The organism is Halorubrum sp. B52 (assembly GCF_059752555.1).
In genome coordinates, this window is record NZ_MWTG01000018.1 from 275540 (window position 1) to 328163 (window position 52624).

At 67.8% G+C, this 52624-nt stretch carries 67 protein-coding genes, 1 tRNA gene and 1 pseudogene (2 of these 69 cut by a window edge); 38 read left to right on the forward strand and 31 right to left on the reverse strand.

Annotation, left to right across the window (positions count from 1 at the left end):
• From B4V04_RS18320 to B4V04_RS18365, 10 genes are all read right to left on the reverse strand, one after another.
• Positions 1–1478: the 5' portion of an LPS-assembly lipoprotein LptE gene (locus B4V04_RS18320; RefSeq protein ID WP_498233078.1), read on the reverse strand. The gene continues 484 nt to the left of window position 1, outside the view; 1478 of the gene's 1962 nt are visible here — the first part of the coding sequence; it begins with the start codon at positions 1476–1478; the stop codon falls past the left edge of the window.
• Between the two features lie 39 nt (positions 1479–1517).
• Positions 1518–2561, reverse strand: a complete 1044-nt coding sequence (locus B4V04_RS18325; RefSeq protein ID WP_498233079.1) for a hypothetical protein — start codon at positions 2559–2561, stop codon at positions 1518–1520.
• Positions 2561–2875 carry a hypothetical protein gene (locus B4V04_RS18330; protein WP_498233080.1) on the reverse strand — a complete coding sequence of 105 codons (315 nt, stop codon included), beginning with the start codon at positions 2873–2875 and terminating at the stop codon, positions 2561–2563. The genes B4V04_RS18325 and B4V04_RS18330 overlap by 1 nt, the downstream gene beginning before the upstream one ends.
• A 96-nt stretch (positions 2876–2971) precedes the next feature.
• Positions 2972–3241 (reverse strand): hypothetical protein, encoded by a 270-nt coding sequence (locus B4V04_RS18335; protein ID WP_498233081.1) that lies wholly within the window; start codon positions 3239–3241, stop codon positions 2972–2974.
• Positions 3241–3507 (reverse strand): hypothetical protein, encoded by a 267-nt coding sequence (locus tag B4V04_RS18340; RefSeq protein ID WP_498233082.1) that lies wholly within the window; start codon positions 3505–3507, stop codon positions 3241–3243. The genes B4V04_RS18335 and B4V04_RS18340 overlap by 1 nt, the downstream gene beginning before the upstream one ends.
• 1 nt (position 3508) lies before the next feature.
• Complete coding sequence (locus B4V04_RS18345; protein ID WP_498233083.1) at positions 3509–6493, reverse strand: hypothetical protein; 2985 nt, start codon at positions 6491–6493, stop codon at positions 3509–3511.
• Between the two features lie 87 nt (positions 6494–6580).
• Positions 6581–6883 carry a hypothetical protein gene (locus tag B4V04_RS18350; RefSeq protein WP_498233084.1) on the reverse strand — a complete coding sequence of 101 codons (303 nt, stop codon included), beginning with the start codon at positions 6881–6883 and terminating at the stop codon, positions 6581–6583.
• 2 nt (positions 6884–6885) lie between these two features.
• Positions 6886–7128 carry a hypothetical protein gene (locus B4V04_RS18355; RefSeq protein ID WP_498233085.1) on the reverse strand — a complete coding sequence of 81 codons (243 nt, stop codon included), beginning with the start codon at positions 7126–7128 and terminating at the stop codon, positions 6886–6888.
• Between the two features lie 42 nt (positions 7129–7170).
• Positions 7171–7458, reverse strand: a complete 288-nt coding sequence (locus B4V04_RS18360) for a hypothetical protein (protein ID WP_498233086.1) — start codon at positions 7456–7458, stop codon at positions 7171–7173.
• A 2-nt stretch (positions 7459–7460) separates the two neighbouring features.
• Positions 7461–7733 (reverse strand): hypothetical protein, encoded by a 273-nt coding sequence (locus B4V04_RS18365; RefSeq protein ID WP_498233087.1) that lies wholly within the window; start codon positions 7731–7733, stop codon positions 7461–7463.
• A gap of 168 nt (positions 7734–7901) precedes the next feature.
• On the opposite strand from B4V04_RS18365, the gene B4V04_RS18370 reads away from it, so the two are divergent.
• From B4V04_RS18370 to B4V04_RS18410, 9 genes are all read left to right on the forward strand, one after another.
• Positions 7902–8273 carry a hypothetical protein gene (locus tag B4V04_RS18370; RefSeq protein ID WP_498233088.1) on the forward strand — a complete coding sequence of 124 codons (372 nt, stop codon included), beginning with the start codon at positions 7902–7904 and terminating at the stop codon, positions 8271–8273.
• Positions 8270–8797 carry a hypothetical protein gene (locus B4V04_RS18375; RefSeq protein ID WP_498233089.1) on the forward strand — a complete coding sequence of 176 codons (528 nt, stop codon included), beginning with the start codon at positions 8270–8272 and terminating at the stop codon, positions 8795–8797. Before B4V04_RS18370 ends, B4V04_RS18375 begins: the two co-directional genes overlap by 4 nt.
• Positions 8797–9471, forward strand: a complete 675-nt coding sequence (locus B4V04_RS18380) for a hypothetical protein (RefSeq protein ID WP_498233090.1) — start codon at positions 8797–8799, stop codon at positions 9469–9471. Before B4V04_RS18375 ends, B4V04_RS18380 begins: the two co-directional genes overlap by 1 nt.
• Positions 9450–10349, forward strand: a complete 900-nt coding sequence (locus B4V04_RS18385) for a hypothetical protein (RefSeq protein WP_498233091.1) — start codon at positions 9450–9452, stop codon at positions 10347–10349. Before B4V04_RS18380 ends, B4V04_RS18385 begins: the two co-directional genes overlap by 22 nt.
• Positions 10350–10478: 129 nt before the next feature.
• The gene (locus B4V04_RS18390) at positions 10479–12005 is read left to right on the forward strand and encodes a hypothetical protein (RefSeq protein WP_498233092.1); all 1527 of its coding nucleotides are present in this window, start codon (positions 10479–10481) and stop codon (positions 12003–12005) included.
• Positions 12005–12295 carry a hypothetical protein gene (locus B4V04_RS18395; protein ID WP_498233093.1) on the forward strand — a complete coding sequence of 97 codons (291 nt, stop codon included), beginning with the start codon at positions 12005–12007 and terminating at the stop codon, positions 12293–12295. The genes B4V04_RS18390 and B4V04_RS18395 overlap by 1 nt, the downstream gene beginning before the upstream one ends.
• Entirely contained in the window at positions 12292–12543 is a 252-nt protein-coding gene (locus B4V04_RS18400; RefSeq protein ID WP_498233094.1) for a hypothetical protein, read from the forward strand. The genes B4V04_RS18395 and B4V04_RS18400 overlap by 4 nt, the downstream gene beginning before the upstream one ends.
• Complete coding sequence (locus B4V04_RS18405; RefSeq protein ID WP_498233095.1) at positions 12530–13264, forward strand: hypothetical protein; 735 nt, start codon at positions 12530–12532, stop codon at positions 13262–13264. The genes B4V04_RS18400 and B4V04_RS18405 overlap by 14 nt, the downstream gene beginning before the upstream one ends.
• Positions 13261–13527, forward strand: coding sequence for a hypothetical protein (locus B4V04_RS18410; RefSeq protein WP_498233096.1), 267 nt, complete (start codon positions 13261–13263; stop codon positions 13525–13527). Before B4V04_RS18405 ends, B4V04_RS18410 begins: the two co-directional genes overlap by 4 nt.
• A gap of 6 nt (positions 13528–13533) precedes the next feature.
• Here B4V04_RS18410 and B4V04_RS18415 read toward each other — a convergent pair whose 3' ends face one another.
• On the reverse strand, positions 13534–13827 hold the full coding sequence (locus B4V04_RS18415; RefSeq protein WP_498233097.1) for a hypothetical protein: 294 nt from the start codon (positions 13825–13827) through the stop codon (positions 13534–13536).
• A 207-nt stretch (positions 13828–14034) separates the two neighbouring features.
• Here B4V04_RS18415 and B4V04_RS18420 point away from each other — a divergent pair, with 207 nt between their 5' ends.
• Complete coding sequence (locus tag B4V04_RS18420) at positions 14035–14337, forward strand: hypothetical protein (protein ID WP_498233098.1); 303 nt, start codon at positions 14035–14037, stop codon at positions 14335–14337.
• 12 nt (positions 14338–14349) lie between these two features.
• On the opposite strand, the gene B4V04_RS18425 is transcribed toward B4V04_RS18420, so the two are convergent.
• From B4V04_RS18425 to B4V04_RS18435, 3 genes are all read right to left on the reverse strand, one after another.
• On the reverse strand, positions 14350–14937 hold the full coding sequence (locus B4V04_RS18425; protein WP_498233099.1) for a tyrosine-type recombinase/integrase: 588 nt from the start codon (positions 14935–14937) through the stop codon (positions 14350–14352).
• A gap of 141 nt (positions 14938–15078) precedes the next feature.
• A complete protein-coding gene (locus tag B4V04_RS18430; protein ID WP_498233100.1) occupies positions 15079–15348 on the reverse strand; it encodes a DUF8108 domain-containing protein in 270 nt (89 codons plus the stop codon).
• Between the two features lie 117 nt (positions 15349–15465).
• A complete protein-coding gene (locus tag B4V04_RS18435) occupies positions 15466–15651 on the reverse strand; it encodes a hypothetical protein (protein ID WP_498233101.1) in 186 nt (61 codons plus the stop codon).
• A gap of 128 nt (positions 15652–15779) precedes the next feature.
• Between B4V04_RS18435 and B4V04_RS18440 the strand changes: the two genes are divergently transcribed.
• Positions 15780–16811, forward strand: coding sequence for a Cdc6/Cdc18 family protein (locus tag B4V04_RS18440; RefSeq protein ID WP_498233102.1), 1032 nt, complete (start codon positions 15780–15782; stop codon positions 16809–16811).
• 90 nt (positions 16812–16901) lie between these two features.
• On the forward strand, positions 16902–17225 hold the full coding sequence (locus B4V04_RS18445; protein ID WP_498233103.1) for a hypothetical protein: 324 nt from the start codon (positions 16902–16904) through the stop codon (positions 17223–17225).
• Between the two features lie 11 nt (positions 17226–17236).
• On the opposite strand, the gene B4V04_RS18450 is transcribed toward B4V04_RS18445, so the two are convergent.
• On the reverse strand, positions 17237–17512 hold the full coding sequence (locus tag B4V04_RS18450; RefSeq protein ID WP_498233104.1) for a winged helix-turn-helix domain-containing protein: 276 nt from the start codon (positions 17510–17512) through the stop codon (positions 17237–17239).
• Positions 17513–17748: 236 nt separating this feature from the next.
• On the opposite strand from B4V04_RS18450, the gene B4V04_RS18455 reads away from it, so the two are divergent.
• The 10 genes from B4V04_RS18455 to B4V04_RS18500 are packed head-to-tail and all read left to right on the forward strand — an operon-like array spanning position 17749 to position 21836.
• Positions 17749–17997 (forward strand): hypothetical protein, encoded by a 249-nt coding sequence (locus B4V04_RS18455; protein WP_498233105.1) that lies wholly within the window; start codon positions 17749–17751, stop codon positions 17995–17997.
• Entirely contained in the window at positions 17994–18347 is a 354-nt protein-coding gene (locus tag B4V04_RS18460) for a PadR family transcriptional regulator (RefSeq protein ID WP_498233106.1), read from the forward strand. Before B4V04_RS18455 ends, B4V04_RS18460 begins: the two co-directional genes overlap by 4 nt.
• The gene (locus B4V04_RS18465; protein WP_498233107.1) at positions 18347–18757 is read left to right on the forward strand and encodes a hypothetical protein; all 411 of its coding nucleotides are present in this window, start codon (positions 18347–18349) and stop codon (positions 18755–18757) included. Before B4V04_RS18460 ends, B4V04_RS18465 begins: the two co-directional genes overlap by 1 nt.
• A complete protein-coding gene (locus B4V04_RS18470) occupies positions 18754–19038 on the forward strand; it encodes a hypothetical protein (protein ID WP_498233108.1) in 285 nt (94 codons plus the stop codon). Before B4V04_RS18465 ends, B4V04_RS18470 begins: the two co-directional genes overlap by 4 nt.
• Complete coding sequence (locus B4V04_RS18475) at positions 19035–19625, forward strand: J domain-containing protein (protein WP_498233109.1); 591 nt, start codon at positions 19035–19037, stop codon at positions 19623–19625. The genes B4V04_RS18470 and B4V04_RS18475 overlap by 4 nt, the downstream gene beginning before the upstream one ends.
• On the forward strand, positions 19618–19911 hold the full coding sequence (locus B4V04_RS18480; RefSeq protein WP_498233110.1) for a hypothetical protein: 294 nt from the start codon (positions 19618–19620) through the stop codon (positions 19909–19911). The genes B4V04_RS18475 and B4V04_RS18480 overlap by 8 nt, the downstream gene beginning before the upstream one ends.
• Entirely contained in the window at positions 19908–20261 is a 354-nt protein-coding gene (locus B4V04_RS18485; protein WP_498233111.1) for a hypothetical protein, read from the forward strand. Before B4V04_RS18480 ends, B4V04_RS18485 begins: the two co-directional genes overlap by 4 nt.
• Positions 20258–20389, forward strand: coding sequence for a hypothetical protein (locus tag B4V04_RS18490; RefSeq protein ID WP_498233112.1), 132 nt, complete (start codon positions 20258–20260; stop codon positions 20387–20389). Before B4V04_RS18485 ends, B4V04_RS18490 begins: the two co-directional genes overlap by 4 nt.
• On the forward strand, positions 20389–20697 hold the full coding sequence (locus B4V04_RS18495) for a hypothetical protein (RefSeq protein WP_498233113.1): 309 nt from the start codon (positions 20389–20391) through the stop codon (positions 20695–20697). The genes B4V04_RS18490 and B4V04_RS18495 overlap by 1 nt, the downstream gene beginning before the upstream one ends.
• The gene (locus B4V04_RS18500) at positions 20694–21836 is read left to right on the forward strand and encodes a tyrosine-type recombinase/integrase (RefSeq protein ID WP_498233114.1); all 1143 of its coding nucleotides are present in this window, start codon (positions 20694–20696) and stop codon (positions 21834–21836) included. The genes B4V04_RS18495 and B4V04_RS18500 overlap by 4 nt, the downstream gene beginning before the upstream one ends.
• 119 nt (positions 21837–21955) lie before the next feature.
• Here B4V04_RS18500 and B4V04_RS18505 read toward each other — a convergent pair whose 3' ends face one another.
• Entirely contained in the window at positions 21956–22591 is a 636-nt protein-coding gene (locus B4V04_RS18505) for a DsbA family oxidoreductase (RefSeq protein WP_498233115.1), read from the reverse strand.
• A gap of 84 nt (positions 22592–22675) precedes the next feature.
• On the opposite strand from B4V04_RS18505, the gene B4V04_RS18510 reads away from it, so the two are divergent.
• Positions 22676–24193: a replication factor C large subunit gene (locus B4V04_RS18510; protein ID WP_498233116.1), complete on the forward strand. Its 1518-nt coding sequence runs from the start codon at positions 22676–22678 to the stop codon at positions 24191–24193.
• 23 nt (positions 24194–24216) lie between these two features.
• On the opposite strand, the gene B4V04_RS18515 is transcribed toward B4V04_RS18510, so the two are convergent.
• Positions 24217–25320, reverse strand: coding sequence for a sensor histidine kinase (locus B4V04_RS18515; protein WP_498233375.1), 1104 nt, complete (start codon positions 25318–25320; stop codon positions 24217–24219).
• A 299-nt stretch (positions 25321–25619) separates the two neighbouring features.
• Here B4V04_RS18515 and B4V04_RS18520 point away from each other — a divergent pair, with 299 nt between their 5' ends.
• Entirely contained in the window at positions 25620–26696 is a 1077-nt protein-coding gene (locus B4V04_RS18520) for an alcohol dehydrogenase catalytic domain-containing protein (RefSeq protein ID WP_498233117.1), read from the forward strand.
• A gap of 24 nt (positions 26697–26720) precedes the next feature.
• Here the strand turns inward: B4V04_RS18520 and B4V04_RS18525 are convergent, their stop codons facing one another.
• The 6 genes from B4V04_RS18525 to B4V04_RS18550 all read right to left on the reverse strand — a co-directional run bounded on the left by B4V04_RS18525 (position 26721) and on the right by B4V04_RS18550 (position 31964).
• A complete protein-coding gene (locus B4V04_RS18525; RefSeq protein WP_498233118.1) occupies positions 26721–27647 on the reverse strand; it encodes an amino acid ABC transporter permease in 927 nt (308 codons plus the stop codon).
• Positions 27647–28393 carry an amino acid ABC transporter ATP-binding protein gene (locus tag B4V04_RS18530; protein WP_498233119.1) on the reverse strand — a complete coding sequence of 249 codons (747 nt, stop codon included), beginning with the start codon at positions 28391–28393 and terminating at the stop codon, positions 27647–27649. Before B4V04_RS18530 ends, B4V04_RS18525 begins: the two co-directional genes overlap by 1 nt.
• Entirely contained in the window at positions 28390–29175 is a 786-nt protein-coding gene (locus B4V04_RS18535) for an amino acid ABC transporter permease (RefSeq protein ID WP_498233120.1), read from the reverse strand. The genes B4V04_RS18530 and B4V04_RS18535 overlap by 4 nt, the downstream gene beginning before the upstream one ends.
• A 1-nt stretch (position 29176) precedes the next feature.
• Positions 29177–29980, reverse strand: a complete 804-nt coding sequence (locus B4V04_RS18540) for a basic amino acid ABC transporter substrate-binding protein (RefSeq protein WP_498233121.1) — start codon at positions 29978–29980, stop codon at positions 29177–29179.
• A gap of 120 nt (positions 29981–30100) precedes the next feature.
• The gene (locus tag B4V04_RS18545) at positions 30101–30994 is read right to left on the reverse strand and encodes a COX15/CtaA family protein (protein WP_498233122.1); all 894 of its coding nucleotides are present in this window, start codon (positions 30992–30994) and stop codon (positions 30101–30103) included.
• Positions 30995–31508: 514 nt separating this feature from the next.
• Positions 31509–31964, reverse strand: coding sequence for a DUF5814 domain-containing protein (locus B4V04_RS18550; protein WP_123112544.1), 456 nt, complete (start codon positions 31962–31964; stop codon positions 31509–31511).
• Between the two features lie 106 nt (positions 31965–32070).
• Here B4V04_RS18550 and B4V04_RS18555 point away from each other — a divergent pair, with 106 nt between their 5' ends.
• From B4V04_RS18555 to B4V04_RS18565, 3 genes are all read left to right on the forward strand, one after another.
• Positions 32071–32433, forward strand: coding sequence for a hypothetical protein (locus B4V04_RS18555; RefSeq protein WP_498233123.1), 363 nt, complete (start codon positions 32071–32073; stop codon positions 32431–32433).
• A complete protein-coding gene (locus B4V04_RS18560) occupies positions 32433–32762 on the forward strand; it encodes a hypothetical protein (RefSeq protein WP_498233124.1) in 330 nt (109 codons plus the stop codon). The genes B4V04_RS18555 and B4V04_RS18560 overlap by 1 nt, the downstream gene beginning before the upstream one ends.
• A 90-nt stretch (positions 32763–32852) precedes the next feature.
• Positions 32853–32925 (forward strand) — tRNA-His (locus B4V04_RS18565).
• Positions 32926–33067: 142 nt separating this feature from the next.
• On the opposite strand, the gene B4V04_RS18570 is transcribed toward B4V04_RS18565, so the two are convergent.
• The 3 genes from B4V04_RS18570 to B4V04_RS18580 form a co-directional block, all read right to left on the reverse strand.
• Positions 33068–33802 (reverse strand): MBL fold metallo-hydrolase, encoded by a 735-nt coding sequence (locus B4V04_RS18570; RefSeq protein ID WP_498233125.1) that lies wholly within the window; start codon positions 33800–33802, stop codon positions 33068–33070.
• An 81-nt stretch (positions 33803–33883) separates the two neighbouring features.
• On the reverse strand, positions 33884–35599 hold the full coding sequence (locus B4V04_RS18575; RefSeq protein ID WP_498233126.1) for a sensor histidine kinase: 1716 nt from the start codon (positions 35597–35599) through the stop codon (positions 33884–33886).
• A 60-nt stretch (positions 35600–35659) separates the two neighbouring features.
• Positions 35660–36640 (reverse strand): calcium/sodium antiporter, encoded by a 981-nt coding sequence (locus B4V04_RS18580; RefSeq protein ID WP_498233127.1) that lies wholly within the window; start codon positions 36638–36640, stop codon positions 35660–35662.
• 137 nt (positions 36641–36777) lie between these two features.
• Between B4V04_RS18580 and B4V04_RS18585 the strand changes: the two genes are divergently transcribed.
• The 3 genes from B4V04_RS18585 (at position 36778) to B4V04_RS18595 (ending at position 39463) form a co-directional block, all read left to right on the forward strand.
• Positions 36778–37410, forward strand: a complete 633-nt coding sequence (locus B4V04_RS18585; protein ID WP_498233128.1) for a hypothetical protein — start codon at positions 36778–36780, stop codon at positions 37408–37410.
• Positions 37407–38477, forward strand: coding sequence for a DUF7972 family membrane protein (locus B4V04_RS18590; RefSeq protein ID WP_498233129.1), 1071 nt, complete (start codon positions 37407–37409; stop codon positions 38475–38477). The genes B4V04_RS18585 and B4V04_RS18590 overlap by 4 nt, the downstream gene beginning before the upstream one ends.
• 440 nt (positions 38478–38917) lie before the next feature.
• Positions 38918–39463 (forward strand): DUF7282 domain-containing protein, encoded by a 546-nt coding sequence (locus B4V04_RS18595; protein ID WP_498233130.1) that lies wholly within the window; start codon positions 38918–38920, stop codon positions 39461–39463.
• A 494-nt stretch (positions 39464–39957) separates the two neighbouring features.
• Here B4V04_RS18595 and B4V04_RS18600 read toward each other — a convergent pair.
• A pseudogene (locus B4V04_RS18600) lies at positions 39958–41633 on the reverse strand (Na+/H+ antiporter NhaC family protein).
• Between the two features lie 256 nt (positions 41634–41889).
• Here B4V04_RS18600 and asd point away from each other — a divergent pair.
• On the forward strand, positions 41890–42936 hold the full coding sequence (gene asd, locus B4V04_RS18605) for an aspartate-semialdehyde dehydrogenase (RefSeq protein WP_498233131.1): 1047 nt from the start codon (positions 41890–41892) through the stop codon (positions 42934–42936).
• Positions 42937–42991: 55 nt separating this feature from the next.
• Positions 42992–43204, forward strand: coding sequence for a hypothetical protein (locus B4V04_RS18610; RefSeq protein ID WP_498233132.1), 213 nt, complete (start codon positions 42992–42994; stop codon positions 43202–43204).
• Between the two features lie 35 nt (positions 43205–43239).
• Here the strand turns inward: B4V04_RS18610 and B4V04_RS18615 are convergent, their stop codons facing one another.
• Positions 43240–45216, reverse strand: a complete 1977-nt coding sequence (locus tag B4V04_RS18615) for a 3-hydroxyacyl-CoA dehydrogenase/enoyl-CoA hydratase family protein (RefSeq protein WP_498233133.1) — start codon at positions 45214–45216, stop codon at positions 43240–43242.
• A 161-nt stretch (positions 45217–45377) separates the two neighbouring features.
• On the opposite strand from B4V04_RS18615, the gene B4V04_RS18620 reads away from it, so the two are divergent.
• Entirely contained in the window at positions 45378–45974 is a 597-nt protein-coding gene (locus B4V04_RS18620; protein ID WP_498233134.1) for a DNA-3-methyladenine glycosylase family protein, read from the forward strand.
• A gap of 18 nt (positions 45975–45992) precedes the next feature.
• Here B4V04_RS18620 and B4V04_RS18625 read toward each other — a convergent pair whose 3' ends face one another.
• On the reverse strand, positions 45993–47342 hold the full coding sequence (locus tag B4V04_RS18625; protein WP_498233135.1) for a putative ATP-dependent zinc protease: 1350 nt from the start codon (positions 47340–47342) through the stop codon (positions 45993–45995).
• Between the two features lie 133 nt (positions 47343–47475).
• On the opposite strand from B4V04_RS18625, the gene B4V04_RS18630 reads away from it, so the two are divergent.
• The 5 genes from B4V04_RS18630 to B4V04_RS18650 all read left to right on the forward strand — a co-directional run bounded on the left by B4V04_RS18630 (position 47476) and on the right by B4V04_RS18650 (position 51320).
• Complete coding sequence (locus B4V04_RS18630; protein WP_144796621.1) at positions 47476–48513, forward strand: succinylglutamate desuccinylase/aspartoacylase family protein; 1038 nt, start codon at positions 47476–47478, stop codon at positions 48511–48513.
• Between the two features lie 88 nt (positions 48514–48601).
• Positions 48602–49057 (forward strand): YbhB/YbcL family Raf kinase inhibitor-like protein, encoded by a 456-nt coding sequence (locus B4V04_RS18635; protein WP_498233136.1) that lies wholly within the window; start codon positions 48602–48604, stop codon positions 49055–49057.
• Between the two features lie 76 nt (positions 49058–49133).
• Positions 49134–49982 (forward strand): TatD family hydrolase, encoded by an 849-nt coding sequence (locus tag B4V04_RS18640; protein WP_498233137.1) that lies wholly within the window; start codon positions 49134–49136, stop codon positions 49980–49982.
• Positions 49983–50189: 207 nt separating this feature from the next.
• Positions 50190–50771 carry a DUF2150 family protein gene (locus B4V04_RS18645; RefSeq protein WP_144796627.1) on the forward strand — a complete coding sequence of 194 codons (582 nt, stop codon included), beginning with the start codon at positions 50190–50192 and terminating at the stop codon, positions 50769–50771.
• A 66-nt stretch (positions 50772–50837) separates the two neighbouring features.
• A complete protein-coding gene (locus tag B4V04_RS18650) occupies positions 50838–51320 on the forward strand; it encodes a DUF456 domain-containing protein (RefSeq protein ID WP_498233138.1) in 483 nt (160 codons plus the stop codon).
• Between the two features lie 65 nt (positions 51321–51385).
• Here B4V04_RS18650 and B4V04_RS18655 read toward each other — a convergent pair whose 3' ends face one another.
• Both B4V04_RS18655 and B4V04_RS18660 read right to left on the reverse strand, forming a co-directional pair.
• Entirely contained in the window at positions 51386–52201 is an 816-nt protein-coding gene (locus B4V04_RS18655) for a DUF63 family protein (RefSeq protein WP_498233139.1), read from the reverse strand.
• Positions 52201–52624, reverse strand: the 3' portion of a protein-coding gene (locus B4V04_RS18660; protein ID WP_498233140.1) for a universal stress protein. The gene runs 26 nt beyond the window's last position; only the last 424 of its 450 coding nucleotides appear in the window; its start codon lies off the right edge, out of view — the gene reads right to left on this strand; it ends in the stop codon at positions 52201–52203. The genes B4V04_RS18655 and B4V04_RS18660 overlap by 1 nt, the downstream gene beginning before the upstream one ends.

Sequence of the window (52624 nt, forward strand, 5' to 3'; positions counted from 1 at the left end):
CCAGTCTCGTTCTCCGTCACCGACCAGCCGTACTCCTGCTCGCTCTCGACGACTTCAATCGTGGCCGAGCCCGGAGACAGCTGCACGGTCTCCGAGCGAATCGCAGTGTACGACCCGATCGTCGCCGTCGACCCAGTCTCCAAATTCCGAATCCTGAGTCGGTAGCGCTCGTCCTGTTTCAGCTGCACGGGCACGCCTTGGATGCCGAAGCTGTCGCCGGCGATCGTCCGCCATTCGACAGACCCGTTTCGTTCGAGGTCGCGCTCCACGAACAGGACGGTGTTGTCCAGGCCGTACGCACCCGTCGGGTCCTGCAAATTAAACCTCACCTCGTACGTGTCGACGCTCTCGTTCAGTAGGTAGACGTCGGACTGGTCGTAGATCGACTCGATGACGGCCGTCCGCGTGGTGTAGTTCTCACCACCTGCCCGGACGATGATCGGCTCGTCAACGGGGAAGTTCGTGAGGTCTATCTGTCCATTCGAAGTGTTCCGGCGAACCGTCTCGTCGCCGTAGTACGCGGTCACATTCACCTGGAGGTTGTCGAGTACCTCGTCCGGGTTCTGTTCCGAGCGGAACGTCAGCGTCGCCGGCGAAAGGAACGTGAACGTATCCGAGGTCGTGGTGTAGCTGTAGTCGTCGCTCACCTCAACATACCAATCAACCTCGCCGCCGAGCGAGATCTCCGTCGTCGTCGACGCCGTGCCATTCTCCGAAAGCGTGACCGTGTCGACCTCCTCGCCATCGACCACGAACGTTGCATCGACCTCGTCAGCCGGATCGTCGAAGTCGGCGTCCGACACGTTGATCGAGAGATCGACCTCCTCCGTCGTGGTCTCGGTGCCATCAGCCGGTGACGCGGAGGAGTTGTCCACCATCGGCGCGTCCGGCGAGAGCAGAATGATCTCCTCGTTTGTAGCCGCCCCCACCGGGATCTCCGCCGTCCCTGATGAGGATGTCGTCGTACTCGTCAGCACCGTTCCCGAGGTCGTGCGCGCCGCAAACGGTTCGCCTCCCGGAAGCCCGGTGACTGTCAACGTCCCCGAGCCGTCCGCGCTGTAGGTGATCTGTGACGTGGCATCCAGTTGGGCATCCTCGAAGTCGAGCGCAGTCACGCCGCCGCTGACTGAGATTGCAGACTTATCACCCGGATCGATGGTGATCTCCGAGGAGCTCGCATCTATCGTAGAGAGGTTCGTCGTCTCACCAGCGAACTGATCAACGGAGAGGCTCGCCGTTCCGTTCGCCGAGAAGCTCGTGTTATCGATGACGATCGTCGAGTCATCGACGAACGGGTTCTGTTCGGACAGCTCATGATCCACGCCCGTCGAGACCTCGAGGCCTGTCGATGTCTCGTAACTCGTTCCGGCGCCCGCAGTGAACAGCGCTGTGTACGCGGCGACGCCGCTGGCGAGGACGGCGAGAACGAGTAGCGCCGCGATAACTTGGCGGCGTGAGATGCCTGGTTTGGGAATCATTTTATTTTGTTTTCATGATAATCTGCGGCACCGAGTCAATCAGCTCCCATCGTCCACACCAAACCAGTTGAGGTCGACACGAGATTCGCTAACCCCATCGTTTGCAGAGATCCCTCCATAGGTTGATGTGGAGTGGGTTGTGTCTGTTTCCGCCCCCTCACTCGCGCCATCGACGAAGAGTTCCCATCCGCCGCTGGCATCGCGTTCAACTCGGATGACGAAGGGGGTACTTGGTAGCGACGCGCTGATGAGGCTCGATGAACTCCCGCTGTCATCGACGTAGAGTCCAATATCATTAGCCATCAAAACGTAATATCCGTCCTCGTAATTCGCACGAGAAGAGCTACGGAACGTGGTCGAATTGGCGGTAAGACTAACGTAACACGCTCCCGCTGCGGATGACACTTTGAACTCCCATGTGTAGTTATCTAACGAGGACAGGGAGAGATCTGCCCGCAGCTTGTCACCCGTGCCACCGCTCGTCTCAACAGTCAGTGTCTCGCTCGACACGGAGGGTGTGCCGCGGTCGACTGTCCACGCAGGTCGCTGGAGGCTTCCTGATCCGTTCTCCGGAACGAGCGTCGAATCTGTCCCGCCAAACAGCGTCGTGTTGTAATCGTCCCGATCGGACGTGAGATTTCCGTCCGCCCAGTCGTCGAGAAAGACTACGCTGTCGGGTATTGCACTCGCAGTCAACGCGTTGTGCATCGCGACCTGGCCGTCAGTCGGATGTTCGAGACGACGGTTGGGATACGCTGCGCCGGACGTAGCCTGCGGGATGAACCCAGTTCCTGTCGGTGAGCCTCCGGCGTCGACGTACAGACGGTCCTTGTCGATCACATTCTCACCGACTGCGTCGCCGACGGCCGCGACCGGCGCCGTGTCGACTGTGCCGTCCCCGTTCGCGACTCGGTACTCGGCAAGGCCCGTCTGGGTGGTCCCGTTCGCGTCCTCGTACTGCGGCTTGATGTCGACACGGAGCCACTCCTCGTCCGGCTCGGGGGTGGCCGGGTCCGCTGTCCGCTGCTCGATCTCCAACTGCTCCGTCCGGAACAGCCCGCTCTCGATGATACCGCGCCCCATTACTCGACCACCCACCGTGTTCCGCCGGCCGGGCTACTCGGGTCGCTCGAGCGCGGGATGAACCGGATGCGATCAGCGCGTAGCCGAAGCAGCGGGTCGTCAGTTGGCTCCGGGAACGTCCCGGTCGGCGCCGCACTCACGACGTCGCTGCTGTACACGCCGAGAACGCCGAGCCCAGCGGCCGCCGCGGCCGACGCGACGACCTGCCGACGACTGACGCCGCTTCGCTCCGCCTGCAGCTCGCCGCGGAGCCGCCGCACCTCCTCTCGGAGCTCGGCGCCGCTCATCTCCTCGAGCGGTTGCTGTTCAGTCATCGGCCTCGATGCTCACCGTCGCCACGTCGACGACGCGCGTTTCGTCGGTCGGTTCTCTCGCCGCTTCGTGCATCACCGTCAGTATTCTATCGAGTTTCATGGATACCTCCGTCCGAACAGTGCGCTATCGTACTCCGCCGCGAAGCCCCACAGCAGCGACCCGCCGATGAAGATCATCGGCAGGTACATTGCGAACACGCGGTACATGTCCGTTCGCCAGCCGCTATCGACGAACGTCCCGATGCCGTCCGCCGCGAGGAAGTACAGCTCACCACCCGGCGCGAAGTACACCACGCCGAACCAGTGGCAGATCACCGCGATGATCCAGATGATCCCGATCGTCGCGTACCGGTACATCCGGGACATCAGTACCCCCTCGACAGCACGCCGGCCGCGACCAGTCCGAAGAACACGAGGAGCAGGAACGCCACCGGCAGGACCTGGTCGAGACCAGTGTTGATCCACACGTTCGTCTGTGCGCCGCCGTACCCGCCCGGCGCCCGACTCGCCGCATCGTCCAGGAACACGCCCGTGATGGTGTACACGACGTACAACACGACCGCCCCGCCGGCGAGGCTCGCGATGCCCTTGATGCCTTCAAGCGCCTGCTGGAGCCCCTCGTGTCTCCGCATCTCACTCACCCGTGAACGGATTGATGAGGTCGCGTTCGAGGACGCTACTCTCCTCCGAGAACCCGCCGAACGGGCTCTCGCCACCGCGCCGATCACCGCGCAGGTCCGACCGCTCGAACTCCCGGCGCGACCGGGTGTTGGTCTCGAGCCCGAGCTCGCTCCGGAGCTCCGAGCGCGACCGCGTATCGAGGCGGGTGTCCGTCCGCGTCCCGCTCTCGATCTCCGTCCCGAGCCGCGTGTCGGTCCGGCCGCCCGTGTCGAGTCGCGTGTCCAGCCGCGACCCCAGGTCAGCCTCGAGGCGCGTTCGGCTCTGTAGTCGGCCGCCCAGCACGTCGTTCGCCACGTCGACGCTCGACTGCTGGGCCGCCTGGTTTCGCGCGAGCGGCGACTCCGTCTGGTCGCCGAGCGTCGGCTCCACGCGAGCCCGCGACCGCGTCACGCCGAACGACTCCGTCTCCGTCTCGAGCTCCGGGCCACGCGCCCGGCTCTGGTCGATGCTCGGCCCGCGCGTATCCTGCAGGTCCGACCCCTGCTCGCGGAGCCGCGACCGCGTCTGCAGCTCGCTTCCCATCTCCGTCTCCACCTCGGACTGCGTCTCCGACCGCGCCCGCGACCGCGGCACCTGCGCCTGGCCCCGGTCGTCGGACGTGAAGTCGCGCACTCGGTCCCGAGCGTCGCTCGCGCGTTCCCGGACGCGGCTCGACGCCTCCGCCGCCCGGAAGCGCGCCGACACCGCCTCCTGCCGCGCCCGCTGCCCGGCCTGCGAGACGAGGTTGTCGTTCGTGCCACGCGAGGGCGCGTCCGACCGGAACGCCTCCTCGGCGCGGAAACGCAGCGCCGTCGCCTCCCGGGCGACCCGCGACGCCGACGACGAGCCCGCGCGCCGCGCCGTCTGCGCCGTCGCCTGCCCGGCCCGGAGTGCCGCCTCCTCCGAGAAGATCAGCGGCTCGCGGTTCGGGAACGCGCGCTGCGCCGTCCGCTCGCTCGTCGCCGCTCGCGTCGCGCGGAAGCCGATGGAACCAGCGAGCTCCTCGCCCGGCTGAATCGCGTACCGGGCCGCCGTTCCCGTGCGGGTGCCTACGCGGGACGCCGCCGAGATCGCGCCGGCCGAGCCGATGAGCGATCCGGCGAGAGCGCCGCCTGTTCGGAAAGGAGCTTCCCGTGCCTGGTCGAGTGCTGAATTGGCGAGAGCACTTCCTCGCTCGTCAGCTTCGGATAGGAACTCGCCACCCGTACCGCCCGCTGTTCTCCCGATCGCTGCTGCACCAGTCTCTGCTCCCTCAAGCACCCCGCCGGCGATGCCCGGCACGTTCCCGATCGCCGCCGCCCCGCTCAGGCCGCCGGCGCCGAAGTTCCGGATTCGCTGGTCGTACGTGCTCGCGAGGTTGTCGCGACCCAGGGCCCGCAGCGCGATGGCGCCGGCCGAGTTCTCCGTGTCGGTGTCCGTCGCGAACGCTCGGTCAGCGAACTCATTCGTCCGCCGACCGTAGCCTTCCGCGGCGTCGTCGATCGTCTGCTCGACCTCGTCTTCGGGACCGGCGAGGCCGAACGACCAGTCCACGTCGAAGCTCTCGCGCCGGTCGACGCTGAACTCGACTTGGCCGTCCTCGGTCGTCTCGACCTCGACATCGCTCGCGTCGTAGTCCTGGCCGGTCTGCTCGGAGACGCGCTCGGCGACCTCCTGGCGAGCGGCGTTCAGCGACGTCTGCTGTTCGGGGCCCGCGGTCGTCGCCGGGGCGGACTGGCCGCCGCGGCCGCTCCCGCTGGTCCCCTGGAGCATGCTGTCGTCGGCGAGGCCGCCCGCCTCGTTCCGCCGGGACCGGACGATCTCCTCGGCCGTGCCCTGGTCGACGGTGAAGCCGCCACCGGAGACGCGCTCGGTGTCTCGGGTGTCGATCTGCGTGTCCGGGAACCGACGGTTGATGCGCTCGGCCGCGTTTCGCTCGCGCTGCCGTTCGCGGACGCTCTCCTCGAACTGAACGGTCACGTCGCCGTCGTCGGTGACGACCACGCTCGCGTCGCTGCTGTTCGCGATGTCGACCTGCGAGCCGGCGTCGCTCCGGAGCTGGTTCCGGAACTCGTCCGGCACGTTCCGCGCCGGCGTCGCGTCGGCGTCGGTCGAGTACACCGGGATGACCCGACCGGAGTCGGTCTCCTCAAACCCCGTGACCGTGACCTCGGACTGGTCGACGCCCTGCTGTTCCGCGACGTCTTCTCGGAGCGCGCCGATCACCTCCTCGTCCCGGGCCGGTTCGGGGCGCGTGTCCGCTCGCGGCGCGTCGTCCGGCGTGCTCGAGCCGAGCGGGCCGGCGCCGCCGCGATCGTCGGGCGACCGCGACCCGCCGCCGCGGTTGTTCGTCCCCGTGTTCGGCCCGGCGGCGCGCTCCCGACGCGGGGGAGTCGGGTCGCGCCCGGTCGGCCTCCCACCGCCGTCGTCCAGTGAACGGGAGCCGCCGCCCCTGTTCACGGTGCCGGTGCGGGTTCGCGAGTCCATCCTCGTGCCGGCGTCGCGATCGCGCATCCCCCCGCCACCGTCGTCGGGCGACTGAGGCGGGTTCCGTCGGTTCGACGTCGACCCCGTGTCGTCGCTCCCGCTGGAAGACGAGGACGAAGAGGAGTCACGGCTCGACCCGCTCCCGGCGTCGATCGGGTCGCCGCTGTAGCTCTCCCCGGCGCCGCCGTCGAGGCCGCCGCCGGCGCTGGGCTCGTTGCCTCCGCCGCCGACCGGGTCGCTCCCGACGTTTCGATCTCGCGTCGAGCCCGAGCTCGAGGAGCCCCCGTCGCTGCTGCTGCCGCCACCGCCGTCGTCGAAGTCGTCGGCGCCGCCGGTGTACGTGTCTCCACCACCCGAGTCGAGACCACCGCCGGAACTCGTCGTAGGCTCGGTGTCGTCGCTTCCCGAGCTCGTATCGCTGTCGCCGCCGTCGTCGAAGTCGTCGGCGCCGCCGGTGTACGAGTCACCACCGCCGCCGTCGAGGCCGGACATCGCTACCGACCTCCCCTTCGGCTGCGCTCGTTCAGTCGCCTATACCGCTGTCGCCGTCGAGACTGCCGATACTGTGCGGATGTCATGTTACTGAACCTCCTCCGTGAGTTGACTACGGTCCCGCGCGATCTGCAGCGGCCCGGTGAGGGCCACGAAGAGATTCGGGATCGCCATCGCGATGCCGAACGCCGCCAGCGACGGGTACGAGTACGCGAACTCGGATCCGCCGCTGACTGCGACCACGTTGAGCGTGCTGTACGCCCAGAGCGACCACGAGAGCGTTCCGGCGAGGCCGCTGATGATAGCCAGCTGGTCGTCGCCGGTCCGGAGCGAGATCGTGGTCGCGACGAGCGCGACGACGCCGACGAAGATGAGAGTGTGTTGGAGCATTGTTATCGAGTGAGTGCGAGCATCGCGACCAGCAGCGCGAGGAGCACGACGACGAACAGTCGCGGGAGCGCGTTCCCGAGAATCGCGGCGCCGTCACCGAGGACTGCGTCGGTCATGTTGAGCCCCTCTGCGCTCGAGCCGCTGAGCCCGAGCTCGTTGATGCGTTGCGACCGGAACGACAGCGCCTGGATGCCGACGTACAGCATCGACAACGCGGCGACTGCCGTCACGATGATTTTTGCCATGAATGGAAGATCGAGGGTGTGGGATCGCGCCCAGTCGCTCGGTTACCGCCCCCTAAGCAGCATCAGGTAGCCGATGACCACGACGAGGACGATCACGATGAACACCGTCCCGATCTGGCTGAAGAACGAGTTCAGCCCGTTGTGAAGCTCGAGCGTCGAGTTCTGCCAGACGGTATTGTTCGTCGTGTCCGTCGTGTAGCCACTGAGCCCGGCGTTCTCTGACGTACTGCTCATGATCTGGATCCCGACGTAGCCGACCACGCCAGCGATGATCACCGTGATCATCACCGAGACCAGATCGAGCCGCTGCTGCAGGCCGTTCTGACGCATCGTTAGCGACGGCCGCGGAGCAGCATCAGGTACCCGATCACGACGACGAGCACGATGACGATGAACACCGTTCCGAGCTGGCTGAAGAACGACTGCAGCCCATCGGTCAGGTTCCCCTGTGCCTGATAGAACGGATCTCCAGAAGACAGCCCCGTCGTCTCCTGGGTGTTACTCATGATGTTGATACCGACGTAGCCGACCACACCCGCGATGATCACCGTGATCATCACCGCGACGAGGTCGAGCTGCTGTTGAAGCGCTTTGATGCGAGGCATCACTACGCGGCAAATGTCGCCCTATAATAAGTCTGAGAGTCGTTTTATGAATCTTTAATAAATGAAAACATCCTGATAACGCTGAGAACACGCTGAGACTCTTTGAAAATGTCCGAGTATTAACAGCAGTTTGGGTTTTATTAATTCGGGAAACGGCCGTCTCAGTGCATGGCAAGCTCCAATCAACTCACTGCGCGGGTTCCGGACCAGCACTCCGAGTCTATCCGGGACATCGCGGAGAAGCGAGGTATCCAAGACACCGAAGCCGAGCGCGCGGTAGTCCGCGCCGGGCTCGAGCAGCTCGGATACATCGAGGAGGACAGCGAGGAGAGCTACTTACGGCGCGTGCGCAAGTCGGGGATGACCCTCGGCACCGTCGGCCTGATCGCGATCGGGTACGGTCTGTTCGGCTCCGCGTCGTTCCGCTTCATCGGATTCGGGCTCATCCTCTCCGGCTTCGCGCTGATCGCCAGCGCGGAGTTCGCACCCGTCATCGGTGACCGACTGGACGGGCTCTTGGCCGGAGGTGAGTCCGCGTGAGCAAGAACGGCCAGCAGGAGGAGATCATGGCCCACGAGGAGACGATGGCCCTCCATCAGGCCGGCCTCTCGCAGCCGTCCCGCAGTCCGCAGGACCGGGCCCGGTTCATGGAGACCGTCACTGAAAGCGAGCTCGAGTCCAGCGACGACGCGCTCGAGAACCTCTCCGCGAAGGACTTCCCGCTCAGCAACTTCGACGACGAGGACGTCGACACGACTGAGTTCAAGTGGATGTCGGAGATCCTCGACCTCTTCGTGAAGAGCCGGTACCCGCATCCGGGGTCCGGCTTGCAGGGCCTCTCTCGGGCGTGGGCCGCGCAGGACAGCTCCGAGCGCCGCCAGTCGCTCGGGCTCGACGAGTTCGCGATAGACGAGTCCTACAAGCTGGGTGCGTTCTCGCGGGCGAAGCGCGGAGAGGACGGCTTCCAGCAGGAGACCGCCTCCAAGTCGGTCAACGAGACCCACGCGGTTCGCGACAGCAACGGCTCCTCAAGCGGCGGCCTCCTCTCGAGGTTCAGAAACTGATGGCGTCGAAATCTAACGGTGCAAGCGCAGACGGCGACGACGCGGCCGAGACCCGCGTCGCCGACCCTGAGGCGTTCAACCAGACCGAGCGGCTCCGCGCCATCAACCAAGCGCGCCAGCGCGCCGGCGAGGCGTTCGAGGTCACGATGGCGCAGGTCCGAACGGAGTCGGACTTCGACGTCGCCGACCGTCAACAGATCCTCCGGGCGGCGGTGATGCGGTACCTCACGAACATCGAGTGGTTCGTCCAGAAAGCCGAAGAGTACGAGCTCCTCCAGCAGGTCTCGCTCGGTGAGGTACGACTCCAGCCGCCGCCGCGGATCGCAAAGATCGCTGAGAACGACGCCGGCGACTACCCCCGCGTCGTCGGCTCCGCCGACCTCGAGCCCGAAGCGTGGCCGATCAACGGCATCCAGGGCTTCCTGACCGCGCCCGAGCAGTTCTCGGCGTCCTGGTCGCTCTCGGTGGACACGCGCCACTCCGGGCCGAGTACACTCACCGAGACGCGCACCACGTTCATGCCCGCGTACGTCTCGTTCAACGCCTTCCGAAAGGCGAACCAGTTCCTCTCGAACCAGGGCGTCGACGTCGACCTCGCCGAGGAACAGAACCGAACGGTCGTCGACGACGGCGTTCTCAAGGAGGTGGAAGCATGGCGCAAGAAGAACGTGTAGCCGCGTCCGAGTTCGACGCCGGCCCCGTGTCTGCGTGGGCGCAGTTCCCGTCGCTCCGCGACTCGCAGCTGTTCGACGAGTACGCGAACCGTCTCGTGAGCGGCCGCGACATGCACGTCATCGTCACGGCCTCGAGCGAGACCGGCGTCGGGAAGACCACGCTCGCGGTCGTCCTCGCGCTACTGTGGGACCAGCAGGGCTGGACCGCCGACAAGGCCGCCGTCGCGAGCGCCCCCGAGTACACGCGGAAGTACGACGAGGTCGATCCCGGGTCGGTACTGATCCTCGACGAGGCCGAGATCGCGGCCGACAACCGTCGTGGGACGACCAAGGGCAACGTCGAACTCTCGCAGGCGTTCGCCGGGAAGCGGTACCGGCAGGTGTTCGGCATGCTCACCGCGCCGACGAAGAACTGGGTCGACAAGCGGATGGGCTCGGACGCGGCCGACTACTGGATTCAGGCGCAGGAGACCGACCGCGGCCGGCCCAAGGGCGAGGCCATCGTCTACCGGCTCAAGACGAACGAGCACTATCAGACGGACTACACCAAACGCACCGAGGTCATCTCGTGGCCCGTCCTCGACGACCATCCCGAGTTCCGGCGGCTCGACCGGGAGAAGAAGGACCGACTCGGCGGCGACTACGAGTCCGTGTACGTCCACCGCGACGAGGTTGACGAGATGAAATCCAACTGGTGGAACAAGGCCAGCAAGATGTCGCGGTATCACATCGTGAACGCGATGTGCGAACACGGCATCACCCAGACGAAGACGGCTGAGATACTCCAGTCAGCCGAGCACGTCGAAGGGCTCAGCCAGTCGCAGGTGTCGCGCATCCTGAACACAGACAGCTTCGAGGAGGCGTATTCCAATGCATAATTCCAACCACCGAATCGCAACACGGCGTACAGGCGATGCAGTATGTATGCGTGGCGGCGGGCTACATACCTTGCTATCACACGAAAGGAGCCCAGTCCGAGGTCACCGGGTAGCACGTGGGGGCCGAGAATGAATCTCGTCCTGATCTTCCTGATCGGATCGTTCCTCCTCGGGATCCTCCTCGGACCGCTGGCCGTCGCCGTCCTCACACGGCTCCTGGCCTCAGAGGCGGGGCGCGGCATCGGCGACTGGGCGGTCGGCCTCGGGCTGAAGAGCGTGTACCGTCCGGCCCTCACGTTCAACGCCGCGAACGCGCTCACGCTGAAGCGACGACAGTACGACGAGGAGCACGACGAACAGACGATCTCGTTCGGCGGGCTGCTGAACAGCGTCGAGCGGACGCTGTTCGATCCGCAGGACCGCCTGCACAACCTGTTCGGCACGCCGTTCGGGTTCGTCGACGAACGCTTCGGTCTCATCTTTGACCCGCGCGACGCGAGTGTCGGACGGGAGCTCACCGAGGCGCAGCAGCGCGGTATCTACGAGACGCGCGTTGAGCGCCGCCAGCGGCTCGTCGAGTCCGTCCTCGGCGTCTTCACCTTCCGAGGCAAGCACGACGGCGTCAACCTCAACCACATCTGGTCGCTCGTCGGCGGGAGCTTCGACTCACAGCTCGTCCGGAAGATCCACGAGTACTACCAGAAGGGGCAGGCACCGAAGTCCGACACCACAGCGCTCCGCCAGCTGCTCGTCCCGGTCGGCGCGTTCATCGCGATCGTGCTGCTCGGGATGTTCGCCTCCGGACAGACCGGGGGCGGCGCTGCCGGTGCAGCCCCGACGAACGAGACGAGCATCGACATCGGGATGGCGCTGCTCGCGAGTGCCGGCGCCGGCGGCCTCGAGCGTCGGGACAAGACCGTCCTCGGGCTGCTCGGTCTGCTCGGACTCGGTGGCGTCGCCGGCGCGTACCTCATGTTCCCGGCGTTCGTTCCCGTGCTCGGTATCCCGCTCCCGCTCGGCATCTGGTCGGTGATCGCGATCGTCGCCGGCTTCGCCGTGCTCCCGTTTGTCGCGTCGTTCTTCGGGCGCAGCCTCGGCGGCCTCGGGATGATCCTCGGGAAGCTGTACATCACGATCGGCCTCCTGGCGTACGACCGGCCCGTGATCACGCTCGTCTCCGAGGGCGAGTACGAGCTCCGCGAGTACGACGACCACGAGTGGGACAACGAGCCGAAGTGGTACCGGTTCGCGATGACCCGCCTCGGCGTCAGCCACACCAACGACGTCGAGACCTGGGGCGAGGACGTGACCGAGACGCCCGCCCGCGTCGACGAGATGGCGAACGGTCCCGCCACCGACGGCGGCGATCGACAGGCGCCGCCCGGCTTCGCCATCACCGACCTCATCGCGCACGACGGCATCTTCGGCTACGTCCCCGAGGACGTCGACCCGGACGCGACGTACGTCCGCACTGACCTCACGACCGGCTGGTTCTTCGAGGCCGGACAGAACCGCCGGCTGATGAAGACCGCCCTCGAGTCCGCGAAGGAACGGTACGGCGGCGGTCAGAAGCCCGTGAGCGACAAGTGGATCCTCGGGAGCACGCTCGTCGCGATGATGATGGGCGCGCTGTTCAGCTGGGTGGTGTTCTTCTGATGAACCAGACCCAGATCGTCTCCCTGCTGCTCGGGCTCGGGCTGATCGGCATCGGCGCCGCGATGGCCTGGTCCGTCTCGCTCGCGCTCCTCCAGGACGCCGCCATCGCCGCCGGCGAGCTCCCCGACCCCGGCGCCCGCGTCGCCGGTGAGCTCTACAAGACGAGCCCCCTGTGGGGCGCCGCGACGACACTCCAGGACCTTGCGAACGCGTCCGGCGTGCTCGGCGGCGGGATGCTGCTCGGCGCTGCGTTCCTCAGCCGCGACGACGTCGAGGTGTTCGAGTCATGAACTGGCTGCTTCTCGCCGTCGGCATGATGCTGCTGGCCCTCGCGCTCCTGGTCGCCCGCGGTGCGTACCTCATCGGCAACGGCACCGAGGCCGAGCTCGAGGCGCGGAAGCGGATGGACAGTCACACATCGCGGACCGGGTGGAACCTTCTCTGGCGACTCCGGAACGGACGGGTCCCGATCGTCTCGGCGATCGAGGAGAAGCTCGGCTGGAACCGGGAGGACGAGGTGGACGATGATACGGAATGAGCAGCGCGACGGGGCGATCCAGTACTGGGGCTACGTCGAGCGGTTCCTCATCGTGTGGACCCTCTCGGTCGTGGCCATCCTGCAGATACTGGTTCTCGGCGAGGTGTTCACGGATGCCGGGGCCGAGTTCGTCGCCGCGGTAGATGCCGTGTACGCCATCTTCGGCGTCTTCTTCGCCTATCTCATCATGACCATCATCGGAGACGTCATCGAGAAGATCCTGTTCTGGGCCGGGTCCGAGCTCACCGAGACACAGAGCGAAGCCATCAGAACGCTGGTGTGGGGCGCCGCGTCGGTGTTTCTGCTCTCGAGTCTGAGGGGATTCAAGCCAGCGACCGGCGAGTTCGCAGATCTCGCGATGACGCCGTACGTGTTCGCAGTACTGTTCGGCGTGCTGCTGGCCCTCCGTGCCGTCCCGAGCGTCGTCTGGGAACGGCTCTACAGGTCGCTATCGTTCCTGCGTGGCCTCGAGCGTGCGCAGGTCACGGGCCCGCACGTGCTCCCGGTACTCGGCATCGTGGTGATGGTTGCTCTGATCGTCGTCAACACGATGTTCGCGCAGTTGCCTCCGGCCGGGAGTGGCGAGGTCGCGGACCTCTGCATGGGCGTCTGTGGCTGCGGCGCCTGTCCGACGTGGTACTACGCCGGCGCGGCTGGTCTGCTCGGTTCGATCCTCGCTCTCGGGGTCGCGTTGCGGCACTGGCGGGGTGAGGGCGAGTGACGCTCCTCGACCGCCTCCACGAGGAGTACGAGGCCGACGGTCAGCTCGTGCTCTTCCGGTGTACCGAGTGCGGCCAGACCGACCTCTCGCTCGGGTCGCTCCACGCTCACATCGAAGCCCACCGCGGGTACACCCGGTTCGGGATCCAGCTCCCGTTCACGAAAACGTCGGTCGGGAACGTCCCCGAGTTGATGCGGCGGACCGAGGTGCTCCGCGTCGACGAGACGAGCACGATCTCGCTCGCGGACGTGGAAGGGCTGTGAGCTCGGCTACTTGATCTGGTACTCGTTCACCGTACCATCCCGGCGCTTCTTTATCCAGCCGTAGACTTGTTCGGCGGCCAGAAACACGCCTCCGAGCATCGTGAAGAGGATACCTAGTACGACTATCCCAGCGACGATCTGTCCGGAAACGCCACCACCAACCGAGTCAACTACCCAGAGCGCGCCGCCCACTATGTCGCCTACTGTTCTGCGGGTGGCGACGGGCCAGATCGCACCCACGAGTGGGAAACCAAAGGCGAAGCCGATGACCAGCAAGAAAGCCTGCCACTTCCCCGACATCGCCCGAGTGTCGGATGTCAGTGGGCTCGCTCGCATACTACCGCTCACGACGCCCGTCGTGATTAATTTTCGGCCTGGACCCGTTTTGCTTGTCGGAGAAGCACTGAATCACGGACACGGTCCCGTTTCACGTTTCCACACAAGCGTGAAATAGGCCGTTCACCGAGGCACGGAAAAGGTAATGTGGCCAGATTGTGATTTCTACCCATGCCCGCAGTCAAAATTCAGGACAAGAAAGTACTGATTGATGCGGACGCTCCAGAACCGTGGCCTTCCATCGGAAAGTGGTTCCAAAAGCGGGAACTGGATTCTCAGAAAGCCGCCGCCTGGCTGAACCTATTAGCCAGTACCCTCATGACGGTTACAGATGAGTGCTTAGGTCTGGTTGTAGCTGCTGCAAATTTTCTTCTCGCATACCTCAAGGATTATACGATTGGTCTCGTCAAGTACGCCACTGCCACCGCTAAAGCGACATCGAGCGCTTCTGCGACCGCGACGGTCCGCCGTTGAACGTAGTGATTCTCAGAGCCACTCCACCTTCTCGCGTGCGCGCCGCTGCGCCGCCGGGCTGTACGTCCCGTTGTAGTGATCGAGGAACGTCTCTAGGTCCTCCCAGCCGCCCCAGTCGAGAACGAGTAGCGGGTCCACCTCCGCGTCCGCGAGCGCGCTGGCCCACGTCCGCCGGAGGTCGTGAGTACTGAGGAACTCCCAGCCGCGCTCGTCCTCCTGGTCGGCGAGGTGCTCGCGAGCGTCCTGGAGCCAGCGCCGGAGCGAGCGCGTCGACGAAATCGAGAGTACCGGCTCGTCGCCCGCGGCCTCGCGCATATCGCCGATCGTCTCGATCCGCATCGCGAGGTCGCTCGGGATCGGCGTCTCGCGGAACTTGTCGCCCTTCCCCTCCCAGACCCGGACCACCCAGCCCGCGTCCGTCTCGACGACGTCCTGCGGGGCGACGTCGAGGATCTCGGCCGAGCGCAGCCCGCAGCGCGCGCCGAGCCCGAACGCGATCGTCTGCTCCGTGTCCTTCGCGGTCTCCTCGAGCTTCACGATCTCCTCGTCGGAGAGCCACACCTTCTTGCCGTCTTGCTCGTCGTGGGGTCGGAGGTTCATGCGTCCGGCTGGCGCGTCAACCGGACAAAAAGGTACGGGTCGGGTGAGGTTCCCGGCGTGATCGGGCCGGGTTCGAGCGCGATCACGTCCGACTCTTCACCACTTCCCGGACACAAAGTCGCGCTGCATCTGTAAGTTGGGCTAGGGCTCCGATGCGCTGGCTGCGGACGTGTCTTCAATAACAATCTCGACGGTGTCTGCCGTAACCCAACTATACACTAGATAGATCACGTTTCCAAACCCGATCGTGAAGATGAGCAGGATGATATGTATCACCCATGACCCTACGGTACGCTCTTTGACCATCGTCTCAGACGAAGTTGAGCGTTTTACTTTGTACCCTTTCTCGACGTATTCATCAACCATATCTTCTAGTTCTTTCCTGGATTGGACTGTTCGCTGTCGGGTCACGAAACGTCTCTTATAGCCCGTCGTGTTTTAGCTGTTGGTCTGCCTATCATATCTCAGCGTTTGCGCTGAGCCGATGTAGTCCGACTCTTCACCAGAAGTCGGACAGTGGTTGATTCGCTAGTCCTTCGCTTCTTCCTCAGACGGTTCTACGTGGTATAATTTCTCGAAAGGTACGTATCCAATCTGGTTACTGCTTTTTTGCTTGTCAAACTTGTATAAGAAGAGCCCAGTATCACCTTCAGATACGCAACCACATTCGAGTCTGTCTTTGTGCCCATTCTGATTCTGGAAGATTACTTCCATACGCCCTGATCACCTCCCTATCATCAAAAGGGTAGCCAGACCGGAGTGAAAGTACTCATAACGCCATCCGGAACCATCCGGAACACTGGGGGTACATCTTATATCCCGTGACTGTTTCGGCCTGAATTATGATAAGCAACGGTGCGGTTTTCGAAGACGACCACCTCCCCGACCCGATCGTCGGTCGGAACAGCCACATGAACGAGGTGACCGACGCCCTCTCACCAATCGAAGGTGGCTTTCGAGCCGAGAACTGCTTTCTGTTCGGCCCCTCCGGCGTCGGTAAGACCACAGTCGCCCGAGCTGCCGTTCGCGAGCTTCGGCGTGAGGTCCTCGACGTACCGCACGCGTACGTGAACTGCTGGCAGGACTACACCCGAAACGCCGTGCTGGAGATCCTCGCTCGCGAACTCGTTGGCGAGGCCGTGCCCCGCTCCGCGTCGACGTCAGATCTCAACGCGAAGATCAAGCGCGGGTTCAACGGCCCGGGCGTCGTCATCCTTGACGAGGTCGATCAGCTTCGCGAGACCGGGGTCCTCTACGATATCCACGAGATCCGCGGACTCTCATGGATCGGAATTGCGAACGACGAGATCGACCTGCTCGCCGACCTCGACGAGCGCGTTCGCTCCCGCGTTTCAGTCGGCTACCGGGTTCGGTTCGACCGGTACGGAGACGACACGATCGCCGAGATACTCCGGCTCCGCGCTCGCGAAGGGCTCGGGAACGGAGTCGCCAACGACCGGGTCTGTAAGGCGATCGCGCGGCTCTCGGACGGCGACGCTCGGATGGCGCTTACCGTCCTCCGTGCCGCCGCCTCGAAGGCGTCGACCGAGGGGTTGTCTACGATTCCGGAGCGACTCGTCGAGGATGCAGTGCCGCAAGCGCGCCGTGAGATGGCCCGGAAGACTTTCTCGAAGCTGAACGACCACCAGCGCGTCGTGTACGAGGTGCTTCGAGACGATGAGGAACTGATCCAGCGTGAGCTGTACGAGCGCTACGCCGAGCGCCACGGCGATCCTGTGAGCCTTCGATATCTTCGAGACACCCACCTCTCGAAGCTCGAACACTACAATCTCGTGACTACCGAACAGCGGAGCGGAAAGAAGATCTACAGTCTGTCCGCGGACCATCACGAACACCATCCCGAACAAGTCTGATCGGCACTCCTTCTAGCGGTTCTCGACCATCCGGAACCATCCGGAACACTCCGTGGGACTCTCAAGAGGGAGTCCTGACCACGGTCGGGTATGGCCTCAAAGCCACCCGCCCACGGCAGTAGCGCACAGACGGCAGAGATCGATGTCGACCTCGTCGCGGAGGGGATCCGCGGACGTGGTGCTCCAAAACACGCTGCCGTGACGGTCAGTGTCGACGCGAACTCCGCGCTCCGCGTCGAGATCGAGGCGGCGAACAAGTTCGACTGGCAGCTCGACGCGCGGATCGTCGACGGCTCCCTCGACGTGATTCGCGCGTTCGCCGACGGCGACAGCGTCTTCTACGATCAAATTCCCGACTGGGTGGAGCGCGTCGCCGATGTCGCCGGCGAACGACTGGAAGGAGGACGGGTGTGAGGAGTAAGCAGCTACTCCTCCGAGATCTCGATTTCCCCTTCGAGGTAGGCCCTTCCTCGCCAGGTGATTTCGTAATATCCCGGATCCTCTCGCTTGATGAGATCCTCATTCTGCAACTCCCTGCAGATTCGGACCAGGTAATCCGAGTTCTTGTAACCGAGACTCCGAGTTATGCACTCCGGAGACAACCTGAGTCGGTCCGATCTGGACCCCTCTGGTGGAGAGAGTCGCAGAAGGCCAAGCACGTATTTGTGTGCATCTGTAGGGCCCTCTGGCTCAATTCCCATAGCACGTACACTCGTTCGCTATCTGTTAATTTTCACGGTGTTAGGACTCAAGTAAACATCTGCTTAACTGAGTCAGTAGATACATACTTACATTTATTAGGATGGGCTTATGACAGACTAGCTACGGAAGCACTCTCGCGGACCCGTCGCTCGCCGATGGGTCCTCTCAGAAACGATGCGGACCCCGTGTTCCAGCACGGGTCCGCGTGGGCTTCCGTGATCCAGGCACGAAAGCCATGTCAGCAAACCCGTCCGGGTACTGTAAAACTCCCGGCACGCACGCAGGCGGTATCGTTCTCAACGGCGACAGCGACGCTTGTCCGGGTTGCGGCCAGCCGCTCTCGAACCACGGCTACGCGTTCGAGGGTCCGGGCGGTCGCGCCACGCTGTCACCGTGCGGCCTCGACGTCAGCGGCGTTCCTCTGCGGAACCTGCTCGACGCGATCGGCCGAGACACCACGCAGTTCGACACTACTGACTCATGAGTTCCAACACTACGCAGCCGACGGCGACCGAGACGAACAGCACGATTCACCACACCGACCTCACCGCGTTCCAGCTCGACCTGCTCGCGGTGACCGCGCGGCTCGATGCGGCGGTCGATCAGGTCCACGGCCTCGCGATCAAGGACGGCCTCGAAGACATCCACGGCGAAGAGATCAACCACGGGCGCCTGTATCCGAACCTCGACGAGCTCGCGGAGGATGGCCTGATCGTGAAGGAGTCGCTGGCGATCGACAACCGGACGAACTCCTACCGGGTGAGCAAGGAGGGGCTCCGGCTGCTCCAGCAGCGGCGCGACCACCTCTCGGCCGCGATCGACGGAGGTGCGTGATGTCGGACAACGCTCACGCCGGGATGGTCGCGCACCAGCTCGCCGTGGAGGCGGCGGAGGATGACGAGCCGCGTCTCGTCGAGGCACCGGTTACGATCCATCTGAGCAACGAGGGGCTGTTCCTCTGGATCGACGAGGAGGCCGTCGGCGAGGACATAGCACAGGAGATCGGGGACGCCGGCATCGAAGAGATCGAGCGGCGGCTGTTCAACCGCTTTCCCGAGGTGCTACTCGACAACGCCGAGGAGAACCTGACTCCGGAGTGGCGTCGGAACACTGAGGACGCGCCACGCGTGGGGAAGGTCGAGTACTACCCCGACGTGCAGCGGATCGGCGGCGTCACGATCTCGATGGAAGAGCGGGCGCAGTGGGTGATGATCCCGCGGCCGGACGGAGGTGACTCAGCGTGAGCGAGTCCGAGACCACCGAAGCCGAGTACAGCGATCCGTACTTCGAGCGCATCTCCGGAAAGAAGACGGTCGAGTGGCAGTGTGCGGTCGCCGCGAACGACCGGTTCGACCCGGACGACCCGGAGTACTGTGACCACGAACCTGAGACGGCCGAGCTCGACGAGCCGGCGAGGGTCAGTCCCGACGGCGAGATCTCGGTTCCCGGAATCCCGGGCGAGTGTCCCGAGTGCGGGAACCCGAAAGAGTTTGAGGTCAACGGCCTCGGGGTGATCTTCCGGTGAGCCTCGACTGGCCCGCCGGATTCGAGCGGACGCCTGCCGCCGAACGCGAGCGGAACCGAAGCTTCGAGGCGACGGTCGGGACGACCACGCAGGACCTCGCCACCGAGATGGACCGGATGGACGTCGACGAGTGGCGCGGCGAGATCGGGAACTCGCACACGAAGTCGAACGGGCTGCCGCTCCACAACGCGAACCCGGATGATCCGGGGTTCGTGCTGCGATGGGTTGACGACGGCGAGCAGTTCGCGGTGGCCTGCGACGCGTCGCCGCGGCTCCGTGACAACCTCCGCTACGTGTTCAAGTGGGTCCACGAGACGCGGATGCGGAGTCAGCGCCCGGTGAAGACGGGCGACTCGGAGTTCGCCGCTGCGCGGCTTCCCCCTGGTGACGACGAGGATGCGGTGGTCGCTGGTTCTGCTTCGAGGCAGCCGCCGCACGAGGTCCTCCACATCCAGAAGGGCGCACCGGAAGACGTCGTGAAGTCCGCGGCACGGGCTCGGAAGGCGCAGGCTCACCCGGACAACGGCGGGAGCACCGCGGAGTTCCAGCGCGTCGTCGAGGCCGAGGAGGCGATGCTCGATGGATAGCTGGGATGGCGACTGGAAGGTCCGGGCGGGTGACAACCGCATCACCGAACTGGTCTCCGCGTTCGGTCACGTCGAGTCCACGCTGGTGAACGCGCACCTCGATGAAGTACACGAGGGCGCCGACCTCGGCATCACCTACAACAATCAGGGCCAGGTGATGCTGAATCCGCGCTACCAGGATGGCGAGACCTCGGTTGGGATCGGGCTGATGTTGGAGCCCGATCTGGCTCGTCAGGTCGCGAAAGATCTTGAAGCGGCCGCCGACGCCGCGGAGGAACATCGATGAGCGAGTCGGGCGAGAGCCGCGTCCGGAAGGAGGAACTCCACGAGTTGAGCCGGTTCCTCCGCGGTTGCGTCCCCGGTGACGAGCTCGAACTGGAGTGTTCCGATGACCGGTCTCGACAACTGACCGTCGAGCACCGGATCGAGCCCCAGAACGACATGGTGCTGCTGAAGCTGTCCGGACACGGGGCGCGCTACCAGCTGAACGTTCCGCACGCTGGGTACGAAGCGCCGGTCGCACCACTCATCTGGCGGAGCGGGAACGCGATCGTGACTGAGGCGACGCTGACCGAGGAGAGCGACGAGATCTGGTGCGACACGACTGCCGAGGATCTGGGGGTGTCCGAGCGATGAGCTACGAGGCAGTCTGCTCGGAGTGTTCCTGGACCGGTGACGCGTCGACTCTCACCGCCGCCGGCCGTGAAGCCGACGAGCATCGCCAGGAGACGGGGCACGAGGCGAAGCTCGCGAGGGACCAGTGATGTCCGGGAAGGGCATCGAGCGCCGCGTCGTCGACGCCGAGCGCGTACTTACGGGGGTAACGTACGGGCCGGCGGTCGACGCTGACGGCTACGTCCTCACGCTGATCACGGCGGACGGCCCGCTCGAGGTCGAGTTCGACGAGGAGGCGATGTACCTCCTTTGGACCGAGGTCCGCGGCACGCCGTGGCCCGACCCGCCGACGCCGAGGGAGAACGATCTCTTGGTGAAGCGGCTCGTCGAGCTCGCGAACGGCGCCGACGAGGAGATGCTGCGCGAGGCGATCCGCGCCCTCGGAGGTGAGCGGTGAGGGACGACGAGTACGAGGCGCCGGCGGGCGGCGAGGAGCTGATCCCGATGGCGCCGCGCGAGGCGCTCGACATCTGGCTGGAGCGCCAGCAGATGGACAAGGCTGAGAGCACGGTCCGGAGCTACCGCTACCGTGTCGAGCCGTTCGTCGAGTTCCTCGAGGACGAGGGTATCGAGAACCTGAACGACCTGAACGGGCGTCTTCTGCTCCGCTTCGACTCGATGCGTCGGTCGAGCGGTGACGTTCAGAAGAACACGCTGAACAACCAGCTCGGAACGATCCGGCAGTTCCTCGAGTTCGGTATCAAGGCGAACGCGGTGGAGCCCGCGGTCGCCAGCCAGGTCGATGTTCCGCACGTCTCGAAGGACGAGCGGATCAACCGCGAGAAACTGCCGACGTCTCGCGCGAAGGACATCCTCGCGCATCTCGACCGGTTCGAGTACGCGAGTCGCGATCACGTCATCGCGTTCCTGATGTGGGAGACCGGCGCCCGGGCAGGGTCGCTCCGGGCGCTCGACCTGGAGGACGTCTACCTCGACGAGGACGATCTCGATCGGCTGCGGTACCAGGAGGATCTCGACGTCGGCGAGTCCGTCCTGGAAGAGATCCTCGAGGGCGTCGAGCTCCCGTTCCTCTACTTCCGGCACCGGCCGGAGACCGACACGCCGCTGAAGAAGAAGCACAACGGCGAGCGCCCGGTGAACATCTCGGAGGAGCTCGGCGACGTGCTCGGCGCGTACATCCGGGTTCGCCGGATCGACGTGAGTGACGAGCACGGACGGAAGCCGTTGCTCAGCTCGAAGAAGGCGCCGGGACGGATCAGCGTTTCTGGGATCCGCGTTCGGGCGTACGAGCTGACGCAGCCGTGCCAGGTCGGGAAGGAGTGCCCTCACGATCGCGATCCGGCGGAGTGTGAGGCTCGTGTCCACGGTCAGCAGTCGCGCTGTCCGTCGGTCCGGTCGCCGCACAAGTGGCGGACGGGGTCGGTGACGTGGCATCGCGATCGCGGGTGGCCGCCGGAGGAGATTGCGGTGAAGATGGCGACGTCTGTGGAGCTCGTGAACAGCGTCTACGACCAACCTGAGAAGCTGAAGCGGATGTCGATCCGCCGCAGCAACCTCGACAAACTGTACGAATGATGAACTTCAACGACACCGCCGAATCGGATGTATCGCAACTCAAGCTAACTTTGTGTGCTCAGCGGTCCCACTTCGACTTTTCAGAACGAGAGCGGCGCCGCCGTCGACGAATCTCCTCCTCAGACCCCTTCGACGAGCCGCTCCAGCTGTTCGGGCGGCACCGCGCCCCTGGCCGTGCGCCCCTCGTACTCGAACGTCGGGACGCCGCCGATCTTGGCGTCTCGCGCCTCGGTGAACGCCGTCCGCAGTCGCTCGCGGCGTGCCTCGTCGGCGACCGCGCTCCGTATCTCGTCGCCGTCCCGCCCGACGGCCTCGGCGATGTCGGCCAGCACGTCGACGTCGCCGACGTCCCGCCCGTCGACCCAGAGCGCCTCGAATATCGCCTCGTCGAAGTCGAGCCAGCGGTCGGGGCGCTCCTCGCTCACGTACAGCGAGGCGACCTGTGCGTCGAACGAGTCCACGGGGTCCGGGAGGTCATCGAGGTCGAGCATCTCGTCGGCGCCGAACCGATCGCGCAGGCGGTCCACGTCGCGTCGGACCCGGTCGAAGTACGCCTCGTCTTTCCCGTCGTCGATCGAGTGGATCACCTCGCCGTCGGGGCCCCGCTTGTGCCCCCGGAGGTCGTACGGTCGCCACTCGATCGCCAGGTCGCGCTCCCGCGTCCCCTGATACGCCGCCAGCGACCGGCGACCGAGGTAACAGAACGGGCAGACGTAGTCCGAGTAGACCGCGATCCGCTCGTCGCGTTCCTCCATGGCGAGTCGGTACGGTCGCCGGCCTGATAAGGGATCGAACGCGCCTCCGGAACCACTAAACGCCGCACCGACCTACCGCGGGTAATGGCCGACTGGACGGAGAAGTACCGCCCGAGCACCCTCTCGGAGGTCCGCGGCAACGACAAGGCCCGCGACGCGTTCGCGGAGTGGGCGCGCTCGTGGGACGACCACCGCGAGGCCGTCGTCCTCCACGGGAGCCCGGGCGTCGGGAAGACGAGCGCGGCCCACGCGCTCGCGAACGACATGGGGTGGGAGACGGTCGAGCTGAACGCCTCCGACCAGCGCACCGCCGACGTCATCGAGCGCTTCGCGGGGCGGGCCGCCCGCAACGCCACCCTCGGCGGGAGCGCGGCCGGCGGCGGGGCGTCCGGCGGCGACACGGCCTCCCGCCAGCTCGTCGTCCTCGACGAGGCCGACAACATCCACGGCAACTACGACCGCGGGGGCGCCTCGGCGATCACGAAGCTCGTCAAGGAGTCGGGCCAGCCCATCGTCCTGATCGCCAACGACTACTACGACATGGCGCGCGGGCTCCGCGACGCCACCCGGGAGATCGAGTTCCGCGACGTCTCCGCGCGCTCCATCGTGCCCGTCCTCCGGGACGTCTGCCGGAAGGAGGGGATCGAGTTCGAGTCGGACGCCTTAGAGCGGATCGCCGAGCGCAACCGCGGCGACCTCCGCGGCGCGATCAACGACCTGCAGGCCGCCACGGAGGGCCGCGACGCGATCGCGGTCGAGGACGTGGTCACCGGCGACCGCGACAAGGCGCTCGGGCTGTTCCCGTTCCTCGACGCGGTCCTCAAAGAGGAGTCGGCGGAGGAGGCGCTGCAGTCGGCGTACGCCGTCGACGAGACGCCCGACGACCTCACGAAGTGGATCGAGAACAACGTCCTCGACGTGTACGAGCCGGCCGAGGCGGTCCGGGCGTACGACTTCCTCGCGAACGCCGACGTCTGGCTGGGCCGCGTCCGCGCCACGCAGAACTACACCTACTGGCGCTACGCGACCGACAACGCGGCCGCCGGGGTCGCCGCCGCCCGCGACGGGGAGAAGGGCGGGTGGACGCGGTACGGTCGCCCGCAGTTCTGGAGCTCCTCGGACGCGACCGCCGACGAGGTGGTCGGGCAGATTGCGGCCAGGAGCGGCTGCAGCGTCGCGACCGCCCGCCGCGAGGTGCTCCCCTTCCTAGAGACGGTCACGCACCACTGCAAGCCGCGCGAGCTGACGGTGGCGATGGCGGCCGCCTACGACCTCGACGAGGCGGGCGTCGCCTTCGTCACCGGCTCCGGCGAGTCCACCAACAAGGTCGCGTCGATCGTGGAGGACGCGCAGGCGCTCCGGGAGGAGCGAATGGAAGACCACGCCGAGGGCGCGTTCGCCGGCGGCACGCGGTCGGTGGAGGGGACCGACGCGAACGGGACCGGCGGTGCCGACGGCGGCGACGGGTCGGCCTCGGGCGCAAGCGGAGGGACCGCGGACCCGGCCGGAAGCGACGCCGCCGACCCGGACGCAGGCGATCCGGACGCCGCCGACGGGAACGAAGAGGACGACGGACAGGCCGGGCTGAGCGACTTCTTCTGAGGTCCCCGCCGTCGCCCGCGGCGCTACGTCGTCGGCGAGCCGCCGGACTCGGTGGCGAGGCTTCCGCGACCCGGCCCCGTCGAGTCGACCTCGTCGACGCTCTCGACGCCCGCGAACTCGAAGCGCGCGCCGCCCGCTCGGCCCTCGGTCGCGGACACCGACCAGCCGTGCGCCTCGGCGATCCGCTCGACTATCGCGAGCCCGAAGCCGGTGCCGTCCGCCGCGGTCGTCCGCCCGGGCTCGAAGACCGACTCCCGCTCCGCGGGGTCGATCCCCGGGCCGTCGTCCGCGACGTAGAACCCGTTCGGCAGCGCGCCGACGAAGACCCGGAGCGACGGGTCAGCCGGCCCGCCGCGTCGACCCGCCGCGTCATCGGCGTCCGTGTCGCCCTCCCCCGACACCTCGCCGGGCGAGCAGTCGCCGGTCGCTCCGTGTTCGATCGCGTTGCGGAAGAGGTTCTCCAGGGCCTGCCGGAGTCGACTTCGATCGCACTCGACCGTCGGGAGCGGCCCCTCGACGACGAGCTCGGTCTCGGGGCCGGCTCCGACCGTGCGCCACGCGGCGTCGACGACCGACCGGAGGTCGACCGTCTCGGTCCCCTCGACGATGCGCCCCTCGCGGGCGAGCGCCAGGAGGTCGGCGGTGAGGTCGTCCATCCAGTCCAGGGCGTCGCGAGCGCGGTCGAGCCGCTCGTCGGCCGCCTCGCCGTCGAGATCCCTCGCCAGTTCGACGTTGCCGACGGCGACCGAGAGCGGATTCCGGAGGTCGTGGGAGACGACGCCGGCGAACTCCTCCAAGCGCTCGCGCTGCCGCTCCAGTCTGCGGCGGCGCTCGTCCTCCTCGCCCGCGGGGAGGAGGTAACCGACCACGTCGCCGCTCTCGTCGCGGCGCCCGCGCTCCCGGACCCACGCGGGGCCGTCGTCGACCGCGAGGCGGTAGGTGACGTCGACGTCCCCGTCGTCGAGCGCCGACCGGAGGCGCTCGCGGTCCTCCTCGACCGTGGCCTCCAACCAGTCGTTCCGGGGGAGGGCGTCGACGTCCAGCCGCGGCTCGCCGGCGGCTTCGACGACGAACCGATCCGGATCGCCGTCCGGCCGTCGGTAGGCGACGCCCGGTCGACGCTCCATCTGCGGTGACACGTACCGATCGCTATCCTGTAGGATATTAAACCTTACCTAACTATCAGTTGTCTGACGATCAGTATCAACTAGATCCGACGTGAAATCAAGCCTCAAGAGAGCGAAAAGAGCAGTTAGAGTCGAGAGACCTACTTTTGCGATCGGCACCGATGTATTCGTATCACGAACGGAATACGTGTCTGACGGCGTGTACCGGGGTGATCCGAGCCCGCCCGAGACGACGCGCGAACTCCGAGGCGATCCGAGGTCGGGAGGGTTTTACCTCGCTCCGTCTCCTCGGCTCGGCCATGCGCGCGGCGATCCTTCGCGAGTACGGCGAACCGCTGGCGGTCCGCGACGTCCCCGCCCCGGACCCCGGACCGGACGAGGCCGTGGTCCGCGTGGCGGCCTGCGGCGTCTGTCGGAGCGACTGGCACGCCTGGATGGGCCACGGCGAGTGGGCCGACGACCGCGTCCCGCGCGGGCAGGTGCTCGGCCACGAGCCCGCGGGCGAGGTGGTCGCAGTCGGGCGGTCGGTCGAGCGCTTCGCGCCCGGCGACCGGGTCGTCGTCCCCTTCTCGCTCGGCGACGGCACCTGCCCGTACTGCCGCCGGGGCGCCGGCAACGTCTGCGACGACGGGCGCGCGCTCGGCTTCGAGGCTGCCGCGCCGGGCGCGTTCGCGGAGCGGGTCGCCGTCCCCGCCGCCGACTACAACCTCGTCGAGCGCCCGTCGTGGCTCGACGCGACCGCCGCGGCCGCGCTCGGCTGCCGGTACATGACCGCCTACCACGCGCTCGCGGAGCGGGCCGGCCTCGGCGGCGGCGACGCCCTCGCGGTCCACGGCTGCGGGGGCGTCGGCCTCTCCGCGGTCCAGCTCGGCGACGCCCTCGGCGCCCGGGTCGTCGCCGTCGACGTCGACGACGACGCGCTGGACCTCGCGAGCGACCTCGGCGCCGACGAACTCGTGAATCCGAGTGACGTCCCCGACGGCGAGTCCGTCCCGGAGCGCGTCAGAGACCTCACCGACGGCGGCGCCGACGTCTCCGTCGACGCGCTCGGGATCGCTGAGACCTGCCGCAACTCGGTCCGGTCCGTGCGACCCCGCGGGACCCACGTGCAGGTGGGACTGACCACCGAGGCCGAGCGCGGCGAGGTGTCGCTCCCGACCGACTGGATGACCCGCTGGGAGGTGTCGTTCGTCGGTTCCCGGGGGATGCCGCCGACGAGCTACGACGACCTGTTCGCGCTGATCGAGGCGACCGACGTCGACCCCGGCGCGCTCGTGAGCGACGAGATCGGGCTCTCCGCGGTCTCGGACCGTCTCGCCGCGCTGGGCGAGTACGACGTGCACGGGGTCGAGGTCGTCACGGAGTTCGCGGAGTAGCCGTTGCGCGCGGGTGACCGCGCCTCACTCCTCCCGCTCGGCGCCGAGCCCGGGGATCGCGACGACCTCCTCGACGCGCCCCATGAGCTTCGAGGCGGTGAGGACCAGGGCGAGGTACGTCACGCCGGTCACGACGAAGATGAGCGTGTACCGGAACGTCTCGGAGGCGATCCGGTCGGCCCGGTAGAACAGCTCCGGCACCGTGATGAACGCCGCCAGCGACGAGTACTTGATCAGGTAGACGAACTCGTTGGTCCACGACGGGATCGCGTAGCGGAGCCCCTGCGGGAGCACCACGTAGTAGATCGTCTCCAGCTTCGAGAGGCCGATGGCGCGGCCGGCGGTGATCTGCCCCTCCTCGACGCTCTCCAAGGCGCCGCGGATGTACTCCGCCTGGTAGGCGGCGCCGTTGAGCGTGAACCCGAGGATCGCCACCCACACCACGTTCCGCGGGAAGACGCCGGAGAGCGCGCCGGGGACGTAGCTCGCGAGGTTGAGCCCGTAGTAGAGCACGAACAGCTGCGCCAACAGCGGCGTCCCGCGCAAGAGCTCCGTGTACCCGAGCGAGAGCCACGAGGAGAACCGACCGTACACGCGGGCCACCGCCAGCGGGACGGCGATGAAGAAGCCCAAGACGAGGCTCACGCCCGTGATCACGACCGTGAGCCACGTTCCCCGCGCGAGCTCCGGCGTGAGCTCAACCACGAACGCGGCGTCGGCCGCGTACGCCGCGAGACCGGGGAGGGCGGCGACCGCCGCCTCCACGGTCCCCGCCGGCACGAGCGGGTCGCCGACCGGGACGAGGACGCCGCCGAGCCACCGGTTGACCCAGCTGACGACGAGCCAGCCCCAGAACAGCGCGCCGGCGGCGAGGAGGAGGAGCCGGCCGACCGAGCGGTCGGACTCCGCGACGCGCTCCCGGACCGTCGCGGGTCTCGTCGCGCTCGCCATCAGTCGTGACTCGCGATGCGTTCGAGGAAGCGGCCGGTCCGCTCCTTCTCGGGTCGTTCGAACAGCTGTTCGGGCGGGCCGCGCTCGATCACGTGGCCCTCGTCGAGGAAGACGATCTCGTCGGCGACGGCCCGGGCGAAGCTCATCTCGTGGGTGACGACGAGCATCGTCATCCCCTCGTCGACGAGCCCGTGCATCACCTCCAGCACCTCGCCGATGAGCTCCGGGTCCAGCGCGCTCGTCGGCTCGTCGAACAGCATCAGCTTCGGCTCCATCGCCAGCGCGCGGGCGATGCCGACACGCTGCTGTTGCCCCCCGGACAGCTCCGCGGGGTAGGAGTCGAGCTGGTCGGCGAGCCCGACGCGCTCGAGCTGTTCTTCCGCCCGCTCGCGGGCGTCGGCCTCCGAGAGCCCGAGCACCCGGCGGGGGCCGAGCGCGACGTTGCCGCGCGCGGTCAGGTGCGCGAACAGGTTGAACCCCTGGAACACCATCCCGACCTCTCGGCGGAGCTCGTCGACGTCGAGGTCGGGCGAGAGCACCTCCTGTCCGTCGAGCGTGATCGACCCCTCCTGCGCCTCCGCGAGCCGGTTGACGCAGCGGAGCATCGTCGACTTGCCCGAGCCCGACGGGCCGATGAGGACGGTGACGTCGCCCCGGTCCATCTCGAAGGAGACGTCGTGGAGCACCCGCTCGTCGCCGTACCACTTCGAGACGTCGCTCACGGTGAGGAAGTCGCCGTCACTCACGCCGACTCGCCCTCCGGGATCGCGTAGCGGCCGCCGAGGTAATCGAGCGCGCGGTTCGTCGTGAACGTGAGGACGAAGTAGATTGCACTGATGAACAGGATGACTTCGAGCACCGCGGTCGTCTGCTCCGAGAACAGGTCGTATCCCCGGGTCAACAGCTCCGCGAGCCCGATGGCGAAGACGATGCTGGTGTCTTTCAACACGATAGTGAACTCGTTTTGGAACCCCGGTATCGACCGGCGCAGGGCCTGCGGAACGACGACGTAGCGGACCGCCTCGAACCGCGAGAGCCCGACCGACCGGCCGGCCTCCAGCTGGCCGGCGTCGACGCTCGACAGCGCCGCCCGGAAGATCTGCGACTGGTAGGCGGCGCTGCGGAGGCCGAGTCCGAGTATCCCGGCGGTGACCGCCGAGGAGATCGAGGCGACTCCGAGGTTGATCTGCGGGACGCCGACGACGAAGTACATCACGATGAGGATCACGACGATCGGCGTTCCCCGGAGGACGATCCCCGCGACGCTGACGGCCCGTTTGAGATAGCCGTCGCCGTACACCTCGACCGCGCCCGCCGGGAAACCGACGAGGAAGCCGAGGAGGATCGACGCGACGGTGAGCCCGATCGTCAGCAGGGCGCCGACGCCGAGGTAGTCCGCGTTCCTGAGGACGAACTCCCAGTCGGCGGCCTCGCCGACGAAGGCGGGACCGGCCGCGACGACCGGCTGGGCGGGCGCGACGCCGAGGCTCTCGACCGAGGCGAGCGCGAGCGTCCCCGCGACCGACATCCTACTCCTGCCCGAACCAGGTGCCGGTTATCTCCTCGTACGTGCCGTCATCGCGGACCGTCGCGAGGCCGTCGTTCAGCGCCGACTGGAGTTCCGACTCGCCCTGGCGGAGGCCGAAGCCGAACCGCTCGCCGGTCTCCTCGACGAACGCGATCGTCACGTCGCGGTTGGCCGCGAACGTCTCGGCCACCGGGTTGTCGACGACGACGGCGTCGATGTTGCCGTTTTCGAGGTCCTCGACCGCGAGGACGTAGCTCCCGTACGTGCTCGCGTCGTCCTCGGCGATGATCCCCGGTTCGACGAGGTTCGACTGGACCTGGTCGGCGCCGGTCGTCCCCGACTGCGCGCCCACGCTGACGCCCTCGAAGTCCTCCCAGCCCGACGGCTGGAAGTCGCCGCCCTCGCGCACGAGGATCGCCTGGTCCGACTCCCAGTAGGGGTCGGAGAAGGCGATCGTCTCCTGGCGGTCCTCGGTGATCGTCATCGCGGCCGCGATGACGTCGATCTCCTCGTTCTGGGTGAGCGCCGGGATGAGCGAGCTGAACTCGAAGGTGGCCCACTCGCCGATCTCGTACTCGGTCTCGGCGACGACGGCCTCGAGCAGATCGATGTCGAACCCGACGAGCTCGCCGTCCTGCTGCATCTCGAACGGCGGAAACCCCGGCGCGGTACCGGGCGTGATCGTGGTGCCGCTCCCGCCGTCGCCGAGGCACCCGGCGACGCCGGACAGTCCGACGGCGCTGGCGCCGCCGGTCAGCTTCAGGTACGTCCGACGACTCACGTCGGTTTCCGTGCGGTATGACATATCGGTGGGAGAACGGGGACTGATTTCAACCTTTCCTCCGCGGACGGGCGTCTCGCCGGTCGTCGTCCGAATCTCACCCGATCGATCCGGCGAATCGAAGAGGGCCCGCCGTCGGTCGGGTCAGTCGCCGCCGATCGGCTCGGTAGCGGGTCCGGCGCCGTCGGCGTCGCGGGCGACCCACGCCGCGCCCGCGGCGAGCGCGGCCGCGACGCCGAGCGCGACGAGGTTAATGCGTGCCCAGCCCGCGGTGTACAACACGAGATCGCGACCTAACAGGAGCGTCACGACGAGCGCGGCCATCGCGCCGGCGGCGAGCAGGCGGACCGTCCCGGCCGTCGAGCGGCTCACGCCAGCGTACCCCGACCGGACCGCCTCGGTGGCGAACGCGACCGTCGCGACGAGCCCGAGGTGGCCCGCGAGCCCGGTGATATAAAACCCGGCCTGCGCGCCCGGCGAGTACGTGACGAACGGGACCGCCCGCGAGAAGACCGCGCTGGCGACGATTCCGGCGAGGCCGACGGTCGTCGCGATCCGGAGAAGCCGCGCTGATCCCCGGCCGCCGCCCCAGATGGTCGCCAGGCCGAGCAGCGTGAAGATCGTCAGCGCGACGATCAGGTGGGCCGCGTGCGTCGAGACGGTGTAGCCGCCGGGGACGAGCCCGCCGACCGTGACGGTGATCGCGCCGACGGTGATCTGCAGCGGGAGGATCGCGACCGCGAGCGTCGCCGCGAGCCGCGTCCGGCGGTCGAAGCTCCCGAGCCACGTCCACCCCGCGGTCCCGATGATGAGGAACCCGGTGATCATCGCCCACGCGCGGTGGAACCACTCGATGAAGTCCGGGTTGATCGTCAGCGCGGGGATGAGCTGGTCGGAGCAGAGCGGCCACTGGGCCTCGCACGCCAGCCCGGAGCCGGTCGCCGCGGTGTAGACGCCGAGCGCGAACAGCGTCAGCGTCATCCCCGTCGTCGCCGCCGCGTATCGCCTGAAGGTCAGCCACGCGGGCCGAAGACTCATTAGCCGAGTTCGGGCGCGAGCGCACTTAGACCGTTCGGACGCTCCAAACGGGCGGGAACGAGACCGAACGAAGAGGACGGGTGTCGCGACCGCCCGAAAGCGCCGACTGCTTATAAACGAACGGCGCGGTGCCGTGCGGTGGCGCACGCCGTGAGCGGGCCGAAGGCCCGCGAACGACCGTGCGAGGGACGCGGTGAGCGCTCAAAGAGCGCGAACCGCGAGGTTGGGGAGGTGTGAGGTGCTGTGCGGAGCGGTGTGGGGGTGGACTCAAAGGGGCAGTCGCGACGACGAAGGCGGCCGAAGTAAGCACCGCAGCGAGTGAGCGGAGCGAACGAGCGAGGAGCGCACCGAGGCCCCCGAGTCGTCGCGACTGGGGCTTTGGAGTTGGTCACCGCGCTGTCAACGAGCGGTTATAAGTAAGCGGCTGGACTCGGCGGCCGTCCGTCGCGCAGTCGCCAGCGACAGCTTATAAGCAACCGACGACACCAACAGAACCGCAGTCCCGATAAACGTCCTATCCCGACAGTTCGCGCTTCGCTCGCCGCGCCCGTTCGGACATCTCCTCGTTGCCCTCGACGTCCGCGAGGGTCTCGACGGCCTCCAGGTTCCGCACCGCGTCGTCAAGGAACGAGAGCACGTCGCCGGTGTACGCGTACACCATGTAGTCGTCCGTCATCACGTCCACGATCGCCTGCGGGCCGAGCCCCTCGGCGCGGAGCTCCAACACGTACCGCATGAACTTCTCCTCGGGACAGCCGCAGTAGGGGTTCGCCTGACAGTCGCAGTCGAGAAAGTCCTCGGCGAAGTCGAGGATGCGGTCGCGGGTCGTGGAGTCGAGCTTCGAGAGGCCGTCACCGGTGAACAGCATGTCGAGGGTCGCGCCGGCGAACGCTCCCTTCGGGATGTTCGTCTCCAGCTGGGAGGCGAGTTGCCGGTGGTTCTTCACGTAGATCTTGTCGGTGAACGCCACGGTTGCCCTCGGATACGCCGGCTGGCAGTAAAAACGGCGTGGTCGTCGGAGCGTTCGGATCCGGTACGGCCATACACTTATTTCAAAAGCACACGAAGTACATTACATGCCAGTTCGCATCGATGAGTTCGAATCCGGCGACTTGCCGGGGGGTCCGAGCGTCCCGGAGCGCGTGGTCGCACACCTCTATGCGCATCGAGACAAGGCATTTACTCGCTCCGAGATCGCCGCCGAGATCAGCGCCGACGCGAACACCGTCGGTACAGCCCTGTCCCGCCTGAAGCAACGCGATCTGGTCCGACACCGCGGCGAATACTGGGCGATCGCGGCGGATTTGGACCGGGTGCGGGACGCGTATGCGCTTCACGAGGCCAGCGAGCGCCTCAACGATGACGACGGCGGTATCGACCCGGAGACGTGGGACGACGCGGCACCGGACGAACCGCACCCCAGCGAGCGCGAGGAGTGATGCGACCGGAGCGCGGCGACGTGATCCGAAGCGTGGACCCGTTCAAACTGGGCGAGGATCGCCAGCGTCCGTGGCTGATACTCAGCAACCGGTCACACCCGTTCGGTGACGAGCAGTTCATCGCGGCCGCCGTTTCGACGAAGGAATACTCGGAATCGATCGCACTTTCGTCCGACGTGTGGGAGATCGGTGGCGTTCCGCGCGACTCGTTCGTCTCGCCGTGGGCGGTACACTCGCCCCGCAGCGAAGACCTGATCGCGTGGCAAGGCCGAGTCGAGGACGACCTCGTCGACCTCGTCGTCGATGCGCTCGACGCGTATCTCCGCTGAATCGATCGACTCTCGGGACGGCACCCGGTCACACGCCCGTCCGGGAGTCGTAACGGTTATTTATCAAAGCGGGATAGATATCGACGCGTGTCCGGGTTAGGGTAGTGGACTATCCTTCAGCCTTGTGGAGGCTGAGACGCGGGTTCAATTCTCGCACCCGGACCTTCTGAGGAACGTAGTGACGAAGAAGGACGGAAGGCGAGATTGAATCACGCGAGACGAGCGAAGCGAGTCTCGCCTCGGGTTCAATTCTCGCACCCGGACCTTCTCGCGGTAGGCGATTCTATTCTAACACAGCCGCGCGACTAGAACTCGATCCGCTCACCGTCTTCGGGAACCGCCACGCCCTCGGTCTCCGACCGCAACTCCTCTCGCGAGAGTAGGCAGTGGTTGATCGCCTCCATGTGGACCACGGCGACCGCGGCGTCGGTGGCCTCGCGGACCGCGGCGACGTCGTCGATCCCCATCGTGATCGGCTCTCCCTGATTGAACCGCGCCGCGCCGCCGTTGAGGACGACCGCGTCGGGGTCGAACCGCGCTAGGGTCTCCGCGACCGGCTCGTACCAGACCGTGTCGCCGGCGAGGTACAGCGTCTCGTCGCCCGCGAGGACGAACCCGGAGACGGGGCCCATCTTCTCGGCCAGCTCTCCGTGCCCGTGACGGCCGGGCGTCCGGTGGAGGTCGACGCCCGCGAACGACGCCGCGTCCTCGACGGGGCGCACGTCCGTGAACCCCTCCTCGACGAACGCGTCCGCCTCCTCCGGCTGACAGAACAGCGGGACGTCCGGGTCGAGCGCCTCCTTCGCCGCGTCGTCGAAGTGGTCGGGGTGGCGGTGGGTGACGATTACGGCGTCGTGCGACAGGTCCACGTCGGGCATCGGGACGAGCGGGTTCGCGCGGTCGTTCGGCGTGTCGTCGATCGGCGGCAGCGCGCCTTGAGACGCGAACAGCGGGTCGACGAGGAAGGTCGTCCCGCCGACGGTCGCGAGGACCGTGGCGTTGCGAGCGAGGGTGACGCTAACGTCGGGGTTCGTTGCCATGGATGTCCCTTCGGCGAGCGGGCGGTTGTGCGTTGCGCCGGGACCGGCGCCGTCGACCGATCGGCGCTCCGGTCGGTGTGCTCACTCGGGTGACGGCGGCGGACGCACCGACTCCGCGGATTCCGCCGGCCTGCCGTCGCCCTCGCCGTCGGCTCTCGGGAGCTCGACGACGAAGGCGGCGCCGCGCGGCTCGTTGTCGTCGACCCAGACGTCGCCGCCGAACTGCTCGGTCAGGACGGACACGAGGTAGAGCCCGATCCCCGACCCGGAGCTGTCGATGCCCTTCCTGCCCTTACCGAAGAGCTCCGGGCGAAGCTCGGTCGGGATACCGGGACCGTCGTCGACGATTCGGAACCGAACGCGGTCCGCCGTGACCTCGCCCTCGACGGTCACCGTCGGTGTCTCGGTGTCGTTGTGCTGGACGGCGTTGTTGAGGAGGTTCCGGAACACCGAGGCCAGCATCCCGTTGGCGCGGACGGTGACGGACGGGAGCTCGCCGACGACCCGGAACGTCGCCTCGGGGAACGAGTCGCGCGCCGCCCGGAGCTCGCCTTCGAGCAGCTCTGCGGGATCGATCGGCTTCGTCTCGGGAGCGACGTCGTCCGCGAGCGAGTCGACGAAGTCGCGGGCGAGCTCCGTGAGCTCGATGACGTGCTCCGACTTCCGCAGCACGCGTTCGAGCGCGTCGCGCCCGTCGTCGTCGACGTGGTCCCGGAGCGTCTCGGCCCACCCGTGGACCACCGCCATGTCGTTGCGGATGTCGTGGCGCACCACGCGGTTCAGCGCTTCGAGCTGTTCGGTTCGCTCCTCGAGGCGGAGCCGGTACGTCTCGCGCCCGGTCACGTCGTCCACCGTGAGCAGCTCGCCGCTCGTCGCCCCGCCGGACGTGAACGCGTTCCGGGAGACCTGGTAGAAGCGCTGCCTCTCGCCGGAATCGACGCGGATCACGTCGTCCTCGCCTCGGTCGACCGCGAGGTGCGGCAGGACCGCGGCGAACGGCTCGCCGACCGCGTCGCGAAGCTCCGGGAACAGGAGCCGAGCGGCGCGGTTGAAGTCGCGGACGCGACCGGTCTGGTCCAGGAAGACCGCGGCGGCGTCGCTCTCGGCGGCGAACTGGATCGTCTCGAACCGTCGGAAGTAGACGTACAGCGTGCCGAGCGCGAACAGCGCCACGCCCGGCGGTTCGTACATCAGCGGGAGGAGCCGCGGGGACGAGGCCCCGAAAACGGTGCCGACCGTCGGGATCGCGGTGGCCGCGACGAGCGCGATCAGCGGCCGGCTGTCGGTGCCCGTGTAGAAGAACTGTTCGAGCAGCATGAAGAAGCCGACGGCGATGACGGCGTACGAGAGCCCGAGCACCGCCCAGTAGAGGAGCCCGTGCCGGATGGCCAGGTGCGGGAACGGCTCGGTCGTCCACGCCGTCGAGAAGTAGAGCCCGTGGACCGGGTTCGTGAACTTCAGGAGGACCGTCGCGGCGAACACGGTGACCGCAGCCCGCCGGTAGGGGGCGTGTCGCGGCGACCGGCCGGTGTAGGCGGCACAGAAGTAGAGCCACGCGGCGACCGCGAACAGCGCGAACACGAACCCGACGATGTAGAACCCGACCTTCGCCGCCTCACCGGGGGCGACGAGGTACCCGACGTAGCCGCCCGCCCAGAGCGTCACGGCGAGCAGCAGGGCGACGAACCCATCGCGCGTCTCGGGATGGCGAATCTGCAGCGCACGGGGGACCGCCGCGGCGCACGCGAGCGCCGAGGCCGCGAAGACGGAGACGTGAGCGAGCAAGACCGGGTCCATGTGTCGAACGTGGCGTACCTCGGCGCGGCGTCCGATAACGGTTCGGATGTCGCCGCTGACCTACCCGAAGATCCGCAGGAGTCCGAGCGTCCACCGCGCCAGCTCGGAGCAGACGAAGAGGACGCCCTCGGAGCGGGAGAGACGCCGGCCCGACCACAGCGCCGCGACCATCAGCACCGTGAGGACCGTCAGCCAGAGCAGCGTCTCGATCGCCGCACCCCCGACCGCGAGCGGACGGATCAGCGCCGCGATCCCCAGGATGCCGAGCACGTTGAACACGTTGCTGCCGACGACGTTGCCCACCGACATCCCGACGTGGCCCTGTCGCATGGCGACGACCGAGACGGCGAGCTCCGGCGTCGACGTGCCCGCCGCGACGATCGTCCCGCCGATGGCCCAGTCCGAGACGCCGACGCCACGGGCCAGCGACGACGCGGCCTCGACCATGAAGTGCCCGCTGACGAGCACGAGGGCCAGCCCGCCGACGAGCAGCAGCGCGTCTCGGGCGCGGTGCGAGAGCCGCGTCGGGACCGCGCCCGTGACCCGCGAGTCCGTGTACTCGGTCTCGATCGAGTGCGCCGTGCTCTCGTCCCGGATCAGGTACAGCGTGTACGCGGCGAACGACCCGACGAGGAGTGCTCCCTCGCCGGCGGTGACGGTCCGGTCGAACAGGACTGCGACCCCGGCCAGCGTCGAGCACACCAGCGCGACCCCGTCCCGGTGGACGAGCGACCGCTCGACCGGGATCACCCGCAGCAGCGACACCGCGCCGAGGATGAAGGCGAGGTTGTAGGCGTTCGAGCCGACGACGTTGCCGACGCCGATCTCGCCGAGCCCCGCCAGCGCGGCGTCGACCGTCACGACCAGCTCCGGCGTCGACGTGCCCATCGCGACGATCGTCAGCCCGATCGTGAGTTCGCTCACGCCGAAGCGCCGCGCGATCCGCACCGCCGAGTCGACGAGCGCGCGGGCGCCGATCCACAGGCCGCCGACGGTGAGCGCGACGACAGCGACCTGACCGGCCGCCGATCCCGGGGCCATGCGTGCGACACGTCTCGGACGGCGGTATTAAAATCCACTCACGGCGCCCGATTCGCTCGAACCGTTCGCGTAACGCACCGTGTACTTATGTGTCGGACGGACCTCGTGTCCCCCGTAATGTACGGACGTGAGTCGCCGTGAGACGCCGGGACCTGGTCCGAGCGGGAGTCGCGGTCGGCGCGGCCGGTCTCGCGGGGTGTGCGAGGGGCGGCGACGAACCGGCGTTCACCGAGGGGTTCGAGGACGGCATCGGCGACTGGGAGGCCGGCGCCGCGATCGGTCCCGAGGTGGACCTCGAGGACTTCGCGTGGGAGGTCGGCGTCTCCGAGGAGGCGGCAGCCGCCGGCGAGCGCTCGCTCCGGATCTGGAACCAGGGCGACTACGACGACGGCGTCACGTGGGCCGTCCACCCGGTCCCGATCGACGCCGGCGGGTCGTATCGGATCGAGGTGAGCGGGCGGTTCTGGAGCGAGTCGGAGTCGTTCAACACGATCCGACACGCGCTGATGCGGCTGGCCCCGGAGCCGCCGGAGACGGAGGAGGACTTCCCGCAGCCCGGACTCAACACGACGGATCTCGGGGAGACGCCCTACGGCGGGCTTCGAGACGCGCTGTGGCTCGCCGACGGCTGGCGCGACTACTCCTTCGAGTGGACGACGCCGGAGCTGTCGACGGACGCGCTCCACCTCGCCGTCGGCACGGCCGTGATCTGGGAGGCGGACGCGACTCACTACGTCGACGACCTCTCGGTGCGCGTCGAGGCCCGATGACCCGCGGGACCGACGGCGCGGACGACGCGCCGGACGATAGCGCCGGCGACGAGACCGCCGACACGATGCGCGGGCGGGCCGGCGAGAGCCGGGTGAAGCTCTGGCTCCTGCTTCGGGCGGACCGGCTCGTCGTCGCGGGAGTCCTGACGCTCACCGTCTTCGTCGCGTCGGTCGCGGTCGCCGCGGGGGTCTCGCCCTCGCTCGCGGAGAAGGTCGGGGCGAAGGACCCGATCGAGACGCTGTTCTCGGCGATGATCACGGCGATCGTCACCGGGGCGACGCTGGTCGTCACGATCGGCCAGCTCGTGCTCACGCAGGAGAACGGGCCGCTCGGCGACCAGCGGGAGCGAATGGACGGCACGCTCGCGGTCCGGGACTCCGTCGCGGACCTGACCGGCTCGCCGGTCCCGACCGACCCGGCCGCGTTCCTCGACGCGCTCCTCGTGGCCGCGACGGGACGCGCTCGCTCCCTCCGCGAATCGGTTCACGAGCGCGATGGCTCCGACTTCGACGACTCCGACGGGACGGACCTCGGAGCGGACGTCGACGAGTTCGCCGCGGGCGTCGTCGGCAACGCCGACGCCGTTCGCGGTCGCCTCGACGGCTCGGAGTTCGGTTCCTTCGACGTGGTGTTCGCCGCTCTCGATTTCAACTACGGCCGGAAGCTCGGGCGGATCGAGCGCATCATCGACGACCACGGCGAGGCTCTCACCGACGAGGAACGCGACCTGCTCGAAGAGCTCCGGGAGGCGCTGTCGCTGTTCGGCCCGGCCCGCGAGCACGTGAAGACGCTGTACTTCCAGTGGGCGCTGATCGACCTCTCGCGGCTCATCCTGTACGCCGCGGTGCCCGCGCTGATCGTCGCGGGAGCCATGGTGGCGGTCGTCGACGCCGGGACGTTCACGGGAAGCGCGCTCGGGATCGACCACCTCACGCTGGTCGTCGCGGGCGCGTTCGCCGTCACGCTGCTTCCGTTCTCGCTTTTCGTCTCCTACGTGCTCCGCGTCCTCACCCTCGCGAAGCGGACGCTCGCCATCGGGCCGCTGGTGCTGCGGGACTCGGAGTAAGCGAGCGCAGCCGCTCCGGGGGACGGGGATGTCGCCCGCGAAACTACCGGGTGGGAGTTCACTAACAGACCCGGTGAGGGAGTACGCGGCCGTCACGTCGCGGCCGGACGGGCACCGTTCACCGGAGGATGCGTTTGAACTTGAGAGTTCGTCACACGGGAATCCGGATAACGGCTGAACGGGGCGACTGCTTCGATCGCGTCATTCCGACTACTCCGTGTCGGCAACTGAATCGTCGATCCAAGGTCGTCAACGAGCGTCGCCCAACCCCTACTCCACACGCTGACTGCTCGACTGTGGCATCCGATTATACCTGAAATACTGGTAAAAATACCCGAATATACTTGAATATTTTTGGCTGATTGGGCAAATAATTCAAAGATACCAACACTAATCCGTCTTGCATATAGAATTTGCATTGCCGAGGGAGACGAGAGAACATGACAAAATTCAAAGCATTTTCGCGACGGGACGTACTGGGAGGGATCGGCGGCCTGACAGTGGCGGGACTGGTGAGTGGTACCGACTTCGCTTCCCACGAGGAAGGGTCCGGAGAGAAAAACTTCGCAGAAATCGCTTTCAGCGACCAGCGGTCGGACGGAACCTCCGTGACCGTGGACCGGACCTACGTCGAACAGGACGGGTTCATCACGATTCACACGTGGGATTTGGTTACCCAGCAGGACGGGGCTGGATCGCTGATCGGGGCGTCACGGTTGCTCGAAGCGGGGGAGAACGGCGAAGGGAGAGAGTATCTGGACGAGACCGTCGAACTGTTTGACGCTGACACCGGCGTGTTGCCGGAGGTCGCGGAACAGGAGCGGCTCAAGGAGAGCCAGACGTTGATCGCGGTTCCCCACAGGGACATGGACCACAGTGAGAAGTTCGATTCGTCAGTCGACGTTCCGTTTTCGAAAGGGAGTCGGCTCCGGACTGACCTTCCGGCCGACGGCGCAGTCAACGACGTAGCCGACGTGAACCTCTAGCGGTACGACACTGGTAGTCGCTACTCACGACGACGACTAACCGTTCGTCAAGCATTTTTTGAGAGCGGTACGTCGTCGGTCGCCGAATTAGTCGAACTCGACCAATGATTCAGCTGAATCGGTGTTCGTCGCGCCCGCATCAACTGTTCCCCGAGATACAGCCGGCGTAACGGTTCCCACGAGATAATTGGTCTCACCGATGGCCGGCTGTTCGAGATCCGATATATCAGTTATAGATAGCACTACTGCAAATCTGAGATGTCGCCCGCAACACTAACGACCGGTCTCATCTCTGGCGGCGTGCCGCGTCGACCGGGAAACCCTCGTGGCGGGCGGTCGCCTGCGCGGCGACGGGCGGGTCGCGTCAGCGACCGGATGTGACGCGCCTGGGTTCTCCGCGCTGTCATCGCTCCCATCGGGGAGTACTCGGGCGGGGACTGAGGGCGCGCAGTCGGACGTAGCCGACGGACCGATTTAAACGGTCCGCCCCGCGATCAGTCGTCCTGCTCGGCGCCGGCGACGACCACGCGCTCGCCGTCGTCCGCCTGCCGCTCCGAGACCGAGACCGGGTCGATCCCGCGGCGGGAGGCGTCGAGCTCCGAGAGGCCGTACACGAGCCCGGCGAGCAGCAGCGCGCCGATCGGGAGCAGGGCGAGCGGCGTCACGCGGGTGAATCCCCAGACCACGAGCAGGACGGCGACCACGGCGGCGACGGTGACCGCGTAGTAAATCTGCGTCCGGACGTGGTCGATCAGGTCGGCGCCGGTGAACGTCGCCGAGAGGACGGTCGTGTCGGAGATCGGCGAGCTGTGGTCGCCGAAGATGGCGCCCGAGAAGATGACGCCGACCATCGCCGCGACGAGCGTGTGGCCCGCGGCGCCGCCGCTGATCTCTCACGCGATCGGGATCGCGATCGGGGTGACGATCCCCATCGTCCCCACGAGGTGCCGGTCGAGAAGGCGATGACGCCGGCGACGACGAACACGAGGGCCGGCAGGAGCGCGGGCGAGACGGAGCCCACGGCGAGGTTCGCGACGTACTCCCCGGTCCCCAGGGCGTCGATCGCCCCGCCGATCCCCCACGCGAGCACGAGGATGGAGGCCGCGGTGAGCATGATCCCGAAGCCGTCGATGGTGTACGCGGTCGCGTCGCCGAACCCGAAGATGTCGTAGACCCTGCCGAGGACGAAGCCGCTGGCGACCATCGCGAACGAGCCGATCATGAGCGCCACCTCGTACGAGGCGTTGAGCGCGGCGTCCCACAGCCGCCCGCCGGCCGCGCCGAACTCGCCGGCGAGGAGGTCGCCGCCGAACCCGACCGGCGAGAACTCGCCGGACCACAGCGCGGTCCCGATCGTGACGGCGACGAGCACCGCCACGGGGACGAAGAAGTTGGCGAGCCGCGGGGTCGACGCCGGCGGCTCCCCGAGCTCGCCGGCGACGTCCTGCATCGGCACGGCCTCGTCGCGGGTCACCCTCCCCGAGGTCCACGAGCGGTGCTCCGCGGTCAGCATCTCGCCGTAGTCCCGCCCGGAGCCGACGATCAGGAGCACCATCACGATCGCGAGAATCGCGTACATGTTGAACGGGATCGACGAGACGAACACCTCGAACGTGCCGGGGCGGTTCGCGGCGTCGACGCCGGCGGCCTCGTACCCCTCGGTGATCAGCGAGAGCTGGAACGCGACCCACGAGGAGATCCCCAGCGTCGCCACCGGTGCGGCGGTGGAGTCGACGATATACGAGAGCTTCTCGCGGGAGATCCGGAGGCGGTCGGAGACGTCCTTCATCGCCGAGCCGACGATCGCGGTGTTGGCGTAGTCGTCGAAGAAGAGGACGATCCCGAGCCCCCAGGCGACGAGCCCGGCCTGCCGCTGAGAGTCGAGGCGCTCGAGCGCCCAGTCGCGGACCGCGGCGGTGCCGCCGAGGTTCCACACCATGGCGACGCCGGAGCCGAGCAGCAGGGTGAACACGAGGATGGTCGCCTGGAACTCGTCGGACACCGCCGCGACGATCCACTCGAACGTCTGGACGATCCCGAGCCCGCCCGTGACGATGACGGCCCCCGACCAGACGCCGAGGAACAGCGACAGCACCGCCTTGCGGGTGATCACCGCCAACACGATCGCGAGCAGCGGCGGGGCGACTGACAGCGCTCCGAAGTCGGTCATAGCCGCCACCACTCGCGCGAGAGTATTTAATACCACCTCGTGACCATGAACTGACGGATCGACGGGAATCTATCCCGATCGCGAACCGATCGCGTGTCGATGACGGCGGTGGTGATCGTTCGTCGCTCGATCCCCGTTTCCGTAGGTGGATCCGAGATCCGTCGAACCGCGGTGTCGGCCGGTAGTTCCCGCCCGCGACCGGCGGTATCGGCGCGTATCCGAACGCACTTACGTCCCTGTGACCGACCCACGCGCAATGTCTGTACGAGTCGGCATCCTCGGTGCCACCGGCGCCGTGGGTCAGCGGTTCATCCAGTTGCTCGACGACCACCCGACGTTCGACCTCGCCGCCGTCACGGCGAGCGCGGAGAGCGCCGGGAAATCGTACCGCGAGGCCGCCAAGTGGCGCGTGGACACGCCGATTCCCGAGGGCGTCGCGGAGATGGAGGTCGCGGAGACGACGCCCGCGGGGGTCGCGGACGCCGACGTCGACCTCCTGTTCTCGTCGCTCCCCTCGGGGGTCGCCGCCGAGGTCGAGCCCGCCTTCTTAGAGGAGGGGTACGTCGTCTCCTCGAACTCCTCGAACGACCGCATGGCCGCGGACGTCCCGCTCACGATCCCCGAGATCAACCCGGGACACCTCGACCTGATCGAGGTCCAGCGCGACGAGCGCGGCTGGGACGGCGCCCTCGTGAAGAACCCGAACTGCTCGACGATCACGATGGTGCCCACCCTCGCAGCGATCGACCGGTTCGGCTTAGAGAGCGTTCGCGTCTCCACGCTGCAGGCGGTCTCGGGCGCGGGCTACTCGGGCGTCACCTCGATGGAGATCATCGACAACGCCATCCCGCACATCGGCGGCGAGGAGGAGAAGATGGAGACGGAGTCGCGCAAGCTCCTCGGCGAGTTCGACGGCGCGGAGGTCGACCTCCACGGCGCCGACGTGGCCGCCTCCTGTAATCGCATCCCCACGCTCGACGGCCACCTTGAGAACGTCTTCGCCGAGTTCGCCGAGGACCCCTCGCCCGCGGACCTGCGCGAGGCGATGCGCTCGTTCGAGGGCGCCGGCTCGCTCCCGAGCTCGCCCGACCAGCTGATCAAGGTGTTCGGCGAGGACGAGCCGGAGCGCCCGCAGCCCCGTCTCGACCGCACGTACGCGGACGGGATGGGCATCGTCGCCGGCGGCGTCCAGTCGACGGACGCCGGCGCGAAGTACAACTGCCTCGCGCACAACACGATCCGCGGCGCGGCGGGCGCCTCCCTGCTGAACGGCGAGCTGCTCGTCGAGGAAGGGTACGTCTGAACGAGCCGACCGCGACCGTCAGAAACTTACTTCTCCGCGTTCCGCTCCCGACGCTATGTCAGAGACGACCTCCGAGCGGTCCCTCCGCAGGGGCGTCGCCGTGCTCCTCGTCCCGCTGTCCGGCGCGACGACCCTTCCCGGATTCGTCGAGTCCGCGCTGCCCGGCGTCTCGGACGTCCTCGGCGCCGCGCTGTTCGTCGTCGCCGTCGCCTACCTCGTCGGCAGCGTCGGCCGGCAGGTCGCCGCGGCGGCCGACACGCCGCTGTAGTCTGGCGACTGGAAGGCCTCAGTCCCGCGGCGGCCCTACTTCCCCTCGAACTCGGGCTCGCCGTCGCCCATGAACGCCGTGACGCCCTCCATGAGGTCGTCGGTATTCATCACGTGGCCGAAGCCCATCGCCTCCACCTCGAGGCCGGCTTCGGCGTCGGTGCGGCCGGCGTGCATCGCGCGCTTCGCGTACTTCTGGGCGATCGGTGGGCCGCCGGCGAGCTGCTCGACCAGCTCTCGCGAGCGCTCGTCGAGCTCGTCGTTGGGGACGACCTCGTTGATGAAGCCGTATCTCTCCAGCGTCTCGGCCTCGTAGCGGTCGGCGGTGAGGATGATCTCCTTCGCGCGTCCCTCGCCGACGATCCGAGCGAGTCGCTGAGTGCCGCCCCAGCCCGGGAGGAGTCCGAGATCGATCTCGGTCTGGCCGAGCTCCGAGCGCTCGGAGGCGACCCGCATGTCTGCCGCGGTCGCGAGCTCCATCCCGCCGCCGAAACAGTAGCCGTCGATGGCCGCGACCACGGGCTTGTCGGAGCCCTCGAGCTTGCCGAACGTCTGCTGGCCCTGACGCGAGAGCTCGACGGAGTTTATCGGGTCGCCGCCGCCGGCGGCCATGCTCTGTAAGTCGGCGCCGGCCGAGAAGGCCCGGTCGCCGGCGCCCGACAGCAGGATCGCCCGGACGTCGTCGTCGGCGTCCAGCCGGTCGATCGCGTCGGAAAGCTCGTCGATCAGCTCCCCGTTGATCGCGTTCATCCGGTGCGCGCGGTCGATCTCGACGTGGCCGACGCGGTTTTCGACGGTCACGTTGAGTGTCTCGTAACCGGCGAGGCCGTCGCTTCCCTCGGCGCCGTCCCCGCCGTGGAACCCGCCCGCCGTCGCGGCCTCGCGGAGGTAGTCGGTCGCCTCGTAGCGCGCCTCGCCGGTCTCCTCGCGGAGGTCGTCGAGGACGTCGACGAGGTCGGCGAGCCCCTCGTTGTCGGCCAGCTTCGCGGGACCGTCGGGGAAGCCGGCGCCGAGCATCACGGCGCGGTCGATCGCCGGCGCGTCGGCGACGTCGTTGCCGATCAGCCCCGCGACCTCGTTGGCCATCACGGCGAGCAGGCGCTTCCGGACGTCCGCGTCGATCTCGTCCGTGGGGATCTGGACGCCGCCGCCCTCGTAGTCGTAGAACCCCTTGCCGGTCTTCTTGCCGAGCTCCTCGCCCTCGAACTTCTCGACGAGGAGCGGACAGGGACGGTACGCCTCCCCGAGGGTCTCGTGCATGTACTCCAAAACGTGGTATCCCACGTCGATGCCGACCTGGTCGGTGAGCTCGAACAGGCCCATCGGGAGCCCCACGTCGAACTTCGTCGTGGAGTCGACCGCCTCCATCGTGGCGTCGCCGGACTCGACGATCCACGCCGCCTCGTTCATCAGCGGGACCAAGATTCGGTTGACGATGAAGCCGGGGCTGTCCTTCCGGACGCGGACGGGGGTCTTCCCCATCTCCTCCGCGAGCCCCTCGATCAGTTCGAGGGTGTCCTCGGACGTGTGTTTCCCGGAGATGACCTCGACGAGGTCCATCCGCACCGGCGGGTTGAAGAAGTGCATCCCGCAGAACCGCTCGGGACGGTCGGTCACCTCGGAGAGCTCCGTGATCGAGAGGCTGGAGGTGTTGGTGACGAAGACGGCCTCTTCGGGGGCGTACTCGATGACCTCGTCGTACACCTCCTTCTTGATCGCCATCTTCTCGGGGACGACCTCGACCACCACGTCGGCGTCGGCGAGCGAGGCCTCGAGGTCGACGAACGTCCGGACGCGGTCGAGCGCCGCCTCGGCCTCGTCGTCGCCGATGCGGTCCTTCTCGGCGAGCTTGCCGAGCGACCACTCGATCTGGTCGTAGCCGTCTTGGACGAGCTCCTCCTCGATGTCCCGCAGCGCCACGTCGTAGCCGGCGATCGCGGCCACCTCCGCGATGCCGTGGCCCATGTTCCCGGCGCCGAGCACCGTCACGTGCTGGACGTCTTCGAGTTGCATACGGCAAGGGTCGGAACCGCCATGGTTGAACGTTTCCATCTTCCAAACGAGAAACCTGCGGTAAGTTTATCGAAGCGACGGCGAGGGCGAGCGCGACGTCGAGCGCGCGACCGCCGCCGCGACCGAAACGGTCGGGTGGCTCCGGCTCGAACGTCGGGGCGATGGACGACCGAGTCGCGGCGACACTGCGCGAGGACCCGACGATGGCGGCGCTGATCGACCGGCACGGCCCGCTCGCGATCGAGCCCGCGGACGACGAGTTCGCGCGCCTCTGCACTTCGATCGTGAACCAGCAGCTCTCGACCGCCTCCGCGGCGGCCATTCACGAGCGCTTCGTCGACGTCCTCGGCGGCGACCCGACCCCCGATCGCGTGCTCGCGGCCGACGAGGACGCCCTGCGCGAGGCCGGGCTCAGCGGCACGAAGGTCGAGTACCTGCGCGAGGCCGCCGGCGCGTTCCGCGACGGCGACCGAGACCTGACTCGCGAGGGGCTGGCGGGCGCGAGCGACGAGGACGTCGTCGACGCGCTCACCGGAATCCGCGGCGTGGGGGAGTGGACCGCGCGGATGTACCTCATCTTCGCGCTCGGCCGCGAGGACGTGCTCCCGCTCGGCGACCTCGCGGTGCGGAAGGGGATCGAGCGGGTGTACAACGACGGCGCGGAGCTCTCGCGGGCGGAGATGCGCGAGATCGCCGAGACGTGGCGCCCGTATCGGAGCTACGGGACGCGGTACGTCTGGGCCGAATACGAGTCGTAAGCGGGGCCGCGGGGGCGGCTATTCCTCGAGTATCTCCCCGGCCTCGTCGCGCTCCGTCTCGTCGGTGTCGGCGCGCCGCCGGACGTCGACCCGGTAGTCGGTGAGGATGTCGCGGCCGAGGAGGAGCGGGTACTCCATGTGGCCGCGGTCCTCGACGCTGGCCGTGACGGTGTGCTGGTTCCCGCCGATGCCGATGACGAGGTCGACGACGGGGCGGGCCTTCCCGCCCTTCACGCTGCCCGACTTGACGCGTGTCATGCTCTTGATCGGGCCGGCGCCGATCTCGGCGGCCAGCTGCGTGTCGATGCTCGTCCGCGTCGCGCCCGTGTCGGACTTCGCGAGCGCCTGCGTGGAGCCGGAGGTGCCGGTGACGACGACCTCCTCGATGTAGCCGATGTCGGGCTGTTCGGTCGTGTTCGGCTTCGGGGCGGGAGCGCAGGTGGGCCGCGAGTCGTCGAGGGTGGCGGCGATGCGCTCGACGTCGTCGTCGTCCACCTCGCCGTCGACCCGCTCGATCGCGAGCCTCGCGATGTGCGGCGCGGGGCTCGTGCCGGTCGCCTCGTAGAGCCCCTTGAACCCGGCCGTCGGGTTCACCTCCAGCACGTACCAGCCGTCGTACCCCTCGACGAGGTCGACGCCGGCGTAGTCGAGGTCCATCACGTCGGCCGCGTACAGCGCGGTCTCGGCGGCCTCGTCGGGCATGTCGTCGGTCGCGTCCTCGACCGCGCCGCCGAGCGCGACGTTGGTGCGCCAGTCGCCCTCCGGCGCGTAGCGGTACATCGAGCCGACGATCTCGTCGCCGACGATGTACACGCGCAGGTCGCGGTGCTTCTCGTCGTCGCGGTCGATCAGCTTCTGGAGGAACGCCTGTCGGTTCCCCACCTTCGGGTTCACGCGCTCGGTGAGGTCGACCTTCCACGTGCCGCCGCCGTGCGTGCCGATGGCCGTCTTGTAGACGCCGACCTCGCCGAAGCGCTCGCGCCCCTCGTTGAGCCGGTCGTTCGAGAGCGCGAGCAGCGCGTCGGGCACCCGGATGTTCCAGTCCGCGAGCGTCGCCGCCGTCGCGAACTTGTGGATCGACGCGAGCACGGCGTTCGGCTCGTTCAGCATCGGTCGGATGCGCTCGAACGTCGTCGCCAGCCCGAGCAGCTCCGCGGGCTGGTCCGTGTTCGAGAGCAGCAGGCGGTTCGCGATGACGTCGACCGCGGGCTCCACCGAGACGTCGCCGTCGTCGACGCTGATCGCGGCGTTCTCCTCGCGGAGCCAGACGGGCTCGTGGCCGAGGTCCTCGACCGCGTTGCAGATCGCCTTCGTTTCCTTGCTGTTGTGTAACGACAGCACTCCCACCCGGACCGTGTCCGAACTCATGGGCGCACCTGCGCGGGCCCGGGTAAAAGGTCGCCCGATCGGAGAGCGGCCCGACCGCCGACCGGTCGGGAAGGCGACGGGTCTCGATCGCCGGGTCGTCATATATATACCACCCCGCGCGCTCCCTCGTGACATGAGCGACGACCGGGTGTTCACGTACAACGGCGGCGCGGTGCCGCCGGGCGAGACGCAGAACATCCGCTACGGGATCAGCGAGACGTACCTCGGCGACCCGGTCCGGATCCCCGTGACGATCGTCAACGGCGAGCGCGACGGGCCGACGGTGTTCCTCACGGCGGCCGCGCACGGCGACGAGCTCAACGGGATCGAGGTGGTCCGCGAGGTCGCCCACGAGTGGGACCTCTCGTCGCTGTGCGGCACCCTCGTCTGCCTCCCCGTGCTCAACGTCCCCGGGTTCATCGCGCAGCAGCGGTACCTCCCCGTCTACGACCGGGACCTCAACCGCTCGTTCCCCGGCGAGGCGGGCTCGACGAGCTCGAAGCGGATGGCGAACCAGATCTACTCCAACTTCATCGCGCCCTGCGACTTCGGGCTCGACTTCCACACCTCCACCCGGGGCCGGACCAACATGCTCCACGTCCGCGCGGACATGGCCGACGCAGGCGTCCACCGCCTCGCGATGGCGTTCGGCTCGAAGGTGATCATCGACAGCGACGGGCCGAGCGGCACCCTCCGCGGCGAGGCGACGGCCGACGGGACCCCGACGATCACGATCGAGATGGGCGAGGCCCACCGCTTCCAGCGCCCGCTCATCGACGACGCGCTCGGCGGCGTGCGCTCCGTCTTCGCCGAGTACGGGCTGCTCGAGACCGACACGGTGCGGTGGCCCGGCTGGCGGACCATCGTCGCCGGCGCGGGCGAGAAGACGTGGCTCCGCGCCGACTCCGGCGGTATCGTCGACACCCACTACGAGAGCGGCTCGCTCGTCCGCGAGGGCGACCGGATCGCGACGATCACCAACCCGTTCAAGGAGGACGCGGTCGGCATCGAGGCCCCCTTCACCGGGCTCCTCATCGGCCTTCTCGAAAATCCCGTCGTCTACCCCGGCAACCCCCTCTGTCACCTCGTCGAGATCGACGAGGCGGTCCGCCGCGCGATCGAGACCGGGGACGCGCCGACGCCGGTTGGGCAGCCGGAGTCGGCGGACTGACCCGTCGGAACGGCGGATCCGCGGGAACGTTTTTGACGTCGACGAGCCAACAACGACGTGTCCGGACGCGGTCCGGACGGGTGATCGCATGAGCGAGCTCAGTCTATCGAGCCCGGCGTTCGGCGACGGCGAGCGCATCCCCGACGAGTACGGCTACGCGGAGCGGAACGTGAACCCGCCGCTCCGGATCGGCGGCGTCCCCGACGAGGCGGCGGCGCTCGTGCTCATCGTCGACGATCCGGACGCGAGGGAGCCGGCGGGAAAAGTGTGGGACCACTGGCTGGTCTGGGACGTCGACCCCGGCCGCGAGGAGATCCCGGAAGGCTGGTCGCCGACGGAGGCGACCGAGGGACAGAACGACTTCGGCGAGCACGGCTACGGCGGGCCGAACCCGCCGGACCGCGAGCACACCTACCGCTTCCGGCTGTACGCGGTCGAGGAGCCGCTCGGCCTCCCGCCGTCGGCCGACAGGGAGGACCTCATCGACGCGATGACGGGACGGACCGTCGCCAAGGCCCGGATCGACGGGACGTATCCGCCGTGACGAGCGATGGCGGGCGTCGGGGCCGCAGCGGCCCCGCGATCGAGCCTTATATTCCGCCGCGGGCGAACCACCGACCATGACCGAGGACCTCGACACGCCGGTGTTGGACGACCACCTCCACCTCGACCCGCGTCGCGGGCGCGGAGTCGACGCCGTCGAGGACTTCGTCCGTCTCGGCGGCACCCACCTGCTCGTGGTGAACAAGCCCTCGTGGCACCTCGGCGTCGAGCCCGACGAGCCGGCCGACTTCCGGCCCGTCTTCGAGGAGACGCTCGACGCGGTCGCGGCCGCGACCGAGGTCCTCCCGGGTCGAGCGTGGCCCGTCCTCGGCGTCCATCCGGGCCTGATAAGCCGGCTGGTCGACGAGCGCGGCTTCTCGCCCGCGGACGCCCGCGACCTGATGTGCGGCGGCCTGGAGGTCGCGAGCGAGTTCGTCGCCGACGGTCGGGCGCTCGCGCTGAAGTCCGGTCGCCCGCACTACGACGTGAGCGACGCGGTCTGGGACGCCTCGAACGCGGTCACCCGCCGCGCGTTCGAGCTCGGCGCCGCTCTCGACTGCGCCGTTCAACTCCACACCGAGGCGAGCGAGGATCTCACCGACCTGGCCGCCGTCGCCGAGGAGTCCGGGCTCGATCCGACGAACGTCGTGAAACACTACGCCGAGGGGCGACTCGCGGGCCCGACCCCGAGCGTGATGAGCGAGAAGGACCGGCTCGAACGCGCCGCCGAGTCGGGCGAGCCGTTCCTGATGGAGACCGACTTCGTCGACAACCCCGAGAAGCCGGGGATGGTGATGGGCCCGAAGACCGTCCCGCGCCGCGTCCGGTGGCTGCTGGAGGAGGGGTACGACGAGGCGGTCCGCACCGCGCACGTCGAGACGCCCCGAGCGGTCTACGGGATCGACACCGAGGCGACGCTGGAGTAGCGGCGCCGGCCGCATCGGTCGCGGCGCGGTCGCGGCGCGTCCGCAGAGCGCCGATCGCGTCGCGACCGCCCGACCGCGCTCCGACCGCCCGCGCGCGTTCGGCGCGCGTCCGCCGATTCCGGAATCCCGCCGTCGAGCGGGTGAGACGCCCTCTCTCGCGGCGATCGATAGGAAAGGCATTTGAGTAGTCCGGGCGACGTACCGCACATGACCGACGACGACGCCGTCGAAACGTTCTATACCGACGACCGCTGGCAGAACTGGCTCGATCGCCTGCAGGAAGAGGACCTCGACCCCGAGAACGAGGACTCGGCGCGGCTCCTGTTGAACCTCCAGGACGACGCGGCGATCGCCGTCGTGAAGGTGCTCGCGGCGCTCGACGAGGACCGCATCGACGAGGACCGCGCGGTCGAGGAGATCCGCGGCGTGCGCGACATCGTCCTCGCCGACGTCGACTTCGACGACGAGGACAAGGTGATGCTGATCGACGGCGTCCAGACCTCGCTCGTCCCCGTCTTCTACGCGGCCGAGGAGTACGTCGTCGGCGGCGTCGTCGAGGGCGACGTGACCGAGTTCGTGCGCGCGGCCGCCGACGCCGAGGCCGAGGACGACCTCGACGCCGCGCTCGGCTACGTCGTCCAGGCCGGGACCCGCGTCATCGACGGCGAGACGCTCGACATCGACGTCGTCGAGGAGCTGGAGTACGGGCTCGTCTCCGAGTGGGTCAACGGGCTCGACTCGCTGCAGTCCGCGATCGAGGACCCGGAAGTCGTCGAGGAAGAGGACTAAGCGCGGCGGCGGACGACGGCCCCCTCCGAGATGAACCGTTTTGAACCCGCGCGACGTTAACGGGGTATGGCGCTCTCCGGGGCCGAACTCGCGGTCGCGCTGCTCGTCGTCTGGACGGCCAGTTCGTTCCTCCCGCTCGTGCCGAGCGGCGTCCTCGCGGCGCTGACCGTCGTCGGCTACGCGTACACCACCGGCTTCGCCGAGCCGGGCCTCGCCGCCCTGATCGCGCTCGTGCTCGTCTCGCTCCTCGCCTCCGCGGTCGAGCTGGTATCGGGGATGGTCTCCGGGCGGCTCGGCGGCGCGTCGACGCGGACGATCGTCGTCGGCACGGCGGTCGGCGTCGCGTTGCTGTTCGTGATGGGCCCGATCGGCCTCGTCGTCGGACTGGGCGGTACCGTCTTTCTCGACAGTCTCTACGAGCACCCTGGCGAGACGCGCGTCGCCGTTCGGCGGTCTGCCTACGCGGTGATCGGCGTCCTCGCCGGCCCGGTCGTGCAGGCGGTCATCCTGGCCGGCGTCACCGTGGCGTTCGCGCTCTCGGTGTTATAAGAGCGGTGCGGAACGGGGTCGCGGTTCCCGAGTCCGTCGCCCGGCGATCTCGGGCCTCCGGCCAGTCACCCGGCGACCGCGAACAGCAGGAGGTTGTGCGCCGCCGGCCCGAGGCCGACGGCGGCGACGAAGCCGAGCAGGAGGTACCCCTCGGCCGGTCGGTCCCGGACGTACTCGGCGAACAGCCAGACCACGGCGCTCGCGACCGCGAGCTTCACTAACAGGAACACCCACCCCTCGCCGAGCACCGGGACCGGCGGGATCCACTCGAACTCCAGGAGGATCCGGGAGACCGGCGTGCGCTCGCCGAAGCCGAGCTGGGCCGTCCCCACCGCGGTCGAGACGCCGTCGAGCGCGTGGCCGAACACCGCGAGCGCGCCGACCGCGCCGGTGATCGCGGTCTCGGGGCGCACCCGCGTCAGACCGACCCAGACCGCGGCGGCGATCGGGACCGTCGCCGCGAGCGAGACGGTCGACCACCTGGCGCCGACGGGGGAGATTCCGGTCGCGAGCGCGGCCCCGACGACCGGGACGAGGAGGAGCGCGCCGGCGCCGGCGAGGAGCGTCGGGACGCGTTCGGGCGGAGCGGACGCCAGCGCGAGCCACGTCGCGCCCGCGAGTGCTCCCACCGTGAGGTAGACGGTCGGGGAGCCGGCGAGCGGCGCGAGCGCGGGCGGGAGCGCGTCGACGACGTACAGCACGTGGGCCGCGGAGCCGAGCGCCATCCACGGCGCGAGCGCGAGCACGTGGCGCCCGGTGACGCGCGGGGGCCGCCGGCGGAGCGCGACGCCGACCGCGCCGGCGGCGAGCAGGACGGCGACGAGGTAGGGGAGCGGCGGGAGCGTCGTACCTGCGGGGAGGAACGGAATCGCGCCGGCCATCAGACGGACAGGACCGGCTGGCTCGCGTAGAGGAGGACGTACTCGGCGGCCTTCCCGAGCACCTCGCCCGGGTCGCCGGAGACCGGCTCGCGCGGGACGACGATGAAGTCGGACTCGATCTCCTCGGCCGTGTCGAGGACGACGCTGCCGGGGTGGACCGTCTTCACCCTGGTCGAGAAGCCGTACGCGATGGAGTTGCTGTGAGCCACTCCGGCGGACTCCGCGCGCCGCGCGACGGAGTCCGTGAACGCCTCGGTGTCGTCGGCGACGTCGCTCTCGTCGACCGCGCCGCGGTCGATGGCGCGGACCACGTCCTCGTCCAGCACGTAGAGGGCGTGGACGCTCGCGCCGTACTCGGCGGCGACCGCGATCGCGTAGTCGACCGCCTCGTGAGACTCCTCGCTCCCGTCGACGGGAACGAGG

Bases quoted from the DNA above. Each gene is read 5' to 3' on its own strand.
- B4V04_RS18325 (WP_498233079.1), bottom strand. From the start codon at position 2,561: ATGGGGCGCGGTATCATCGAGAGCGGGCTGTTCCGGACGGAGCAGTTG.
- B4V04_RS18330 (WP_498233080.1), bottom strand. From the start codon at position 2,875: ATGACTGAACAGCAACCGCTCGAGGAGATGAGCGGCGCCGAGCTCCGA.
- B4V04_RS18335 (WP_498233081.1), bottom strand. From the start codon at position 3,241: ATGTCCCGGATGTACCGGTACGCGACGATCGGGATCATCTGGATCATC.
- B4V04_RS18340 (WP_498233082.1), bottom strand. From the start codon at position 3,507: ATGCGGAGACACGAGGGGCTCCAGCAGGCGCTTGAAGGCATCAAGGGC.
- B4V04_RS18345 (WP_498233083.1), bottom strand. From the start codon at position 6,493: ATGTCCGGCCTCGACGGCGGCGGTGGTGACTCGTACACCGGCGGCGCC.
- B4V04_RS18350 (WP_498233084.1), bottom strand. From the start codon at position 6,883: ATGCTCCAACACACTCTCATCTTCGTCGGCGTCGTCGCGCTCGTCGCG.
- B4V04_RS18355 (WP_498233085.1), bottom strand. From the start codon at position 7,128: ATGGCAAAAATCATCGTGACGGCAGTCGCCGCGTTGTCGATGCTGTAC.
- B4V04_RS18360 (WP_498233086.1), bottom strand. From the start codon at position 7,458: ATGCGTCAGAACGGCCTGCAGCAGCGGCTCGATCTGGTCTCGGTGATG.
- B4V04_RS18365 (WP_498233087.1), bottom strand. From the start codon at position 7,733: ATGCCTCGCATCAAAGCGCTTCAACAGCAGCTCGACCTCGTCGCGGTG.
- B4V04_RS18370 (WP_498233088.1), top strand. From the start codon at position 7,902: ATGGCAAGCTCCAATCAACTCACTGCGCGGGTTCCGGACCAGCACTCC.
- B4V04_RS18380 (WP_498233090.1), top strand. From the start codon at position 8,797: ATGGCGTCGAAATCTAACGGTGCAAGCGCAGACGGCGACGACGCGGCC.
- B4V04_RS18385 (WP_498233091.1), top strand. From the start codon at position 9,450: ATGGCGCAAGAAGAACGTGTAGCCGCGTCCGAGTTCGACGCCGGCCCC.
- B4V04_RS18390 (WP_498233092.1), top strand. From the start codon at position 10,479: ATGAATCTCGTCCTGATCTTCCTGATCGGATCGTTCCTCCTCGGGATC.
- B4V04_RS18395 (WP_498233093.1), top strand. From the start codon at position 12,005: ATGAACCAGACCCAGATCGTCTCCCTGCTGCTCGGGCTCGGGCTGATC.
- B4V04_RS18400 (WP_498233094.1), top strand. From the start codon at position 12,292: ATGAACTGGCTGCTTCTCGCCGTCGGCATGATGCTGCTGGCCCTCGCG.
- B4V04_RS18405 (WP_498233095.1), top strand. From the start codon at position 12,530: ATGATACGGAATGAGCAGCGCGACGGGGCGATCCAGTACTGGGGCTAC.
- B4V04_RS18415 (WP_498233097.1), bottom strand. From the start codon at position 13,827: ATGTCGGGGAAGTGGCAGGCTTTCTTGCTGGTCATCGGCTTCGCCTTT.
- B4V04_RS18420 (WP_498233098.1), top strand. From the start codon at position 14,035: ATGCCCGCAGTCAAAATTCAGGACAAGAAAGTACTGATTGATGCGGAC.
- B4V04_RS18425 (WP_498233099.1), bottom strand. From the start codon at position 14,937: ATGAACCTCCGACCCCACGACGAGCAAGACGGCAAGAAGGTGTGGCTC.
- B4V04_RS18435 (WP_498233101.1), bottom strand. From the start codon at position 15,651: ATGGAAGTAATCTTCCAGAATCAGAATGGGCACAAAGACAGACTCGAA.
- B4V04_RS18440 (WP_498233102.1), top strand. From the start codon at position 15,780: ATGATAAGCAACGGTGCGGTTTTCGAAGACGACCACCTCCCCGACCCG.
- B4V04_RS18445 (WP_498233103.1), top strand. From the start codon at position 16,902: ATGGCCTCAAAGCCACCCGCCCACGGCAGTAGCGCACAGACGGCAGAG.
- B4V04_RS18450 (WP_498233104.1), bottom strand. From the start codon at position 17,512: ATGGGAATTGAGCCAGAGGGCCCTACAGATGCACACAAATACGTGCTT.
- B4V04_RS18455 (WP_498233105.1), top strand. From the start codon at position 17,749: ATGTCAGCAAACCCGTCCGGGTACTGTAAAACTCCCGGCACGCACGCA.
- B4V04_RS18460 (WP_498233106.1), top strand. From the start codon at position 17,994: ATGAGTTCCAACACTACGCAGCCGACGGCGACCGAGACGAACAGCACG.
- B4V04_RS18465 (WP_498233107.1), top strand. From the start codon at position 18,347: ATGTCGGACAACGCTCACGCCGGGATGGTCGCGCACCAGCTCGCCGTG.
- B4V04_RS18480 (WP_498233110.1), top strand. From the start codon at position 19,618: ATGGATAGCTGGGATGGCGACTGGAAGGTCCGGGCGGGTGACAACCGC.
- B4V04_RS18485 (WP_498233111.1), top strand. From the start codon at position 19,908: ATGAGCGAGTCGGGCGAGAGCCGCGTCCGGAAGGAGGAACTCCACGAG.
- B4V04_RS18490 (WP_498233112.1), top strand. From the start codon at position 20,258: ATGAGCTACGAGGCAGTCTGCTCGGAGTGTTCCTGGACCGGTGACGCG.
- B4V04_RS18495 (WP_498233113.1), top strand. From the start codon at position 20,389: ATGTCCGGGAAGGGCATCGAGCGCCGCGTCGTCGACGCCGAGCGCGTA.
- B4V04_RS18505 (WP_498233115.1), bottom strand. From the start codon at position 22,591: ATGGAGGAACGCGACGAGCGGATCGCGGTCTACTCGGACTACGTCTGC.
- B4V04_RS18510 (WP_498233116.1), top strand. From the start codon at position 22,676: ATGGCCGACTGGACGGAGAAGTACCGCCCGAGCACCCTCTCGGAGGTC.
- B4V04_RS18515 (WP_498233375.1), bottom strand. From the start codon at position 25,320: ATGGAGCGTCGACCGGGCGTCGCCTACCGACGGCCGGACGGCGATCCG.
- B4V04_RS18520 (WP_498233117.1), top strand. From the start codon at position 25,620: ATGCGCGCGGCGATCCTTCGCGAGTACGGCGAACCGCTGGCGGTCCGC.
- B4V04_RS18525 (WP_498233118.1), bottom strand. From the start codon at position 27,647: ATGGCGAGCGCGACGAGACCCGCGACGGTCCGGGAGCGCGTCGCGGAG.
- B4V04_RS18535 (WP_498233120.1), bottom strand. From the start codon at position 29,175: ATGTCGGTCGCGGGGACGCTCGCGCTCGCCTCGGTCGAGAGCCTCGGC.
- B4V04_RS18540 (WP_498233121.1), bottom strand. From the start codon at position 29,980: ATGTCATACCGCACGGAAACCGACGTGAGTCGTCGGACGTACCTGAAG.
- B4V04_RS18545 (WP_498233122.1), bottom strand. From the start codon at position 30,994: ATGAGTCTTCGGCCCGCGTGGCTGACCTTCAGGCGATACGCGGCGGCG.
- B4V04_RS18555 (WP_498233123.1), top strand. From the start codon at position 32,071: ATGCCAGTTCGCATCGATGAGTTCGAATCCGGCGACTTGCCGGGGGGT.
- B4V04_RS18560 (WP_498233124.1), top strand. From the start codon at position 32,433: ATGCGACCGGAGCGCGGCGACGTGATCCGAAGCGTGGACCCGTTCAAA.
- B4V04_RS18570 (WP_498233125.1), bottom strand. From the start codon at position 33,802: ATGGCAACGAACCCCGACGTTAGCGTCACCCTCGCTCGCAACGCCACG.
- B4V04_RS18575 (WP_498233126.1), bottom strand. From the start codon at position 35,599: ATGGACCCGGTCTTGCTCGCTCACGTCTCCGTCTTCGCGGCCTCGGCG.
- B4V04_RS18580 (WP_498233127.1), bottom strand. From the start codon at position 36,640: ATGGCCCCGGGATCGGCGGCCGGTCAGGTCGCTGTCGTCGCGCTCACC.
- B4V04_RS18590 (WP_498233129.1), top strand. From the start codon at position 37,407: ATGACCCGCGGGACCGACGGCGCGGACGACGCGCCGGACGATAGCGCC.
- B4V04_RS18595 (WP_498233130.1), top strand. From the start codon at position 38,918: ATGACAAAATTCAAAGCATTTTCGCGACGGGACGTACTGGGAGGGATC.
- asd (WP_498233131.1), top strand. From the start codon at position 41,890: ATGTCTGTACGAGTCGGCATCCTCGGTGCCACCGGCGCCGTGGGTCAG.
- B4V04_RS18610 (WP_498233132.1), top strand. From the start codon at position 42,992: ATGTCAGAGACGACCTCCGAGCGGTCCCTCCGCAGGGGCGTCGCCGTG.
- B4V04_RS18615 (WP_498233133.1), bottom strand. From the start codon at position 45,216: ATGCAACTCGAAGACGTCCAGCACGTGACGGTGCTCGGCGCCGGGAAC.
- B4V04_RS18620 (WP_498233134.1), top strand. From the start codon at position 45,378: ATGGACGACCGAGTCGCGGCGACACTGCGCGAGGACCCGACGATGGCG.
- B4V04_RS18625 (WP_498233135.1), bottom strand. From the start codon at position 47,342: ATGAGTTCGGACACGGTCCGGGTGGGAGTGCTGTCGTTACACAACAGC.
- B4V04_RS18630 (WP_144796621.1), top strand. From the start codon at position 47,476: ATGAGCGACGACCGGGTGTTCACGTACAACGGCGGCGCGGTGCCGCCG.
- B4V04_RS18635 (WP_498233136.1), top strand. From the start codon at position 48,602: ATGAGCGAGCTCAGTCTATCGAGCCCGGCGTTCGGCGACGGCGAGCGC.
- B4V04_RS18640 (WP_498233137.1), top strand. From the start codon at position 49,134: ATGACCGAGGACCTCGACACGCCGGTGTTGGACGACCACCTCCACCTC.
- B4V04_RS18645 (WP_144796627.1), top strand. From the start codon at position 50,190: ATGACCGACGACGACGCCGTCGAAACGTTCTATACCGACGACCGCTGG.
- B4V04_RS18650 (WP_498233138.1), top strand. From the start codon at position 50,838: ATGGCGCTCTCCGGGGCCGAACTCGCGGTCGCGCTGCTCGTCGTCTGG.
- B4V04_RS18655 (WP_498233139.1), bottom strand. From the start codon at position 52,201: ATGGCCGGCGCGATTCCGTTCCTCCCCGCAGGTACGACGCTCCCGCCG.